The sequence below is a fragment of the Flavobacterium davisii genome, from assembly GCF_042182265.1.
Taxonomy (GTDB): Bacteria; Bacteroidota; Bacteroidia; order Flavobacteriales; family Flavobacteriaceae; genus Flavobacterium; species Flavobacterium davisii.
In genome coordinates, this window is the sequence record NZ_CP097869.1 from 1330072 (window position 1) to 1387742 (window position 57671).

42 protein-coding genes (2 of these 42 only partly in view) are annotated in these 57671 nt (G+C 33.1%); 23 read left to right on the top strand and 19 right to left on the bottom strand.

Translation table 11 applies throughout. The features are described from left to right. Positions 1-980, top strand: the 3' portion of a protein-coding gene (infB, locus tag NAB20_RS05570; RefSeq protein WP_375605668.1) for a translation initiation factor IF-2. 1930 nt of this gene lie to the left of the window's left edge; 980 of the gene's 2910 nt are visible here — the last part of the coding sequence; the start codon falls outside the window, past its left edge; its stop codon occupies positions 978-980. Positions 981-1170: 190 nt separating this feature from the next. Here infB and NAB20_RS05575 read toward each other — a convergent pair whose 3' ends face one another. Beyond that, positions 1171-2580 (bottom strand): APC family permease, encoded by a 1410-nt coding sequence (locus tag NAB20_RS05575; protein ID WP_105195513.1) that lies wholly within the window; start codon positions 2578-2580, stop codon positions 1171-1173. An 88-nt stretch (positions 2581-2668) separates the two neighbouring features. On the opposite strand from NAB20_RS05575, the gene ruvB reads away from it, so the two are divergent. The 10 genes from ruvB (at position 2669) to NAB20_RS05625 (ending at position 20258) form a co-directional block, all read left to right on the top strand. Beyond that, positions 2669-3691 (top strand): Holliday junction branch migration DNA helicase RuvB, encoded by a 1023-nt coding sequence (gene ruvB / locus NAB20_RS05580; RefSeq protein WP_375605669.1) that lies wholly within the window; start codon positions 2669-2671, stop codon positions 3689-3691. Positions 3692-3714: 23 nt separating this feature from the next. Then, positions 3715-4641, top strand: a complete 927-nt coding sequence (gene queG / locus NAB20_RS05585) for a tRNA epoxyqueuosine(34) reductase QueG (protein WP_105195512.1) — start codon at positions 3715-3717, stop codon at positions 4639-4641. Between the two features lie 69 nt (positions 4642-4710). Continuing rightward, on the top strand, positions 4711-6999 hold the full coding sequence (locus NAB20_RS05590; RefSeq protein ID WP_127823518.1) for an NADP-dependent malic enzyme: 2289 nt from the start codon (positions 4711-4713) through the stop codon (positions 6997-6999). 83 nt (positions 7000-7082) lie between these two features. Further along, on the top strand, positions 7083-7664 hold the full coding sequence (gene ruvA, locus NAB20_RS05595; protein ID WP_088390498.1) for a Holliday junction branch migration protein RuvA: 582 nt from the start codon (positions 7083-7085) through the stop codon (positions 7662-7664). Positions 7665-7667: 3 nt separating this feature from the next. Continuing rightward, entirely contained in the window at positions 7668-14852 is a 7185-nt protein-coding gene (gene sprA / locus NAB20_RS05600) for a cell surface protein SprA (protein WP_375605670.1), read from the top strand. A gap of 68 nt (positions 14853-14920) precedes the next feature. Then, complete coding sequence (gene gcvH / locus NAB20_RS05605) at positions 14921-15301, top strand: glycine cleavage system protein GcvH (protein WP_105195509.1); 381 nt, start codon at positions 14921-14923, stop codon at positions 15299-15301. Next, a complete protein-coding gene (locus tag NAB20_RS05610) occupies positions 15270-15653 on the top strand; it encodes a VanZ family protein (RefSeq protein ID WP_088390492.1) in 384 nt (127 codons plus the stop codon). The genes gcvH and NAB20_RS05610 overlap by 32 nt, the downstream gene beginning before the upstream one ends. A 62-nt stretch (positions 15654-15715) precedes the next feature. After that, entirely contained in the window at positions 15716-16459 is a 744-nt protein-coding gene (gene deoC / locus NAB20_RS05615; RefSeq protein ID WP_088390490.1) for a deoxyribose-phosphate aldolase, read from the top strand. Positions 16460-16471: 12 nt separating this feature from the next. Further along, positions 16472-18559, top strand: a complete 2088-nt coding sequence (locus NAB20_RS05620) for a gliding motility protein RemB (RefSeq protein ID WP_105195508.1) — start codon at positions 16472-16474, stop codon at positions 18557-18559. 373 nt (positions 18560-18932) lie between these two features. Then, positions 18933-20258, top strand: coding sequence for an IS110 family transposase (locus NAB20_RS05625; RefSeq protein WP_127823170.1), 1326 nt, complete (start codon positions 18933-18935; stop codon positions 20256-20258). A gap of 352 nt (positions 20259-20610) precedes the next feature. On the opposite strand, the gene NAB20_RS05630 is transcribed toward NAB20_RS05625, so the two are convergent. The 15 genes from NAB20_RS05630 to NAB20_RS05700 all read right to left on the bottom strand — a co-directional run bounded on the left by NAB20_RS05630 (position 20611) and on the right by NAB20_RS05700 (position 43201). Next, positions 20611-21936: an IS110 family transposase gene (locus NAB20_RS05630; protein WP_375604915.1), complete on the bottom strand. Its 1326-nt coding sequence runs from the start codon at positions 21934-21936 to the stop codon at positions 20611-20613. A gap of 289 nt (positions 21937-22225) precedes the next feature. Beyond that, complete coding sequence (locus NAB20_RS05635) at positions 22226-22468, bottom strand: hypothetical protein (RefSeq protein WP_375605671.1); 243 nt, start codon at positions 22466-22468, stop codon at positions 22226-22228. A 245-nt stretch (positions 22469-22713) separates the two neighbouring features. After that, entirely contained in the window at positions 22714-23037 is a 324-nt protein-coding gene (locus NAB20_RS05640; RefSeq protein ID WP_105195506.1) for a hypothetical protein, read from the bottom strand. 187 nt (positions 23038-23224) lie between these two features. Next, positions 23225-23587, bottom strand: coding sequence for a hypothetical protein (locus NAB20_RS05645; RefSeq protein ID WP_375605672.1), 363 nt, complete (start codon positions 23585-23587; stop codon positions 23225-23227). 1077 nt (positions 23588-24664) lie between these two features. After that, a complete protein-coding gene (locus NAB20_RS05650) occupies positions 24665-25480 on the bottom strand; it encodes a hypothetical protein (RefSeq protein WP_375605673.1) in 816 nt (271 codons plus the stop codon). 133 nt (positions 25481-25613) lie between these two features. Next, entirely contained in the window at positions 25614-25922 is a 309-nt protein-coding gene (locus NAB20_RS05655) for a hypothetical protein (RefSeq protein WP_375605674.1), read from the bottom strand. Positions 25923-25960: 38 nt separating this feature from the next. Next, positions 25961-26500 (bottom strand): hypothetical protein, encoded by a 540-nt coding sequence (locus NAB20_RS05660; RefSeq protein WP_375605675.1) that lies wholly within the window; start codon positions 26498-26500, stop codon positions 25961-25963. Positions 26501-26527: 27 nt separating this feature from the next. Further along, the gene (locus NAB20_RS05665) at positions 26528-27421 is read right to left on the bottom strand and encodes a transposase (protein ID WP_375605676.1); all 894 of its coding nucleotides are present in this window, start codon (positions 27419-27421) and stop codon (positions 26528-26530) included. Positions 27422-27479: 58 nt separating this feature from the next. Then, positions 27480-27866, bottom strand: coding sequence for a hypothetical protein (locus tag NAB20_RS05670; RefSeq protein ID WP_375605677.1), 387 nt, complete (start codon positions 27864-27866; stop codon positions 27480-27482). Between the two features lie 392 nt (positions 27867-28258). Continuing rightward, positions 28259-28678 carry a hypothetical protein gene (locus tag NAB20_RS05675; protein ID WP_375605678.1) on the bottom strand — a complete coding sequence of 140 codons (420 nt, stop codon included), beginning with the start codon at positions 28676-28678 and terminating at the stop codon, positions 28259-28261. Beyond that, positions 28653-29957 (bottom strand): hypothetical protein, encoded by a 1305-nt coding sequence (locus NAB20_RS05680; protein WP_375605679.1) that lies wholly within the window; start codon positions 29955-29957, stop codon positions 28653-28655. Before NAB20_RS05680 ends, NAB20_RS05675 begins: the two co-directional genes overlap by 26 nt. A gap of 5 nt (positions 29958-29962) precedes the next feature. Then, positions 29963-31876, bottom strand: a complete 1914-nt coding sequence (locus NAB20_RS05685) for a type VI secretion system Vgr family protein (RefSeq protein ID WP_375605680.1) — start codon at positions 31874-31876, stop codon at positions 29963-29965. 29 nt (positions 31877-31905) lie between these two features. Next, on the bottom strand, positions 31906-32295 hold the full coding sequence (gene tssD, locus NAB20_RS05690) for a type VI secretion system tube protein TssD (RefSeq protein ID WP_088395034.1): 390 nt from the start codon (positions 32293-32295) through the stop codon (positions 31906-31908). Between the two features lie 408 nt (positions 32296-32703). Further along, positions 32704-33090: a type VI secretion system tube protein TssD gene (gene tssD / locus NAB20_RS05695; protein WP_105195469.1), complete on the bottom strand. Its 387-nt coding sequence runs from the start codon at positions 33088-33090 to the stop codon at positions 32704-32706. A 622-nt stretch (positions 33091-33712) separates the two neighbouring features. Then, positions 33713-43201: a gliding motility-associated C-terminal domain-containing protein gene (locus tag NAB20_RS05700; RefSeq protein WP_375605681.1), complete on the bottom strand. Its 9489-nt coding sequence runs from the start codon at positions 43199-43201 to the stop codon at positions 33713-33715. Between the two features lie 212 nt (positions 43202-43413). On the opposite strand from NAB20_RS05700, the gene cyoE reads away from it, so the two are divergent. From cyoE to NAB20_RS05740, 8 genes are all read left to right on the top strand, one after another. Next, entirely contained in the window at positions 43414-44319 is a 906-nt protein-coding gene (cyoE, locus tag NAB20_RS05705; protein ID WP_164849122.1) for a heme o synthase, read from the top strand. After that, complete coding sequence (locus tag NAB20_RS05710) at positions 44319-44897, top strand: cytochrome c oxidase subunit 3 (RefSeq protein WP_105195165.1); 579 nt, start codon at positions 44319-44321, stop codon at positions 44895-44897. Before cyoE ends, NAB20_RS05710 begins: the two co-directional genes overlap by 1 nt. Before the next feature lie 43 nt (positions 44898-44940). Continuing rightward, positions 44941-45918 carry a cytochrome c oxidase subunit 3 gene (locus NAB20_RS05715; RefSeq protein WP_105195172.1) on the top strand — a complete coding sequence of 326 codons (978 nt, stop codon included), beginning with the start codon at positions 44941-44943 and terminating at the stop codon, positions 45916-45918. A gap of 16 nt (positions 45919-45934) precedes the next feature. Further along, entirely contained in the window at positions 45935-46285 is a 351-nt protein-coding gene (locus NAB20_RS05720; protein ID WP_088393005.1) for a cytochrome C oxidase subunit IV family protein, read from the top strand. Positions 46286-46361: 76 nt separating this feature from the next. After that, positions 46362-47036, top strand: coding sequence for a hypothetical protein (locus tag NAB20_RS05725; RefSeq protein ID WP_088393007.1), 675 nt, complete (start codon positions 46362-46364; stop codon positions 47034-47036). A 20-nt stretch (positions 47037-47056) separates the two neighbouring features. Beyond that, the gene (locus NAB20_RS05730; protein WP_375605682.1) at positions 47057-47740 is read left to right on the top strand and encodes an SCO family protein; all 684 of its coding nucleotides are present in this window, start codon (positions 47057-47059) and stop codon (positions 47738-47740) included. Between the two features lie 26 nt (positions 47741-47766). Further along, positions 47767-48306, top strand: a complete 540-nt coding sequence (locus NAB20_RS05735) for a DUF420 domain-containing protein (protein WP_127823524.1) — start codon at positions 47767-47769, stop codon at positions 48304-48306. After that, on the top strand, positions 48296-48544 hold the full coding sequence (locus NAB20_RS05740; protein WP_105195167.1) for a hypothetical protein: 249 nt from the start codon (positions 48296-48298) through the stop codon (positions 48542-48544). Before NAB20_RS05735 ends, NAB20_RS05740 begins: the two co-directional genes overlap by 11 nt. Before the next feature lie 43 nt (positions 48545-48587). Here NAB20_RS05740 and NAB20_RS05745 read toward each other — a convergent pair whose 3' ends face one another. After that, positions 48588-49985: a DUF4403 family protein gene (locus NAB20_RS05745; protein WP_105195168.1), complete on the bottom strand. Its 1398-nt coding sequence runs from the start codon at positions 49983-49985 to the stop codon at positions 48588-48590. A gap of 109 nt (positions 49986-50094) precedes the next feature. Here NAB20_RS05745 and NAB20_RS05750 point away from each other — a divergent pair, with 109 nt between their 5' ends. From NAB20_RS05750 to tsaB, 3 genes are all read left to right on the top strand, one after another. Continuing rightward, positions 50095-51522, top strand: coding sequence for a TolC family protein (locus tag NAB20_RS05750; RefSeq protein WP_127823523.1), 1428 nt, complete (start codon positions 50095-50097; stop codon positions 51520-51522). A 90-nt stretch (positions 51523-51612) separates the two neighbouring features. Further along, positions 51613-52923, top strand: coding sequence for an efflux RND transporter periplasmic adaptor subunit (locus tag NAB20_RS05755; protein ID WP_375605683.1), 1311 nt, complete (start codon positions 51613-51615; stop codon positions 52921-52923). Positions 52924-53040: 117 nt separating this feature from the next. Beyond that, the gene (gene tsaB / locus NAB20_RS05760) at positions 53041-53703 is read left to right on the top strand and encodes a tRNA (adenosine(37)-N6)-threonylcarbamoyltransferase complex dimerization subunit type 1 TsaB (protein WP_105195171.1); all 663 of its coding nucleotides are present in this window, start codon (positions 53041-53043) and stop codon (positions 53701-53703) included. A 718-nt stretch (positions 53704-54421) separates the two neighbouring features. Here the strand turns inward: tsaB and NAB20_RS05765 are convergent. After that, positions 54422-55171 carry a mechanosensitive ion channel family protein gene (locus NAB20_RS05765; protein WP_105195776.1) on the bottom strand — a complete coding sequence of 250 codons (750 nt, stop codon included), beginning with the start codon at positions 55169-55171 and terminating at the stop codon, positions 54422-54424. Between the two features lie 614 nt (positions 55172-55785). Then, complete coding sequence (locus NAB20_RS05770) at positions 55786-56679, bottom strand: NifU family protein (protein ID WP_088392085.1); 894 nt, start codon at positions 56677-56679, stop codon at positions 55786-55788. Between the two features lie 190 nt (positions 56680-56869). Between NAB20_RS05770 and NAB20_RS05775 the strand changes: the two genes are divergently transcribed. Further along, positions 56870-57671, top strand: the 5' portion of a protein-coding gene (locus NAB20_RS05775) for a type IX secretion system membrane protein PorP/SprF (protein WP_235878609.1). Its footprint extends 185 nt past the window's final position; 802 of the gene's 987 nt are visible here — the first part of the coding sequence; the start codon lies at positions 56870-56872; its stop codon lies beyond the right edge, outside the window.

Genomic DNA, 57671 nt, shown 5'->3' on the forward strand with positions numbered 1-57671 from the left:
CAGTAGGAACGGTTGTAGAAGCATTCTTAGATAAAGGACGCGGTTATGTATCTACAATTTTAGTACAAGCAGGAACTCTTAAAATTGGTGATTATGTGTTAGCTGGTAAGCACCACGGTAAAATTCGTGCTATGCAAGATGAACGTGGTCATAATGTAAAAGAAGCAGGGCCTTCAACACCAGTATCCATATTAGGTTTGGATGGAGCTCCTACAGCTGGAGATAAGTTTAATGTATTTGAAGATGAAAGAGAAGCAAAACAAATTGCCGCTAAACGTACTCAGCTATTACGTGAGCAATCTGTAAGAACACAACGCCATATTACATTAGATGAAATTGGACGTCGTATTGCATTAGGTCAATTCAAAGAATTAAATATTATTTTAAAAGGAGACGTAGATGGATCAGTGGAAGCATTATCAGATTCATTCTCTAAATTGTCAACAGAAGAAATTCAGATCAATATTATTCACAAAGGAGTGGGGGCTATTACCGAGTCAGATGTAATGTTAGCTTCTGCTTCCGATGCAATTATTATAGGGTTTAACGTACGACCACAAGGAAATGCTAAATCATTAGCAGAAAAAGAAGAGATAGATATTCGTCATTATTCCATCATCTATGCTGCAATTGATGATTTACGTGATGCAATGGAAGGTATGTTATCTCCTGAGTTTAAAGAAGAAATTACGGGTACTGCCGAAATACGTGAATTATTCAAAATTTCGAAAGTGGGTACCATTGCAGGATGTATGGTTACAGATGGTAAGATTTTTAGATCCAATAAAATCCGCCTAATCCGCGAAGGAGTTGTAATTTATACAGGTGATTTGATAGCCTTAAAACGTTTCAAAGACGATGTGAAAGAAGTTTCTAAAGGATACGATTGCGGTATGCAGATTAAAGGTTACAACGATATTCAAGAATACGACGTAATTGAAGGATTCACTACCGTAGAAGTTAAAAAGAAATTGAAATAATACAATATGTATACAATAAAAAAACCTCGATTTATCGAGGTTTTTTTATTGTATACCACTACTTCTTTTCTTGAAAAAATAGCAGAATAAAAAATCTTATGAAAATATATAGTTCGAAAATAGAACACCTTATTTATAATTTAATTTCTTGTAAAGATCTTTTGTTTATTTTATAGCCAATTATAATCTCTTATTTCTCTTTTCCTTTCGTTATATAATAAATAGGAATTCCTCCTAACATAATTAATACTCCCCATCCACAAGTACTTGTTTTATCTATTAAAAGCATGATACAAATAGCCAAAGAAACAATAATATAAAGTGCAGGTAAAATAGGGTAACCAAAAGCTTTATAGGGCCTTTTTAATTCAGGCTTTTTCTTTCTTAAGATAAAAATCCCTAGAATCGTCAAAATATAAAAAATAATAACTATAATCATTACAAAATCTAACAAATCACCATATTTGCCTGTTAAACAAAGTAAAGAGGCCCAAATACATTGAATCCATAATCCCCAGCCAGGAACAGCTGCGCTATTTAATTCAGCAGCCTTTTTAAAAAATAAACCATCTTTTGCCATCGTATAATACACCCTTGATCCCGCCATGATTAATCCATTATTACAACCAAAAGTAGAAATCATGATCATAATTGCGATAATAAAAGTCCCTGTTGTGCCAAAAATATGCTCTGATGCAACCACAGCCACTCGGTCTGAAGGAGCAAAGGCAATGGCGTTCAATGGCATAACGGCTAAATACATTACATTTGCTAATATGTAAATTATACTTACAATTAAAGTTCCTAAGAAGAGACTTAATCCTACATTTCGTTCAGGATTTTTTATTTCACCAGAAATAAAAGTTACACCATTCCAAGCATCACTTGAAAATAAAGAACCTACCATAGAAGCTGCAATAGCAGATAATAAAGTATATCCGCTCAGAATTGTCCAAGTGTTAGTTCCTTTATTAAAGGACTGAGCTGTCCAACTAGTATTCCAATTGTTATTCCAAATGTCACTTTTAGCAGCCAATATGAATCCAAATACGATGAGCCCAAATAAGGATGCAATTTTTGTAATAGTAAATATTTTTTGAATTATTTTTCCGTTTTTAACCCCTTTGCTATTGATATAAGTAAGAATTATAATGGTAATGATAGAAACAATTTGTGCAGCGCTTAGCTTGAAATTAGGGAGGTTAATAATAAAATTATTTTCGCTAAATGCTGGAATAAGATAGGCCGTAAATTTAGAAAAGGCAACGCCTACAGCTGCTATAGTTCCTGTTTGTATGACCGCAAAAAAACTCCATCCGTACAGAAATGCAATCAATTTGTTATAAGCCTCTTTTAAATAAACATATTGTCCTCCTGCTTCTGGATACATAGCGCTAAGTTCGCCATAACTAACGGCAGCTGTCATAGTTATAAGTGCAGAAATAATCCATATAGTTATTAACCATCCAGCACTGCCAATATTACGAGCAATATCAGCACTTACAATAAATATACCCGAACCAATCATAGAACCTACTACTAGTAGTGTTCCGTCTAGTAAACCTAATTCTTTTTTAAATTCTTGTGTTTGTTTTTCCATAGTTTTTGGTTTGATTTGCTAATATATGTTTTTTTATTTATTGAAGTGCTAGTGCATAATTCACGAAACAAACTTTTATCTTTGCATAATGAATGAAAATTTGAATCCTAATAAAGAACGTTTTACACCGCAAGAGATGGATGTTGAGCGTGCCTTACGCCCGTTAAGTTTTGAAGATTTTGCTGGTCAGGATCAGGTATTAGAAAATTTGAAAGTATTTGTTAAAGCAGCTAATCTTAGAGGAGATGCTTTAGATCATACTCTTTTTCATGGACCACCTGGATTAGGAAAAACAACATTAGCCAACATATTGGCTAATGAACTGGGAGTTGGAATAAAAATTACCTCAGGACCTGTTTTGGATAAGCCAGGTGATCTGGCAGGATTGTTAACAAACTTAGAAGAACGTGATATATTATTTATAGATGAAATACATCGTTTAAGTCCAGTGGTAGAGGAATATTTGTATTCCGCCATGGAAGATTATAAAATAGATATCATGATCGAAAGTGGACCCAACGCGCGATCTGTGCAGATAGGTTTAAATCCTTTTACTTTAGTAGGAGCTACTACTCGTTCAGGTTTACTCACCTCTCCTATGAGAGCCCGTTTCGGAATTCAATCAAGATTACAATATTACAATACAGAATTATTAACAACCATTGTCCAACGTAGTGCTTCTATTTTAGGAACGCCTATTTCTATGGAGGCCGCTATTGAAGTAGCTGGGCGTAGTAGAGGAACACCTCGTATTGCCAATGCTTTATTAAGAAGAGTACGTGATTTTGCTCAAATTAAAGGAAATGGAACTATAGATATAGAAATAGCTCGATATTCTTTAAAAGCTTTAAACGTGGATGCACATGGTTTAGATGAAATGGATAATAAAATTCTAACCACTATTATTGATAAGTTTAAAGGAGGTCCAGTTGGAATCAGTACATTAGCAACTGCGGTATCCGATAGTGGCGAAACGATAGAAGAAGTATATGAACCATTTTTGATTCAAGAAGGATTCATAGTTAGAACCCCGAGAGGACGTGAGGTAACAGAAAAGGCATATAAACATCTTGGTCGTACTCGTATGAGGTCACAAGGAGAGTTATTCTAGTAAATTTTTTCAAAAATATTGGCTTGATTAATAATAAAGAAAAATACACCCAGTTAATAAAATCCGAGTCGTTACGACTCGGATTTCTTTCCTGTGGGATTTCTAAAGCTGATTTTTTAAAAGAAGAAGCACCTCGTTTAGAAAAATGGTTGAAAAAAGGGATGAACGGCCAAATGGGGTATATGGAAAACCATTTTGACAAACGATTAGATCCTAGGTTATTAGTTGAAGGGGCTAAAAGTGTTATTTCTTTAGTACTTAATTATTACCCGTCTGAAATTCAAAATCAAGATTCGTACAAAATCTCTAAGTACGCCTATGGTGAAGATTATCATTTTGTAATAAAAGATAAACTAAAAGACTTACTTCGCTTTATTCAAACAGAAATAGGAGAAGTGGATGGACGTGTATTTGTAGATTCAGCCCCCGTATTAGATAAAGCGTGGGCTGCTAAAAGTGGTTTAGGATGGATAGGGAAAAATAGTAACTTGATTACAAAACAAGTAGGTTCTTTCTATTTCATTGCTGAAATTATTTTAGATTTAGAGTTAGAATATGATTTGCCAACAACAGATCATTGTGGTAAATGTACCGCCTGTATAGATGCTTGCCCTACAAAAGCTATCATACAACCCTATGTAGTCGATGGTAGTAAATGTATTTCCTACTTTACAATTGAATTAAAAGATCAAATACCACAAGAAATGAAAGGCAAATTTGATGATTGGATGTTTGGATGTGATGTATGTCAGGATGTATGCCCATGGAATCGTTTTGCAAAACCGAATGCAATAGATGCCTTTACACCTAATCCAGATTTAATACATTTTACTAAGGAAGATTGGAGAGAAATTACAGAAGATGTGTTTAAAAAAATATTTAAAAATTCAGCCGTTAAGCGAACTAAAATCAATGGATTAAAAAGGAATATTCTATTTTTAGATGATTAATTTAGTTAAAAAATTTCATTCTTTTCTTTCAACACTTATCTTTGCCAGTTCATTAAAAGGCAAAAAAATATGTCAGACGATAAAAAAAGAAGAGAAGCTCTATTGTACCATGCAAAACCACAGCCTGGTAAAATTAAAGTGGTTCCGACTAAAAAATATGCTACCCAACGTGATTTGTCTTTAGCATATTCTCCAGGTGTGGCCGAACCTTGTATTGAAATTTCTAAAGACATAGATAAAGTATATAAATATACAGCAAAAGGGAATCTAGTAGCTGTAATTTCTAATGGTACCGCTGTTTTAGGTCTTGGCGATATAGGACCAGAAGCATCCAAACCCGTTATGGAAGGGAAAGCTTTATTGTTTAAAATTTTTTCTGATATAGATGTTTTTGATATAGAAGTAGATGCTACGGATATTGACAAGTTTGTAGATACAGTAAAAGCAATAGCTCCTACTTTTGGAGGAATTAATTTAGAAGACATAAAAGCTCCTGAATCTTTTGAAATAGAAAGACGTTTAGTAGAAGAACTAAATATACCCGTGATGCACGATGATCAACACGGAACCGCTATCATTTCATCAGCAGCATTATTAAACGCGCTAGAATTAGCAAACAAAGATATTAGTAAAATTAAATTAGTAGTATCTGGGGCTGGTTCAGCTGCATTGGCTTGTGCTAATTTGTACGTGGCATTAGGAGTAAAGGTTGAAAATATCTTTATGTTTGATGTAAACGGATTATTAGTGTCAAGTAGAGAAGATATTTCTAATCTTCAAAGGAAATATGCTAAAGATATGTCTGCTCAAACCTTAGCAGAAGTTATTGTAGGAGCCGATATGTTTTTAGGATTATCAGCAGGAAATGTCCTAAAACCCGAAATGTTATTAACCATGGCTGAAAATCCAATCGTTTTTGCTATGGCTAATCCAGTACCTGAAATAGATTATAATCTAGCTATCAGTACCCGAGAAGATATTATTATGGCAACAGGACGTTCCGATTATCCAAATCAGGTTAATAACGTTTTAGGATTTCCCTATATTTTCCGTGGAGCACTAGATGTTAGAGCAACTAAAATAAACGAAGCCATGAAAATGGCAGCAGTAAAAGCATTAGCCTGTTTAGCCAAGCAACCTGTACCTGAACAAGTGAATGTTGCTTATGGAGAAACTAAATTAGTCTTTGGTCGTGATTATATTATTCCAAAACCATTTGATCCACGATTAATAGCCGAGGTTGCTCCAGCCGTAGCAAAAGCAGCAATAGATAGTGGAGTGGCACAACAACCTATAACAGATTGGGATAAATACCGAAATGAATTATTAGATAGATTAGGATCTGATAACAAAATGGTACGTATGTTAGCTAACCGTGCTAAAACAAATCCTAAAAAAGTGGTTTTTGCAGAGGCAGACCATTTAGATGTGTTAAAGGCAGCACAAATTGTATTTGAAGAAGGAATTGGGATGCCTATTTTGTTAGGGAATAAAGAAATTATCCTAGAGCTGAAAGAAGAATTAGGTTTTGATGCAGAAGTTGAAATTATTGATCCCAAAACAAAAGAAGAAGAAGAACGTAAAAATAGATTTGCTCAAAAATATTGGGAAACCCGTCGTAGAAGAGGAATTACACTTTTAGATGCTCAAAAATGGATGCGTGAACGTAACTATTTTGCCGCTATGATGATTAATGAAGGAGAGGCAGATGCCTTAGTTACGGGGTATTCAAGAAGTTATCCATCGGTAGTAAAGCCTATAATGGAGTTGATAGGGAAAGGAGCTGGTGTAAGTAGAATTGCAACCACTAATTTAATGATGACTGCAAGAGGACCTATGTTCCTAGCAGATACAGCCATTAATCCTAATCCAACCGCAGAAGATTTAGCTAAAATTGCACTTATGACAGCTCGAACAATTAAACTGTTTGGAATGGAACCTGTAATGGCCATGGTGTCTTTTTCTAACTTTGGTTCTTCAAAAGATGAGAGTGCTTCTAAAGTACGTGAAGCAGTAGCTTATTTACACACACATCATCCCGATTTAATTGTAGATGGTGAAATTCAAACAGATTTTGCATTAAATCCTGAAATGTTGAAGAGTAAATTCCCATTCTCTAAATTAGCAGGACAAAAAGTAAATACCCTTGTGTTTCCTAATCTAGAATCAGCCAATATTACCTATAAAATGTTGAAAGAACTATATAAGGTAGAGTCAATAGGACCTATAATGTTAGGTTTAGATAAACCAGTACATATTTTTCAGTTAGGAGCTAGTGTTGAAGAGATGGTTAACATGGCAACCATAGCAGTTATAGATGCTCAAGAAAAAGAGAAAAGACACAGAGTTCAAAAATAAACCTCTGAATTTCTTAATACGCTTATCATTAAATAATTCCACTCAATAAAATTACTATATTTGGAAGGAATAATAAAAGAAGCATGATTGCACACATACAAGGAAAATTAGTAGAAAAAAACCCTACCGACGTTGTAATTGACTGCAACGGGGTAGGGTATTTAGTTCATATATCTTTACATACATACGGTTTATTGCCATCCAATGATTTTATAAAACTATATACCTACTTACAGATAAAAGAAGATAGTCATTCTTTATATGGATTTATAGAAAAATCAGAAAGAGAAATCTTTAAATTACTTATTTCTGTATCAGGTATTGGTGCTAATACAGCAAGAACGATGCTTTCTTCATTAGAACCCAAACAAATTATAAATGCCTTAGCCTCTGAAAACGTAGCAACCATCCAATCTATAAAAGGAATTGGTATTAAAACAGCTCAAAGAGCCATAATTGAATTAAAAGATAAAGTGTTAAAAATCTATGAAATAGATGAAGTTTCATTGATTCCAAACAATACAAATAAAGATGAAGCGTTATCTGCTTTAGAAGTGCTTGGTTTTGTTAGAAAATCTGCCGAAAAAGTAGTTGAAAAAATTATTGCCTCTACACCAGAAGCTACTGTAGAAAATATTATAAAACAAGCTTTAAAAAATTTATAAACATTGAAAGATAATTTTTCTCCCCCATTTAATTTATTATTTAAAAACAGTTTCTATATACTGTTTTTCTTTGTTTTAAATAGCCTCTATTCGCAAGAAGTAAAAGATACGTTAAAAGGATATCAAAAAGGAAAGATGGAATTGCCAGATCCTAAAAGTATTCTAGAAGCTTATACATACGATCCTGTAACAGATCGTTACATCTATACAAAATCTTTTGAAGGATTTACAATAGATTATCCTATTGTATTAACCCCTGATGAGTATCAAAAATTGATACAAAAAGAAGCCATTCGAAAATATTTCAAAGAAAAAGTAGATGCAGTAGCAGGACAAAAGAAAAATTCAGAAGAAAAGAAAAGAGATTTATTACCTCGATATTATATCCGTTCAGGACTCTTTGAATCTATTTTTGGAAGTAATACAATTGATATTAAACCAACAGGAAGTGTAGAAATAGATCTTGGTATGCGTTACTCTAAACAAGATAATCCTGCCTTCTCACCACGAAATAGAAGCAATTTTAATTTTGATTTTGATCAACGTATTAGCATGAGTTTAATGGGGCAAGTAGGAACTCGTCTTCGCGTTAATGTTAATTATGATACAGAATCAACTTTTGCTTTTCAAAATTTAATTAAGTTGCAATATACACCTACAGAAGATGATATTCTTCAAAAAATAGAAGTAGGAAATGTTAGTATGCCATTGAGCAATAGTTTAATCAGAGGAGCCCAGAGCTTATTTGGTTTTAAAACAGAACTAAAATTTGGTAAAACGACCTTTACAGGTGTCTTTTCTGAACAAAAATCACAAACCAGAACCGTAACGGCACAAGGAGGAGGACTCATTCAAAATTTTGATATGTTTGCGTTAGATTATGATGCCGATCGTCATTTCTTTTTATCACAATTTTTCAGAAACAATTATGATCGAGCATTAGAAACTTATCCCGTAATTAATTCAAGAATACAAATCACTCGTTTAGAAGTTTGGGTTACCAATAGACAAAATAGAATTAATACAGGAGTAGAAGGAAATAATCTTCGAAATATAGTAGCACTTGCTGATTTGGGAGAAGCTCAAAGTACTAAACTATCCAATGATGAAATAATAGGATTAAATCCAATTCCAACTGATTTTTTTAAAACCTTACCCGATACACCTGTAGATAACGCTAATAATGCCTTTAATCCTAAAAAGATAGGAGGAGTAGGGAGTTTGTTAAATGATGCTATACGAGATGTTTCAAATGTTTCAACTGGTTTCAATGGTTTAAATACAAGAGAAGGAGTTGACTATTCTAAATTAGAAAACGCACGTAAATTAAATTCCAATGAATATACATATCATCCACAACTCGGATATATTTCGTTAAATCAACGATTAACGAATGATGAAGTACTAGCTGTTGCTTACCAATATACAGAAGGAGATAAAGTTTATCAAGTTGGAGAATTTGGTAATGATGGCGTTACTTCTTCCACGGTAGGTACAAATGATATACCTGTTACCAAAGCCTTAGTTCTAAAATTATTAAAACCCAACTTAAATAATGTAGATAAACCCATTTGGAATTTAATGATGAAAAACGTTTATCAAATTCCAGGAGCCTATCAACTAGAAAAAACAGATTTTAAATTTAATATATTATATACAGACCCTTCACCTATAAATTATATTACCCTAGGTACTCCTTTACCTTTAAGAGGTGATATATCCAATCAACCCCTTCTAAAAGTATTTGATTTGGATAAATTAGATTTTTATAATGATCCTAATGGTGGAGATGGCTTTTTTGATTTTTTACCAGGATTAACAATAGATACACAAAATGCCCGTATTATATTTACTAAAGTAGAACCTTTTGGGAAATCTTTATTTGAAAAATTAGTTTCTAATAATGTTACTGAAAAATATAACGATGAAAGTTCCTATAACTCGAATCAAAAAAAATATGTTTACACCAGTCTATATAGAAAAACACAAGCAGCAGCCTTACAAAACAGTGAAAAAAACAAGTTCCAATTAAAAGGTAAATTTAAATCAACAGGAGGAGATGGAATTTCTCTAGGTGCTATAAATGTACCTAGAGGATCTGTTGTCGTAACAGCAGGAGGAAGAGTTTTACAAGAAGGAGTCGATTATACCGTAAATTATCAAGCAGGACGTGTACAAATTTTAGACCCTTCATTACAAGCTTCTGGTACCCCCATTCAAGTATCAGTTGAAAATAACTCAGTCTTTGGGCAGCAAACAAGACGTTATATGGGATTTAATATCGAGCATAAATTTTCTGATAAATTTCAAATTAATGGAACTCTAATTAATATGTCCGAACGTCCTTTTACACAAAAGACAAATTATGGACAAGAATCAGTAAATAATACAATGTTTGGTATTAATGGTAACTTTTCAACTGAAGTACCCTTTTTTACAAGATTAGTTAATAAATTACCTAACATAGATACAGATGTGCCGTCTAATTTGTCCTTTAGAGGTGAATTAGCCTATTTAATGCCAGGCACTTCCAAAATTGATCGCTTTAATGGCGAATCTACCGTTTATGTAGATGATTTCGAAGGATCCCAATCCACCATTGATATGCGTGCTCCCCAATCATGGAGTTTAGCCAGCGTTCCTGATGAATTTCAAGATAAATCAAGTGCCAATAATTTGAGCTATGGTTTTAACAGAGCTAAATTATCTTGGTATAGCATAGACCCTATATTTTATACAAATCAAAGACCAGCAGGAATTAGTGACAATGATGTTTTAGCATACGATACAAGACGTGTTTATCTAGACGAACTATATCCACAAACTAGTATTGCTATAGGTGATTCTAGAGTTGTAAATACTTTAGATTTAACTTATTATCCGAAAGAAAGAGGGCCCTATAATTTTAATCCAGCAGCACTAAATAATCAAATGCCTGATCCTACAAAATCTTTTGCAGGTATTATGCGTCCCATTACCACCACTAATTTTGAACAAGCGAACGTTGAATATATTCAATTTTGGGTATTAGATCCCTATTATAAAAACATTAATGGAGTATCTCCTGCTAATACAGGAAAAATTACAATTCACTTAGGGGATGTATCAGAAGACGTTTTAAAAGATGGTAAAAAAATGTACGAAAATGGATTGCCAGGATTAGGTTCTGATCAAAAAACCTTACCTTCTCAATGGGGTAAAGTTCCTGCCAATCAATCGCTTATATATACTTTTGATTCAAATAATAACAATAGAATATTACAAGACGTGGGACTTAATGGCTTAAATGATGCCGAAGAACGAATAAAATTTCCTGATTTTGCTAATCAAGAAGATCCCGCAATGGATAACTATCAGTATTATTTAAATACTTCAGGAGGAATTGTTACTCGATACAAAAAATACAATGGAACAGAAATGAATTCACCTGTTGATGTTACAGATAGCAATAGGGGAAATTCTACAATTCCGGATGTTGAGGATATTAACAGAGATAATACCATGAATACAGTAGAAGGGTATTATAAATTTGAAATTGATATAAAACCCAATGTAAAACCAGGGGATAAATATGTAGTAAGCGAGCGTATAGATGATGACCGCGATTTAGGAGGAGGACAAAAAACCAGTGTACGTTGGATACAATACAAAATTCCGATAACAGAAGGAGTGGCTATAGGAGGTATTTCAGATACCCGATCAATTCGTTTTATGCGTATGTTAGTTAACGGGTTTAGTAATCAAATTACTTTGCGTTTCGGAGCTTTAGATCTAGTTAGGGGTGATTGGAGACGCTATGCAGGGCAATTAACAAACATAACAGATCCTAATACTAATTTTGAAGTGCAAAGTATTAATATAGAGGAAAATGCACAGCGAAGTCCAATACCGTATGTTTTACCACCGAATGTAAAAAGAGAACAAATTAATAATAATAATACAATAATTAATCAAAACGAGCAATCATTAGTACTGCGCGTAGGTTCTGCAAATGATGAATCCAAAGGATTAGTAGATGGCGATGCAAAAGCGGTATTTAAAAACGTTAGCGTTGATATGCGTCAATACAAACGCTTGAAAATGTTTTTACATTCAGAATCCTTACTTAAATCGGACGATTTAAAAGATAAAGAATTAAGTGCCTTTGTTCGTTTTGGAAATGATTTTACCAATAACTTTTATGAAATTGAAGTTCCATTAAAAATAACTCCTTTTGGAAATACAGGAACAGAAACTATTTGGCCTACTGAAAATGAAATTAATTTAGCACTTTCAGCATTAGGGAAATTAAAATTAGAGAGTTTTAAAGCAGATCCTCAATTTATTGATCTTGTAGATAAATCGTATGTTAGAGAAGCTACAGTGTATGATAGTGGTGCGACTGCTGGTATCAAAATTCGTGTAAAAGGAAATCCAAATATTGGTTATGTACGTACACTAATGGTAGGACTTAAAAATCCTAAAGGAGGGGTAACCACTTCAAAAGTTAGAGGAGAAGTTTGGTTTAACGAATTGCGTTTAGCGGAAATGGATGAATCTGGAGGTATGGCAGCAGTTGCAAGCTTAGATACCAATATGGCCGATTTTTTAACATTATCCGCCACTGGACGTATGGGAACCATTGGTTTTGGATCTATAGAACAAAAACCAAATGAAAGAAGTCGAGAAGATATGTGGCAATATGATGTTGTAACAAATGTTAGTTTAGGCAAGTTATTGCCTAAAAAATGGGGTGTTAATTTACCATTTAATTATGCAATAGGGGAACAAACTATTACACCAGAATATGATCCATTATACCAAGACTTAAAGTTAAAAGACGTTTTAGCAGCAGCGCAAACAGAAGAAGAAAAAGACGCTGTAAGAAAAAGATCTGAAAATTTTACTAAGAGAAGAAGTATTAATTTCATTGGAGTAAAAAAAGAACGATCACCCGAACAAAAACCCCATATTTATGATGTAGAGAACCTAACGCTATCGTATTCCTATAATGAGATGAAACATCGTGATTTTGAAGTTCAAAATGTTTTAGATCAACAAATACGCACGACAGCTGATTATGCCTATGCGTTTAAAAGCAAAACCGTTGAGCCTTTTAAACAAACAGCCTTCATGAAAAAAAGTACTTATTGGAAATGGTTGAGTGATTTTAATTTTAATTTGCTACCATCTAATATAAACTTTAGTTCATCCATTCTTCGTCAATTCAATAGACAACAATTTCGTCAAGTAGATCAAAGTATCGTAGCAGGTGTTGAACCTCTGTATCGTAAAAACTACCTATTTAATTATAATTATGGTTTTAATTTTAATTTAACACGTTCGTTTAAGATAAATTATACAGCTACAACAGGTAATATTGTTAGAACCAATTTACTTAATCAAAATGGAGATTCTCAAAAACCAGAATATACCGTTTGGGATGATTTCTGGAATGTAGGAGAACCCAATCAACATAATCAACAAATTACCGCTAATTATACTTTGCCTATAGAAAAAATCCCCGTTTTTTCTTTTATAAAATCAGATTATACTTATACAGGAAATTATTCTTGGAATAGAGGATCCGATGCTATGCGAAATTTTTATCCAGATAAATTAGCAAATCCAACATTGGTCTATGATTTAGGTAATACAATACAAAATGCTAATACACATAAACTAAATACAAGCTTTTCACTAACCAATTTTTATAAATATATTGGATTAGTTAAGTTTTCCGAAAGGAGTAAACAACCTGCTAAGCCTGTTGTGCCCATAACAGCTCCTAAACCTGGAGAAAAAATTGTGGCAAAACCAAAGGAAAAAGTACTAAAACAAAACGTATTTTTAGACGGTTTAATAGGTGTTGCTACAGCTATTAAAAATGTACAAGTGAATTATTCAGAAACTAACGGAACTTTATTACCTGGGTATCTGCCTTCCATAGGATTTTTAGGTTCCTCAAGACCTTCTTTAGGTTTTGTTTTTGGAATGCAAGATGAAGTGCGTTTTGAAGCCGCTAAAAACGGTTGGTTGACTAATTATGATAAGTTTAACCAAAATTTCACAAAAGTAAATACCAAACAAATACAAGCAAACGCAAAGCTAGAACCATTTGCTGATTTAACAATTGATTTAGTAGCAGACCGTACTATTTCTAGTAATTACAGTGAACAATTTATAGTAAAAGACGGTAACTATAATTCATTATCACCTTATCAAACAGGAAATTTTTCAGTTAGTACACTAATGATAGGTACAGCGTTTGCAACAAGTGATGAAAATGGATCTAACGCTTTTGAAGCATTTAGAAATGGAAGAAAAGAAGTAGCCCAACGTTTAGCTCAACAACGCGCATCTTATGATCCTTTATATGATCCATCTCAACTTGACATAGATGGATTTCCTAAAGGATACGGTAAAAATAGCCAGCAAGTATTATTACCTGCTTTCTTAGCAGCCTATACTTCGGATTTTAGAAGTTCATCTAATGTTCCTTTAAACTTTAACAGATTGTTGCCTTTGCCAAATTGGAATCTAAAATATACAGGTTTAATGCGCTACAAATTCTTTAAAGATCGTTTTAGAAGTTTTAGTATACAACACAGCTATAAATCAGCTTATACCCTAAATTCATATCGTTCAAATTTTGAATACGATAAAAATCCAAATGGAGTTGATGTATCTGGAAATTATTACAGTTCTACTCTTATTGGAAATGTAAACCTAACAGAACAGTTTAGCCCTTTATTACGACTAGATATTCAAATGAAAAACTCGTTAAAATTTATAGCAGAAATGAAAAAAGATCGAACACTTTCTTTAAGTTTTGATAATAATTTGCTTACTGAGTTAAAAGGACAGGAATACATACTAGGTATTGGATACCGTATTAAAGATGTAACAATTCGTTCACGACTGGCAGATAACAATACAGGTGTTGTTAAAAGCGATATTAATTTACGAGGGGATATCTCTTTTAGAAACAATAAAACTATAGTGAGAAATATAGATTATAATAATAATCAATTAGGAGGAGGGCAAAATATTATAACAGCTAAACTTTCTGGAGATTATAAATTTTCTACCAATTTAACCACTTTGTTTTATTTTGATTATAATTTTAATAGAGCCGTCATATCAACTTCTTTTCCTATTACCAATATTAGAGCTGGTTTTACTTTGCGTTACACATTAGGTAATTAATTTTTTAAGAATATGATTTTGATATTATTTTAATAATTATATTTTTGTATCATAAATAATAAAAAACAATGAACATACCAACTAATTTAAAGTACACTAAAGATCACGAATGGGTGAGTATTGAAGGTGATATTGCTACAGTAGGAATCACAGATTTTGCTCAAAAAGAGCTAGGTGATATTGTATACGTAGAGGTTGATACTTTAGACCAAACACTTGCTAAAGATGAAGTTTTTGGAACAGTAGAAGCCGTAAAAACAGTTTCAGATTTATTTTTACCATTATCAGGAGAAATTATAGAGTTTAATGAAGAATTAGAGTCGAATCCTGAATTAGTAAATTCAGATCCTTATGGTGCTGCTTGGATGATTAAAGTAAAAATTTCAGAAATTGCTGAGATAGAAGGATTGTTGTCAAGTGAAGATTATAAAGATCTTATTGGAGCCTAAAAAAACAACTATTTGGTTGGCTTTGTGTTGGACTTGTTTAATCCTTTTTTTAAGTTTTAAAGCACCAGCACTAAATCCTAAATATACTTTTCCAAATGAAGACAAAGTAGTACATTTTACATTCTACTTTGTCTTTGTTTTTTTATGGGCTAGATACCTATTAAAAAATAGAGGTTTAAATCTAAAAAAAATGATGATTTTAATATTGATTGCTATACTAATTAGCGTCTTAATTGAAATAGGACAAGAGTTTTTAACAACAAATCGTTCCGCTGAAATTGAAGACATTATAGCAAATAGTTTAGGTGCTACAAGTTCCGCTGTTTTCTTCTATCGTTTTTTTAAGAAATAAAATGATTAAAAGCAGTTTGTGCTTGATCAAGATTTTTTATTTTTATCAAAAAATAAATAAATATGGATGTTAGAGAATATTTAGATTCTACTTACTTAAAAAAGGCAGAACAAGCAGGACTTACTTATGAAGACAATACAGATAAAGTTATACAAACTATAAAAGAAGCTATAAATGATCGCTTTAAATTAGTGATGATTCGTCCAGAGTATGTAAGTACAGCCAGAAAAATAATTGATGAACAAAATTCAGAAGTACTCATCGGTACAGTTATTGATTTTCCTTTTGGAGCCGCTTCAGTACATTCAAAAATAGAAGAAGCTAAAGAAGCAATTCGTGACGGAGTAGATGAATTAGATTACGTTGTAAACTATGAAGCTTTCAAAAAAGGAGAAACAGAACTTATAAAAGAAGAAATCACCTTGTGTACCCAATTAGGCCTTTCCAATAATAAAGCAGTCAAATTTATTATTGAAGTAGCCGCTTTAACAGATGAAAATATTATTCAAATTTCTAGTTTAATTCGTAATACTATCGTCGAAAAATTTGATGAATCAGACTTTCATAGAGTTTTTGTAAAGTCCTCTACCGGTTTTTATCCCACAACTGATGGAAAACCCAATGGAGCAACAGTTCATACAATCAAACTAATGTTAGAAAATTCCTCCCCACTTCCTGTAAAAGCAGCTGGAGGAGTTAGAAATATAGATGAAGCAAAAGAAATGATTGAATTAGGAGTAAAAAGAATAGGAACCTCTTCCGCTAAAGCTATAGTTGAAGGATTATCTACTACAGGTACTTATTAATCAAATTTATAGATGAGAATTTTATTAACTCTTTTGTTTATAATGAATTCATGTTTAGCTCAAGAAACAAAGCATGAAATCTTTCCCGTTTTTCCTCAATGTGTTCAGAAATCAGAATCAGAACTAGAAAAATGTTTTCATTTTCAATTAGAAGATTTTGTATATAAAAATTTTAAAATGCCTTCAGAATTAACAACAGATAATTATTCAGGAAAAATAATTACACTGTTTGAAGTAGATACCGAAGGACATTTTAAAATAATTTATGTTGATGCTTTGTATCCTGAACTAATTGCAGAAACCAAAAGAGTTTTTAATTCTTTGCCTATTATAGTTCCTGCCACTTATAATGGTATACCAACCTATTCTAAGTTTACATTTACAATGGTTTACCCTTTTTTAAAAGGAAAACCATTAGAGAAAAAGAAAGAAAAAGATATTGTAGAAAACTTTCAGGAAAATCCAACAGAATTACAAAATATAGAAGCAGAATATAAAAAATTCAATAATCCACAGTTTAAAAGCAATTTAAATATTCCGTTTTCACATAGTTATTATGCTAATTTTGATGGTTATATGAATCAAATAGGAAGTAATAGCCATACAGCATCAAAACCCTTAACATATAAAGAAGTAGCACGTTATTATGATTTCGATAAAACCAATCAAAAACTCTTAATAGATAAAAAAAATTGGTGGGGGCGCAAACTTTTTAATGAAAATCTAGTAGCCATCCAAGGTAAAGATTATTGGTTTACCATGAATCCTATTTGGGATTTACGTTTAGGTAAAACATCACCAGAAAAAGCAGGATATACTTATAATAATACACGAGCTATACAATTACAAGGCGGACTAGGAGAAAATTTAAGCTTTACTTCCTCTATTTTTGAAAGCCAAGGCTTTTTTGCCGATTATTATAATCGTTTAGCTATTTCTCAAAAACCATCAGGAGGTAATCCCGCAATAATTCCAGGAACAGGAATTGCTAAGGATTTTAGAGGAAATCAATTTGATTTTCCATCTGCTGAGGCAATTATTTCCTATTCATCTTCCGATCATCTAAATATTCAATTAGGATATAGCCGTAATTTTATAGGAGATGGTTATCGCTCTTTGTTAGAAGGAGATGCAGCAAGTCCCTATCCATTTGTAAAAATCAATACAAGTTTTTGGAAAATTAAATATACCAATACTTATATGTGGTTAAAAGATGTGCGTCCAGAAGTAACAACAGAAAAAACTTATGCAACTAAATATATGGCCAATCATTATTTGAGTTGGAACGCATCGAAACGTTTAAATATCGGTTTTTTTGAATCTGTTGTCTGGTCTAATACAAATAATAGAGGATTTGATTTAAACTTTGTAAATCCAATTATATTTTATCGTTCTGTAGAATTTACTTCTTCCTCTAAAAGCGGTAATGCAGCCATAGGTTTGACAGCTAAATATAAATGGACCAGTCGTTTTAATACCTATGGACAACTATTTATTGATGAATTTGCTGTGGGAGATGTTTTTAGAGGAGAAAATAGTTGGCGAAATAAGATGGCTTATCAGTTAGGAGCAAAATATTATAATGCTTTTGGTTTGAAAAATTTATATTTACAAACAGAAATAAATATTGTTCGACCTTATGTATATTCACATAGTGAAGTAATTACCAATTATGGTCATAATAATCAAAATATGGGACATAATTGGGGATCAAATATAAATGAAATTGTAGCAATTGCTCGTTACACAAGAGGACGATTGTTTTCCGAAGCCAAATTTAATTTTGGTTTACGAGGTTTCGATTATGATACCGTAACAGATAAAAAAAATTATGGTTCTAATATATACAAAGATTATGATTTAGATCGTTCCGCTGATAAAGGAGTTGTTGTCGGACAAGGAAATAAAACTAAAATAATAATTGCAGACCTAAATGTTGGTTATTTATTAAATCCAAGTACTAATCTAAAACTGTTTGCTAATTTTATATATCGCTCATTTAGACCAACAGTAAACACCTCTCAAGTTTTTAGTGAAAACACGGCTTGGTTTTCTTTAGGTTTGCGTTCCGACGTATTCAATTGGTATTTTGATTACTAAAACATTCCTAAAATTACAATCATTTTTTATATTAGAAAATAATTGTAATAACTCTATTTGAAGTAAATTTTATATAAAAATATTTGCGTTCTCTTTTTTGAATTCAAAGATTAATTGCTTAGTCAATTTTCTTTTTTTACCCAGATTTCAAGAAAGTATTGTTCTTTGACAAATGAGAGCTAACTTGCACTTGCGAGCAAAGCCTATGTATAAAATGGTGAATTTATCCCCTCCCAGATTTTGGCTGAAATGTAAAAAGGCTTCCATTTGGAAGCCCTTTGAGACAATCAATGATGAAACACCATGTTATCTCGTATAGAATAATTTAAGCAAAGATATTACATTTCCTCGCATTTTAATAAAAAGATATTTTATGAAAAGTTTCGAAAAAATGCAAATTGTAAATCCCAATGCTGCAGGAATTGATGTTGGGTCACGTTCTCATTTTGTAGCCATAGGACAGGATGAAAATCAAATTAGAGAATTTAATGTTTATCAATCAGGATTATGCGCTTTGGTAGCTTATCTTCAAGAGAACAAGATTCGTAGTGTTGCTTTGGAGTCCACAGGGAGTTATTGGCAATCATTGTTTATGATCTTGCAGGGAAATGGTTTTGAAGTTCTTTTGGTTCAAGGGACTCAAACAAAAAACCTTAAAGCAAAGACAGATGTGAAAGATGCACAATGGATACAGAAACTTCATTCTTTAGGGCTATTACGAGGTTCTTTTTTGCCCTCTGAAACCACTTTGCAGATAAGAACACTTCATAGACATCGTTCTAGTTTGATTGAACAAAGTTCAAGCTTTGTAAACAAAATGCAAAAAGCATTACGTTTAATGAACTTCAGACTCGACGTTGTGATAAGTGACATCACAGGAGTTTCTGGAATAAGAGTAATTGAGATGATACTATCAGGTGAAACTTCAGGTGAAAAATTAGCTGAATATTGCGACAAACGAGTTAAAAAAAGCAAAGAAGAAATAGCCGACGCTTTGCAAGGTAAAATAAACAATGAATACCTACATGAGCTTTCCGATTGTTATGATATTTACAGACTTATTCAAGATAAAATAAAAAACACCGATACTCGTATTGATCAAGTGCTGAAAAATCAAACCAGAGAAATTGTTTTATCAGAAGATATCGAATTGGTAAAGAAACAGAATAAAGGGAAAAACCAACCCAAATTTGATGTACAGAAATATAGTTTAAAACTTTTTGGAGTAGATCTCTTTGCTATAGAATCAGTTTGCTCAGGAACCGTTACTAGTTTTTTAGCCGAAATAGGCACCGATATATATAAATTCAAGACCTCCAAGCAATTTGTGAATTGGCTCAGGTTAGCTCCAAATAATAAAATTAGTGGAGGTAAGGTTTTGAGTAGCAGAACTCCAAAAGGGAAAAATAAATTTGCATTGACATTAAGAAATGCGGCAAATACAATTGAAAGAAAAAAAGAAGGTTACCTCGTTATGTTCTTTAAAAGGATTTCTTTTAAAAAAGGAAGAGGTGCTGCAATTACAGCAACAGCAAGAAAAATAGCAGTTATAATTTGGAATATGATAGTCAAAAAACAACATTATATACCAATAAATACAGACCAATATATTCAAGAAATGAAGAATAAAAAAACGATACAAATTAAAAAAATGATTAAAAAATACGGAATCGAAACTACTTCTTTATCAATTCCTTAAATTAAGTTAGATAGAATTCCGCATTAGACTTCATGTATGAGATGAAAGATAAAAAAGGAACAAAAAATTCTTGTAGATAGGAAGCAAAAGCGTAATCCAGTCGTAGTTTGTCACTTCGACTCAAGGGAGAAATTATATTATTAAACCCAGATTCCGCATTAGACTTGGTTGTGAAACAAAATTTTTCAATAAATTCAAGTGCTCACGGAAAATTTTAGAAGAAGAAATAGTGAACTATTTTGATGATTAAAATTTGAGTACGTGCTTGAATTGGAAGAAAAATAAAGTGGAATAGATTTACTTCGTCTATTCGCTACGCTCGGGTCTAATGCGTAATTCTATCTAACTTAATTTAAGGAATTGATAAAGAAGTAGTTTCGATTCCGTATTTTTTAATCATTTTTTTAATTTGTATCGTTTTTTTATTCTTCATTTCTTGAATATATTGGTCTGTATTTATTGGTATATAATGTTGTTTTTTGACTATCATATTCCAAATTATAACTGCTATTTTTCTTGCTGTTGCTGTAATTGCAGCACCTCTTCCTTTTTTAAAAGAAATCCTTTTAAAGAACATAACGAGGTAACCTTCTTTTTTTCTTTCAATTGTATTTGCCGCATTTCTTAATGTCAATGCAAATTTATTTTTCCCTTTTGGAGTTCTGCTACTCAAAACCTTACCTCCACTAATTTTATTATTTGGAGCTAACCTGAGCCAATTCACAAATTGCTTGGAGGTCTTGAATTTATATATATCGGTGCCTATTTCGGCTAAAAAACTAGTAACGGTTCCTGAGCAAACTGATTCTATAGCAAAGATATCTACTCCAAAAAGTTTTAAACTATATTTCTGTACATCAAATTTGGGTTGGTTTTTCCCTTTATTCTGTTTCTTTACCAATTCGATATCTTCTGATAAAACAATTTCTCTGGTTTGATTTTTCAGCACTTGATCAATACGAGTATCGGTGTTTTTTATTTTATCTTGAATAAGTCTGTAAATATCATAACAATCGGAAAGCTCATGTAGGTATTCATTGTTTATTTTACCTTGTAAAGCGTCGGCTATTTCTTCTTTGCTTTTTTTAACTCGTTTGTCGCAATATTCAGCTAATTTTTCACCTGAAGTTTCACCTGATAGTATCATCTCAATTACTCTTATTCCAGAAACTCCTGTGATGTCACTTATCACAACGTCGAGTCTGAAGTTCATTAAACGTAATGCTTTTTGCATTTTGTTTACAAAGCCTGAACTTTGTTCAATCAAACTAGAACGATGTCTATGAAGTGTTCTTATCTGCAAAGTGGTTTCAGAGGGCAAAAAAGAACCTCGTAATAGCCCTAAAGAATGAAGTTTCTGTATCCATTGTGCATCTTTCACATCTGTCTTTGCTTTGAGGTTTTTTGTTTGAGTCCCTTGAACCAAAAGAACTTCAAAACCATTTCCCTGCAAGATCATAAACAAAGATTGCCAATAACTCCCTGTGGACTCCAAAGCAACACTACGAATCTTGTTCTCTTGAAGATAAGCTACCAAAGCGCATAATCCTGATTGATAAACATTAAATTCTCTAATTTGATTTTCATCCTGTCCTATGGCTACAAAATGAGAACGTGACCCAACATCAATTCCTGCAGCATTGGGATTTACAATTTGCATTTTTTCGAAACTTTTCATAAAATATCTTTTTATTAAAATGCGAGGAAATGTAATATCTTTGCTTAAATTATTCTATACGAGATAACATGGTGTTTCATCATTGATTGTCTCAAAGGGCTTCCAAATGGAAGCCTTTTTACATTTCAGCCAAAATCTGGGAGGGGATAAATTCACCATTTTATACATAGGCTTCGCTCGCAAGTGCAAGTTAGCTCTCATTTGTCAAAGAACAATACTTTCTTGAAATCTGGGTTTAACGTATGTAATTTTGCTTCTATTTTATAAATGACAAGATTACGAATCATTTTTATAGTAATAAATTACCTGTTACTACATATTCAGCATCTTCAATGTAATCTCTGATATTATTAATTTGAGATGGTTTAATAAACTGACTAAAAAGCCTCATCAACATATCCTCTAAATTTCTGCTTTGCACTGCGCTTTGAGCTCCTTTAAGGAAAGCGTCAAATTGATTTTTTTTGCCTCTAGAATGATAAGTGTCAAATTTTGTAATGTTTACATCTTTTATAGATAACCCTTTTGCCATTTTTTTAGGATTCCAAGCAGTGTCGTCTATACTGTCAGTTAATCCTTTTTTTTCTCCAAAAAGACCTCCTAATAAACTTAATAAATAGCTGTCTTTAGGATTACTTTTAATATCAAATAAAGTATTTAAAACTTTTGTCCCTTGGGTTAAGTTTAAATTTTTTGCCCAAGTTATTTTATCAAATCCTTTATTAATACCAGCATTATAATTGCTGTATACTATATCTATTGTAACTAGTTGTAATATTATTTAACTGGATTATCTGTTAATGTACTTAATGTTATATACCATACATATATATAAGCCAAGGAGAAAAAAACTAAAATTGAAATTAAAATCAAGATTAAAGCTAAAATTAATTGGTTTTTAATTTTTAAAAATAAGAGCCTTGCAATAAAAAAACCAAAACTAGGCGGTAATGCCATTACTATTCCATACTTAAAAAAAATAGTTTTGGTTAAATTAAAATCAACATTACCATATTTGCCAAAAGTTAATAAATACCAAAGGCTAAATAAACTTGAAAATACTAAAAAAATAATTAACGAATATATAAGATTTTTTTTCATTTTTTATAACCTGGATTTTTACCTGAACTAAATGCGCTTTTTAAACCATCTTCAACATCAGCCCAAAACTGGATATGACTCAAACTATGAGAAGTCATTGCCAGATAGGGTTATAAAAACTGGTTTTTTAAACGATTCATCTACTAATATTAATCAGTTTGTAAAACACAAATCATCATTAGAAAATTTATAAATCTATTAAAGTTTTTATTAATGAATTTAAAAATGAGACAGAACCATTAATATCATAAAAAAATAATTTTAGAGCTATTACATATATTTGAAATATCAAAAAAATAATTAGAAAGATAATTAAAAATAGAAGTAATAATTTGTTTTCTATTTTTATCATTAAATAATATATCAATGAAATTGTTAAGGAAGGAATTATTGCTCCTACAATCCCAATTTGAGTAATTATTTTGATTATTGCTTTTAAATCGTATTCTTCCATATAATTTAATGATAGTATATACCAACTTGAAATACCTATCACTATAAGTGAAAATATTACTAAACTAACAACGATAAATTTTCGAATATTTTTCATAATCATTTATTTTTATAACCTGGATTTTTACCTGAACTAAATGCGCTTTTTAAACCATCTTCAACATCAGCCCAAAACTGGATATGACTCAAACTATGAGAAGTCATTGCAAGGTATGGGATTGAACTGGGTCATTTCATTAAATCATCAATTTTTTATTACTTGAATTATTCCAATTTATTTAAATGTGATTGGATTTTTGAAGTCATGAAATATAGTGTACAAAATAAATTTATATGTTAAAATTGAAAAAAATGCTATTAAGATAAATATTAAGAAAAAAAATAACCAAGTCTTTTTGATTTTTATTTTCAAAAAATAAATTATTAAAAATAAAAACATAGGAAGTATTCCTCCAACAAATCCTATTTGCAAGATTACGTCTATAAGAGATTGAATTTGAATATCAGATACTTTGTAAAATTTATATTCTATTGGGTTATATTCCAAATGGTCTGAAATATACCAATAAGTTATTCCTATAGTGGAAACAACCAATATTAGTAAACTATATAAAATTGGTTTGTAAATATTTTTCATGTTATTTCTTTTTATAACCTGGGTTTTTACCTGAACTAAATGCACCTTTAAGACCTTCCTCGACTTTTGACCAAAACTGCGTATGACTTAAGCTATGCGATACCATTGCTAAATAAGGTATTGAACTAGGTTTTTCAATTAGATCATACCTAATAAGGAGATTATTACTACGTAAATTCTTGTCTTAAAGACGAAAAAACTTAATTAAAAAAGGCTGTGATTGATCAAGACTGTAGTATATCATGTTCAATACATACCAATAAGATATAATTAAAAACAGTATTAATATGAGAACAATAAGTATTGTCAATAAAAAAGGGTTTTTTATTTTTTTGAAAAGAAAAATAACTAATAAGAATATAAGAACTGAAATAACTCCAGCTAGTATCCCAATTTGAATAAAATTTTTAATAATAGTACTAACATCAGAATTAGCTGAAAACTCGATACTCATATACCAAAAAGTAATACTAATCGAAAAAACACTGAATACAAATAAACTTAGTAAAACTAATTTTTTAACATTTTCCATAATTATTATTTTTTATATCCTGGATTTTTAGCAGAACTGAATGCGCTTTTAAGCCCTTCTTCAACTTCAGTCCAAAATTTAGTATGGCTTAAACTATGGGATACCATAGCTAGATAAGGGATTGAGCCTAGTTTTTTATCTAATTCTACAATATTTTCGTCTGTTTTGGAAACTAAACTTACATTATATTTACTAACAAAAGAATGATAATTTTTTAAATTTAAATGAAGCTTTTTAACTTCTTTATCCAAATCATCCTTAATAGCATATTCTGACCAGTCTAATATTTTGATTGCTAATTCTATCGAAGATGGTTGAATAAACTGACTAAAAAGGCGCATCAACATATCTTCTAAATTTCTGTTTTTTACTGCAGTTTGTGCTCCTTTTAGAAAAGCATCAAATTGATTTTTTTTGCCTCTAGAATGATAAGTGTCAAATTTTGTAATGTTTACATCTTTTATAGATAACCCTTTTGCCATTTTTTTAGGATTCCAAGCAGTGTCGTCTATGCTGTCAGTTAATCCTTTTTTTTCTCCAAAAAGACCTCCTAATAAACTTAATAAATAGCTGTCTTTAGGATTACTTTTAATACCAAATAAAATATTTAAAACTTTTGTTCCTTGGGTTAAGTTTAAATTTTTTGCCCAAGTTATTTTATCAAACCCTTTATTAATACCAGCATTATAATTGCTGTGTACATCGTATGTCCATTGCAATAAACTGTTTAAAAGCTTTAAAAAAGATTCTTTTTCTTTTTGTAGATTGGAATTTTCAATTTTTAGCGAATTAATATAGTTGATAAACTCTGCAGTTATCATATTTATTCCCAAAAAAGCTTTCGCTATTTCTTTCTATATGATATATCATTTGAGATACTTTTTGACTTGTAGATGAAATATATGATTTTATTTATAGCAGATATTTTGCTTGTTCATAGTTTAGTTTCAAAAATTAAAAACGGAATGACTCTATAAACCACTCATTTCCATTTATATCATAAAATAACATAGTTATAAAAAACCAATAGAATAATATTATTGCAAAAACTATTAATGCAATAATAGATAAAGTAAGAGTAATAATATTCTTTATTTTGTTAATTAAAAAATAAATCATTAAGAATGTAAGAGTTGGTAGTATAGCACCTATTAGCCCAACTTGTAAGGAAGCTTTAAAGATATTCTTCAAATTTATCTCTATTGTGTGGTCACTGAAAAACCAATAAGTAAATCCTATTAATGATATAATAAATATACTCAACGATACAATAATTATTTTTTTTGTTTTTTCCATCACTATTATTTTTTATAACCTGGGTTTTTACCTGAACTAAATGCGCTTTTTAAACCATCTTCAACATCAGCCCAAAACTGGGTGTGACTTAAACTATGTGAGGTCATAGCTAAATATGCTATAGATCCAGGTTTTTTCATTAAATCTTTAATTTCATTTTCATCTTTCTGAGCTACTAAATTGGAATTATATTTAGTAACTATTTCACAATAATTCTCAAAATTTATCCTTAATTTCTTAACCTCACTATCTAAATCATCTGTAACAATATATTCTGTATATCCAATATAATCTTTTATTTTTATAATTTGATCTGGTTTTATAAATTGTGAAAATAAAATTGCTAACATATCTTCTAAATTTCTATTTTGGACTGCATTTTGTGCATTTTTTAAAAAAATATTAAAATTTTTCTTCTTATTTCTAGAATGATAAGTGTCAGATTCTGTTATGTTTACATCTTTTACAGACAACCCTTTTGCCATTTTTTTAGGATTCCAAGCTGTATCATCAATACTGTCTGTTATTCCCTTACTTTGGCTCACATATTTTTTCTGGGGATTAGTTCGATTTTAAGCAAATAATTTTTCCAGTCTAAACAAGAAAAATTTAATATCTGTAACACCTCTAAGATTCGCTCTAAAGAGTTTTATTTTAGAATTAAAAGATTCTGCATTTGCATTAGTATTTCTGTTGTTAAAGAAGCTTATAATTGTATCTAAATGGTTTTTAATACTATTTGAAGCAATATTAAAATGAGTAAAATTCAGTGATTTAGTTTTTCCAATCCATTGTTCTATTTTTTCCTTTGCTATGATTTTTGAAGTTGTTTCATATATCGCTCTAAACTCCATACAATGCTTGTAAGCCTCTTCTAATTTTGGATAAGATTCAAATAACAACTTAGCTCTCGCTCTTTGATTTTTTGTCCAGTCTGTTGGCAATTTGGTTATTATATGCCTACTTCTTGCCAAAAGTTGTTTTGGGCTATCTCCATTTTCAAAGGTAAATGGTTTGTATTTTTCACCTTTATCTTTCGCCTCTTTTATAGCTTGATTTTCTTTCTTTATTTCTTCCCAACGATATTCTATTCTAAGATGTTGTAATGCTTGGGTTACTAATTTTACCACATGAAAACGGTCTGTAACGATATTGGCATTAGGAAAACAGATTTTTGCAACTAGATTCATGTTACTAGCCATATCCAAAGTTATTTCCTTAACTAACTGTCTTTTTTCTAATGGGATTTTAAGAATGACATCTATAATATCCTGACTTTTTGTGCCTGATATCGAAGCAATAAGAGTTCCTTTTTTACCTCTTCCTTTTTTATTGGTTAAGTAAGTATAGAGTTCTCCTTTTGACAAACTAACTTCATCTATACTGATATATTGACCAATATTTTGAGGATAAATAAAATAATCCTCAGCATGATTTTTTTGCTCCCATTCATTAAATCCGCTCACTTTTTTCTTATAGTGTCGTTGAAGAATGTAGCTCTTTACACCATAGTAGCTAGCTATATTACTTATCGTATCTTCTCGGGTCTCGACCTGTATCTTTTAAAAAACCGGAGAGTTCAGTAGTTAATTTTGAACCCTCAGCTACAAAAGAATAATCGTTTTTCACCTCTTTAGATTTATTCACTTTTTCTCGCCAACGTCTGGTTCGAATTCCTAAATACACTGTCTTTCCACGAATAGGGAAATCTTGAACTAGCGTTCTCTCATTAAAACCTTTTGATTCATATTGAACAGGATTATCAACTGAATGTAGAGTATTCTTTTCGTCTAAATAAATAAAGAAACACTCTTTTTGAGTTGACAAATCGCCTAACTCTTTAAAATCTACAATATCAAAATAATCAAGTAAACCCTCAGGTAAAAAATGCTTTATAAATTCCAAATCCATCGATTAGATTGCTATTAATTAAAAAACAAATTTAATCAAATCCCCTGAAAATGTCTCTGACCCAGCCTTTTCGTGTGGTTTAATAATATATTTCCCTATTGAATATTCTCCAGTTCTAAATAGATTTTGTGCTAACTTTTTATATTCTTTTGAGTCTCGTTTTAACATAGCATAATATAATGCCGCCATTCCACAAAGAGAACTACTTCCTTGTTTTATTTTCCAAAAATCCTTAACACGATCTTCGATTTGCTCGTAAACAATTTCACTAATTATTATCAGCTAAATTAGCATAGTAAAATGTTTTATTTTTTACGTTTCATCTTAATGTATTCATTAAAATTATTCAAAAAGATGACTTTTTTATCTTACTTTTTTGCGAAACATAAGTGTTAAAGTTCAATTTCTTTTCCTGATTTTTTATTACCATCTAATTTATAAGACAATAAACAAGGATTACTACTCCCATTAGTTGTTTCAACTTCTAAAAATTCTATGTCAGAGACGATGTGAGTTTTTTTGTTGATTTCCAAAAACAAACTATCATTTCGTTTTACATTTAAGTTTTTTTTAAATTTTAAAATTATATTTTCGTAGTCTTTATTTGTCCTTTGAGTAATTACTTTGCCTATAATTATTTTACTGTCTTTTTTTAGATAAACTTTATATTCATTAGATTTTGGTTGAATTCTTGTTGTTAAATAAAATAAATTATTGATATCAATTGTTTGTTTTTCACAATTGTGTGAGTTTTTACAACTGATTAAAATAAAAAGGCAGATAATGCTATTTTTTAAATTTGATATATCCATAGAAATTTGTATTGAAAACTTTAGTTCTAAAGCTTCTCTTTTTATATAATTTTTTCCAACAATAATAAGAGAATTCGTAAGCTTGTTTGTTGGTGTCTATAAATAAATCTCCTTCATATGAAATCCAATGATAATTTGTAATACACCCCAAATAACTTATAGAATCGTCCAGCATATCAGAGTCAATTAGCATAATTATCTTCCAACCATTTTGATATTCTTTCTGTATTTCTATCAAATCAGAAGAGAAATTTAAGCCTGTAATCACTCTCGTTTTATCATCTAGTAAACTTGCGCCATAAAAGCTTACAGCCATTTTTTCCATATAGTCTGTCCAGTTAATAGCATTCCAATCTTCCCCATCTTTTCCTAAATATTTTTTATTATCTGAACTTCTGGTGCCAACTAGAGAAATCCAATCTGCTTGTTCCATAAGTTGTGGAGGAACAATTGGTCGTCCATTACTGTAAACTCTATAAGCGGGATAATCTAAATTTGTATTAGTTGGATTAAAATCAAAAATTTTCGGATTGGGCTTAATATTATAATTGTTAATTTTAGCATAACCTGTTCTAAAAAACTCAAAATATTTTTTCAAATATTCACTTCCATTTTCTTTCGCATATACAAAAAGCATTGCTGCTGTTCCACATAGTGACGTTCGATGTTGGTCAATTAGAGTCGGATCATTTTTCCTATCTTCAAATCCCTTCTCTACTATCATTCTATCAAACCATCTAAACCTATTGTGTTTCCAGACTTTTATTTCTCCTTCGCTTTTAGGGTCGTCAATATAAGCCCTAACATAAATAAATCTACCACACATATCCTCTTCATTCATAGTAATTTTTACTGTATCTCCTGTGACTTTTAATGGTACATCTATCCATTTGTTTTGTGAGTATTTTGGACTATGGTAGCGCATTTGCCATTTGGTTAGCCTACGAGTTAAAGGTGTTTCATTATCATATTGTGTGACTTGAAAAGTATATTCTTTTCCAAAAATTATTCCTAATTGAGTACCTCCCGATTTATCATTCTTTGAACCCAGATCTAGATTTGTAACTAGTTCTACTTTTTTTACTTTTCCTTGGTTTAATAGTATTTTGGGAGGCTCTATTGGCGTTTTATATGATGTGCCTTTTTGGCCACCGTTAATAGAAACTGTATCCTCGGCATTGAAACTCATTTCCTGAGCAAATAAATTGTATTCTCCTGTACAATGTTCTGTTATACATCCACCTGCAATTTCAATATAATTTCCTGATTTATTGCTCATAAGAATTAATGATTTTTAGTGTTCTTACCGCTGTTTACAAATACCTCGTCTTTGGCGTGTTTATTAATATTGGTTTGGCTTGATACGGTTATGTCTTTTAAGGCTTGTTTTGTTATTTTATTACTGGAGGTTTGTATGTTTTCATGTGCTATTTTTTTTATGTTTTTGGCTAGTAAGCTAAAATCGTCTATTGCATTTTGTATCATCATGGCTCCTGCTGTAGTGCTATGGTTCATTCCCGCACTTTCAGATATATTCATTCCAACGGAGGTTGTCATGTTTTTACCCACGTTAATAATCATATCTTCGCCTGCGGTAAAGATCATGTTTTTTGGCGCATTTACATTAATATTCCCATGACCGTCCATCGTCCAAGTGTTACCGCTAGGATCCTCTATAAAAACAGAGCCTTGGGCATCGTTTAGAATAATTTTAGTTCCACTTCGGGTATGAATGGCTTTTACATCATTCCCGCTAGTATGATACCCACTGGTTGCGGCACCGTTATAATGAGTGCCTAGTACAAAAGGTTTTTCGGCGTTGCCACTTTCAAAACCAACCAGTACTTCCTCGCCTATTTCGGGGATAAAATGAAAGCCTTTACCTGCTCCTGAGTGGGGTTGTATTAACCTAATCCAAGGGGTTTTTTGGTTTTTTCTTTCTTGCCATGGAAATTGTACCCGTACACGTCCCATGCCCATAGGGTCGTTGTTGTCTACTACTCGTGCGGTTTGTTCTTCGCAATTAGGATAAGCACTATCGTCAAAATAAGGAGGTGTCCACAAATCGGGTATGGCTACAAATTCGTTGTAGTACTGGTTACCATCATGAAAGTGTTTGATTTCTATGATCCGATAGGTTTCCATCGGTTTGTCGTTAATATCAATTAGCTTGGTTAGATCGCCTTGTTTGAGTTGGGGATCTTTACTTTTGCCTTTTACCACCATAAGACTTTCGCGTAGCTCTTTTTGTTTTCTTACGGCATCTTGTAGTTCTTGGTCTGTTTTGCTACTAATTCCGGTTTGATTGTAGAGTTTGTTGGGTTTTTTATGAAATACGTCTTTTGAAGCTTTAAGGGCTGCGAGTTGGTAGGGGTTAAATTTGCTTTGTAATTGAGCAAAGGCGCTATCTCGTTGTAGGTTGTCTCCTGATTCTGTATAGTAGGTGGTGTAGGTAAATTGTTGTGGTTTTACCGATAGTTCAAAAGATACATGTATTAGGTCTATGTTTTCTTCTAATACAATTATTTTAGGGCCTACTTTATTGCCTAACACCAAGCTTTGTCCGTCATAATACAGGTACTCGCCATAGCGTATGGCCAATTGTTTTAGGAACTGGTAATCGGTTTGGTTGTATTGTACGGTGTAAGGGATTACATGTTGGGTGTTGCCGTTTTTGGTAATTAGGTTGAAGTTGTCTTTTGGATATTCGGCGGTTATTTCTTGTATGATTTGTTCTAGGGTTTTGTTTTCAAAACTTTGGCATTCTAAACCTTGTTCTAGCATAATGGTCGGTGCATGTCCTGTAATGTATAACTGACTGTATCCATTTTTTTTTAAAAGGTTCAGATGGGTTATAATGCCTGTAAAGGTTTGTTTTATTTCACCAAATCGATGTAGGTGGATGTGTATGGTTTTGCCTAGATAACTTTTGGAGTTTTCCATGATGTATGCTTCTTGGTTGTCTAGGGAATCGGCACGGGTTGCAATAGTAAAGGTGTCGTGTTCGTTGGTTTTTTGGTCAAGTGTTAGATCAAAATGGGATTTTTCTAAAAAGGATTTGCCTTCTACTGTTAGGGTACAGTAAACTAAGGGGCTTGATTTATCGGCTAAAAAGTCTTTAAAAGTGCCAACGGAGGCGTATTTAGCTAGATCATCAGGATGATTGAGTCTGCCATAATCACTGTTATAGGTTTCCATGGTCTGTGTTTTTTAGTTGTTTGGTTTTGTTAGTCTTTCCATTTTTTTTCATGGGTGGTATCGTTTAGTGTAAAACGTTTGGCTATGAGTCGCATGGCTATTTGTAAGGGTTGGTTGTTTTGGGAATCAAAGAACTCGGAAAAGGATACACAAAAGGCTTTTTCAAATTTTAGTTCTTGTAATTTGCTCATAGCGTCTCTACGAAAGAAAATAATGGTACCGTTTTTGGTTTGACTATGGTCTAGCATCCACTGTAGTAGGTTAGTTTTGCCGTTGCTTTCTATACGGATGTTGATTTCACCTCCTTGGGGCATGCCTTGTGGTTTTCCTGTCGCATCTATTTCTTGTGTGAAATTATAATCGCAGTTTAAGATATTATAGGTGTTACCGTCTAATTCTAATTTGGCTAAAAATGACATGTCTTAAATTTTTATAGTGTTTTTAAAAGAAGGAATTAAACCCAGATTACGCATTAGACCCGAGCGTAGCGAATAGACGAAGTAAATCTATTCCACTTTATTTTTCTTCCAATTCAAGCACGTACTCCAATTTTAATCATCAAAATAGTTCACTATTTCTTCTTCTAAAATTTTCCGTGAGCACTTGAATTTATTGAAAATTTTTGTTTCACAACCAAGTCTAATCCGGAATCTGGGTTAAAAAAGAGGCTGTCTGAAAAGTGAAAAATCAATCTTTAGTTGTCACTTCGACCATAGGAGAAGTCACAGTAATATGTGATTTGCTTCTCCTATTTGGGCAAAACTCTTGGTTTTCCTTTAATCGAAATGATAAGATTGTGACCTTTTAGGACAGCCTCTTAGGTGTTGTTATACCCATTCGTTTTGGTAAGCGCCTGATCCTAATTCAATTTTTTTAGCTGAAATAGTAAAGGTTTCGGTTAATGGGTTTACCCCAGTTGAGTCGAAGTTTTCTCTGAATTTTACAACATAAGCTTCTGAGAATTTTAATTCTTTTAAAACAGCATCGCTATCTCTTTTAAAGAATTTTACACTACCGTCTTTTCTTTCAAAAGAGTTGGTCATCCACTCAAAGAACGAAGTGTCTGCTGTTCCTTCAATAGTTAACTCAATTTTACCTCCTCTTGTTACGGTAGAAGGTCTACCTGTTGCGTCTGTTTCTTGAAATAACCCGTAATTTACGTTTAATACGGTGTACTCTTTTCCTGCTACTACTAGTTTAGATTTAAATGACATATTTATAAAGATTTAAAAAAAATAAAAAATACAAGGGATGTAGATACCTAAAAATAATATAAGGAATGATTGGGGGTTGTTATTTTTTTGTAAGGATGTAGGTAAATTGTTTTGTTTGTGTGGTATCATCGTATATTTGTTTTTTAATAATAATAACCATTTATGGAAATATAACTAAGTCAAATATACTGTGTTTTCAATAAAAAAACAAATGTTTTGTTAAAAAAAATAACTTCACTTTGTTTTTTTTTGAATGGAAAAAGAAAAATGTATTGGTGAATAATAAAAAGGAGTTGTGGTTACTAGTGTTTTTTTAACTAGAATTTGGTATTAGACTTCATACGTGAGATGAATAGACAAAAAAGGAACAAAAAAAATCTTGTAGATAGGGAGCAAAAGCCGTAATCTAGTTGTAGTTTGTTACTTCGAATCAAGGGAGAAATTACATTGTTTAAGGTATGTGATTTCGCTTCTATTTTATAAATGACAAGATTATCAATTTTTAAAATAACTCAATTAAGCCGAAAAAAGACACTTCTTTAGATTCAAAGTCCTTATTTATTTCTAATACATGATTTTTGGTTAAAATATCCTCCGTCTTAAACGGAGGAATATTAATTCACTATCTATTGATATATAAATAACCTGCTTTTTCTTTGGTTACACCACTCTTATTTTCATATTTAAAAATATAATAATATGTTCCTTCTGGCAATTGTTCTGACTTTTCAATTGTAACTCTTCCCGATGATATGCCTCGGAATGCTCGATCGTTATTGTTATAACTTTTTACCTGATATACTAATACTCCCCAACGGTTGTAAACTTCTACAGAATTATTAGGAAACTTATCTACTCCGTCTATAAAGAATACATCGTTATCTCCATCTCCATTAGGAGTCATGTGGTTGTAAATAACAAACTCTTCATTGTTCGATGGATCAACTTTTACCGTTACTGTAGCAGTATCACAAATAGTGTTAAATGGTGTTAACAAACAAATTTTATAAGGTATAATATAAGTTCCAGAAGGTGTTCCAGAAGGGACTATTACGTTACCATTTAAATCAATGTATGGATTTTTTTGACCTGTCCAAGCAGTTGTTGTTAATGTTATGTTATTTAAATTAGCTTGATTTCCGTCAGCTAAATCGGATCCATTTCCATTATTTGTAAATATATTTCCTAATGTCTCTCCTTGGCTACCGTTTTGAGAAGAAAAGATGTCGTTTTGGGCATTAATAGTAGGAGTACCCACTACTACATCTGAATTAACATTGCTACAGTTTTTAGGGTTGTTAACTTCACAAATGGTGTAGTTAACGGTGTATGTTCCGGCAGGGGTGTTAGCTGGTATGGATACTGTTCCGTTTGGATTTACAATTAGCCCAGAGCCTATAGGAACTGTACTTGCCGTAATTTGAACATTACCAGGAGCCGTTCCTACTGTTACCAATGCTCCGTTAAGTGTATCATTGGCAGTCAGAGGAGCTGTTGTGCCTCCTGATAGACCGTTTATAGGGGTTGTTGTTTCTGTTATCGCTATAATTTGAGGAGTACCCACTACTACATCTGAATTAACATTGCTACAGTTTTTAGGGTTGTTAACTTCACAAATGGTGTAGTTAACGGTGTATGTTCCGGCAGGGGTGTTAGCTGGTATAGATACTGTTCCGTTTGGATTTACAATTAGCCCAGAGCCTATAGGAACTGTACTTGCCGTAATTTGAACATTACCAGGAGCCGTTCCTACTGTTACCAATGCTCCGTTAAGTGTATCATTGGCAGTCAGAGGAGCCGTTGTGCCTCCTGATAGACCGTTTATAGGGGTTGTTGTTTCTGTTATCGCTATAATTTGAGGAGTACCCACTACTACATCTGAATTAACATTGCTACAGTTTTTAGGGTTGTTAACTTCACAAATGGTGTAGTTAACGGTGTATGTTCCGGCAGGGGTGTTAGCTGGTATGGATACTGTTCCGTTTGGATTTACGATTAGCCCAGAGCCTATAGGAACTGTACTTGCCGTAATTTGAACATTACCAGGAGCCGTTCCTACTGTTACCAATGCTCCGTTAAGTGTATCATTGGCAGTCAGAGGAGCCGTTGTGCCTCCTGATAGACCGTTTATAGGGGTTGTTGTTTCTGTTATCGCTATAATTTGAGGAGTACCCACTACTACATCTGAATTAACATTGCTACAGTTTTTAGGGTTGTTAACTTCACAAATGGTGTAGTTAACGGTGTATGTTCCGGCAGGGGTGTTAGCTGGTATGGATACTGTTCCGTTTGGATTTACGATTAGCCCAGAGCCTATAGGAACTGTACTTGCCGTAATTTGAACATTACCAGGAGCCGTTCCTACTGTTACCAATGCTCCGTTAAGTGTATCATTGGCAGTCAGAGGAGCCGTTGTGCCTCCTGATAGACCGTTTATAGGGGTTGTTGTTTCTGTTATCGCTATAATTTGAGGAGTACCCACTACTACATCTGAATTAACATTGCTACAGTTTTTAGGGTTGTTAACTTCACAAATGGTGTAGTTAACGGTGTATGTTCCGGCAGGGGTGTTAGCTGGTATGGATACTGTTCCGTTTGGATTTACGATTAGCCCAGAGCCTATAGGAACTGTACTTGCCGTAATTTGAACATTACCAGGAGCCGTTCCTACTGTTACCAATGCTCCGTTAAGTGTATCATTGGCAGTCAGAGGAGCTGTTGTGCCTCCTGATAGACCGTTTATAGGGGTTGTTGTTTCATCTACTGCACATATTTGATTATATACTGTTATAGCAGATGATGAAGGTGAAATACAACCATTAGAATTAGTAACTGTGAAGGTATAAGTATTACCTGGATTTAGTCCTGTAAAATTTACACTAGTTCCGGTACCATTTAAAGTAAGGCCACTTGGTGATGCTATAATAGTCCATGGATCTGATGTTGATAAACCATTTAAAATAACACTTCCTGTTGAAGTGATACAGCTTGGTTGTGTAACAGCCCCCGCTAATGGTGCATTAGGCGTTACAGGTTGCGCATTGATAGTCACCTGCGCACTTACAGCAGAGGTACAGCCCACCGCATTGGTTTCCGTAAAAGTATAAGTCCCCGCATTGGCCGTAACAATCCCCGTTGGCGAGATATTCAAAACCGCAGGACTGAAAGTATAAAGACTAGTGGTATTGTAGCCCACAATTTGAAAACTACCCGAAGCATTAGTACAAGTAGGTTGTGTAACAGCCCCCGCTAATGGTGCATTAGGCGTTACAGGTTGCGCATTGATAGTCACCTGCGCACTTACAGCAGAGGTACAGCCCACCGCATTGGTTTCCGTAAAAGTATAAGTACCCGCATTGGCCGTAACAATCCCCGTTGGTGAGATATTCAAAACCGCAGGACTGAAAGTATAAAGACTAGTGGTATTGTAGCCCACAATTTGAAAACTACCCGAAGCATTAGAACAAGTAGGTTGTGTAACAGCCCCCGCTAATGGCGCATTAGGCGTTACAGGTTGCGCATTGATAGTCACCTGCGCACTTACAGCAGAGGTACAGCCCACCGCATTGGTTTCCGTAAAAGTATAAGTACCCGCATTGGCCGTAACAATCCCCGTTGGCGAGATATTCAAAACCGCAGAACTGAAAGTATAAAGACTAGTGGTATTGTAGCCCACAATTTGAAAACTACCCGAAGCATTAGAACAAGTAGGTTGTGTAACAGCCCCCGCTAATGGTGCATTAGGCGTTGCAGGTTGCGCATTGATAGTCACCTGCGCACTTACAGCAGAGGTACAGCCCACCGCATTGGTTTCCGTAAAAGTATAAGTCCCCGCATTGGCCGTAACAATCCCCGTTGGCGAGATATTCAAAACCGCAGGACTGAAAGTATAAAGACTAGTGGTATTGTAGCCCACAATTTGAAAACTACCCGAAGCATTAGTACAAGTAGGTTGTGTAACAGCCCCCGCTAATGGTGCATTAGGCGTTACAGGTTGCGCATTGATAGTCACCTGCGCACTTACAGCAGAGGTACAGCCCACCGCATTGGTTTCCGTAAAAGTATAAGTACCCGCATTGGCCGTAACAATCCCCGTTGGTGAGATATTCAAAACCGCAGGACTGAAAGTATAAAGACTAGTGGTATTGTAACCCACAATTTGAAAACTACCCGAAGCATTAGAACAAGTAGGTTGTGTAACAGCCCCCGCTAATGGCGCATTAGGCGTTGCAGGTTGCGCATTGATAGTCACCTGCGCACTTACAGCAGAGGTACAGCCCACCGCATTGGTTTCCTTAAAAGTATAAGTACCCGCATTGGCCGTAACAATCCCCGTTGGCGAGATATTCAAAACCGCAGGACTGAAAGTATAAAGACTAGTGGTATTGTAACCCACAATTTGAAAACTACCCGAAGCATTAGAACAAGTAGGTTGTGTAACAGCCCCCGCTAATGGCGCATTAGGCGTTACAGGTTGCGCATTGATAGTCACCTGCGCACTTACAGCAGAGGTACAGCCCACCGCATTGGTTTCCGTAAAAGTATAAGTCCCCGCATTGGCCGTAACAATCCCCGTTGGCGAGATATTCAAAACCGCAGGACTGAAAGTATAAAGACTAGTGGTATTGTAACCCACAATTTGAAAACTACCCGAAGCATTAGAACAAGTAGGTTGTGTAACAGCCCCCGCTAATGGCGCATTAGGCGTTGCAGGTTGCGCATTGATAGTCACCTGCGCACTTACAGCAGAGGTACAGCCCACCGCATTGGTTTCCGTAAAAGTATAAGTCCCCGCATTGGCCGTAACAATCCCCGTTGGCGAGATATTCAAAACCGCAGGACTGAAAGTATAAAGACTAGTGGTATTGTAGCCCACAATTTGAAAACTACCCGAAGCATTAGAACAAGTAGGTTGTGTAACAGCCCCCGCTAATGGCGCATTAGGCGTTGCAGGTTGCGCATTGATAGTCACCTGCGCACTTACAGCAGAGGTACAGCCCACCGCATTGGTTTCCGTAAAAGTATAAGTCCCCGCATTGGCCGTAACAATCCCCGTTGGCGAGATATTCAAAACCGCAGGACTGAAAGTATAAAGACTAGTGGTATTGTAGCCCACAATTTGAAAACTACCCGAAGCATTAGAACAAGTAGGTTGTGTAACAGCCCCCGCTAATGGCGCATTAGGCGTTACAGGTTGCGCATTGATAGTCACCTGCGCACTTACAGCAGAGGTACAGCCCACCGCATTGGTTTCCGTAAAAGTATAAGTACCCGCATTAGCCGTAACAATCCCCGTTGGCGAGATATTCAAAACCGCAGGACTGAAAGTATAAAGACTAGTGGTATTGTAGCCCACAATTTGAAAACTACCCGAAGCATTAGAACAAGTAGGTTGTGTAACAGCCCCCGCTAATGGCGCATTAGGCGTTACAGGTTGCGCATTGATAGTCACCTGCGCACTTACAGCAGAGGTACAGCCCACCGCATTGGTTTCCGTAAAAGTATAAGTCCCCGCATTGGCCGTAACAATCCCCGTTGGCGAGATATTCAAAACCGCAGGACTGAAAGTATAAAGACTAGTGGTATTGTAGCCCACAATTTGAAAACTACCCGAAGCATTAGAACAAGTAGGTTGTGTAACAGCCCCCGCTAATGGCGCATTAGGCGTTACAGGTTGCGCATTGATAGTCACCTGCGCACTTACAGCAGAGGTACAGCCCACCGCATTGGTTTCCGTAAAAGTATAAGTCCCCGCATTAGCCGTAACAATCCCCGTTGGCGAGATATTCAAAACCGCAGGACTGAAAGTATAAAGACTAGTGGTATTGTAACCCACAATTTGAAAACTACCCGAAGCATTAGAACAAGTAGGTTGTGTAACAGCCCCCGCTAATGGCGCATTAGGCGTTGCAGGTTGCGCATTGATAGTCACCTGCGCACTTACAGCAGAGGTACAGCCCACCGCATTGGTTTCCGTAAAAGTATAAGTCCCCGCATTGGCCGTAACAATCCCCGTTGGCGAGATATTCAAAACCGCAGGACTGAAAGTATAAAGACTAGTGGTATTGTAACCCACAATTTGAAAACTACCCGAAGCATTAGAACAAGTAGGTTGTGTAACAGCCCCCGCTAATGGCGCATTAGGCGTTACAGGTTGCGCATTGATAGTCACCTGCGCACTTACAGCAGAGGTACAGCCCACCGCATTGGTTTCCGTAAAAGTATAAGTCCCCGCATTGGCCGTAACAATCCCCGTTGGCGAGATATTCAAAACCGCAGGACTGAAAGTATAAAGACTAGTGGTATTGTAACCCACAATTTGAAAACTACCCGAAGCATTAGAACAAGTAGGTTGTGTAACAGCCCCCGCTAATGGCGCATTAGGCGTTACAGGTTGCGCATTGATAGTCACCTGCGCACTTACAGCAGAGGTACAGCCCACCGCATTGGTTTCCGTAAAAGTATAAGTCCCCGCATTGGCCGTAACAATCCCCGTTGGCGAGATATTCAAAACCGCAGGACTGAAAGTATAAAGACTAGTGGTATTGTAGCCCACAATTTGAAAACTACCCGAAGCATTAGAACAAGTAGGTTGTGTAACAGCCCCCGCTAATGGCGCATTAGGCGTTACAGGTTGCGCATTGATAGTCACCTGCGCACTTACAGCAGAGGTACAGCCCACCGCATTGGTTTCCGTAAAAGTATAAGTACCCGCATTGGCCGTAACAATCCCCGTTGGCGAGATATTCAAAACCGCAGGACTGAAAGTATAAAGACTAGTGGTATTGTAGCCCACAATTTGAAAACTACCCGAAGCATTAGTACAAGTAGGTTGTGTAACAGCCCCCGCTAATGGCGCATTAGGCGTTACAGGTTGCGCATTGATAGTCACCTGCGCACTTACAGCAGAGGTACAGCCCACCGCATTGGTTTCCGTAAAAGTATAAGTCCCCGCATTGGCCGTAACAATCCCCGTTGGCGAGATATTCAAAACCGCAGGACTGAAAGTATAAAGACTAGTGGTATTGTAGCCCACAATTTGAAAACTACCCGAAGCATTAGAACAAGTAGGTTGGGTAACAGCCCCCGCTAATGGCGCATTAGGCGTTGCAGGTTGCGCATTGATAGTCACCTGCGCACTTACAGCAGAGGTACAGCCCACCGCATTGGTTTCCGTAAAAGTATAAGTACCCGCATTGGCCGTAACAATCCCCGTTGGCGAGATATTCAAAACCGCAGGACTGAAAGTATAAAGACTAGTGGTATTGTAGCCCACAATTTGAAAACTACCCGAAGCATTAGAACAAGTAGGTTGTGTAACAGCCCCCGCTAATGGCGCATTAGGCGTTACAGGTTGCGCATTGATAGTCACCTGCGCACTTACAGCAGAGGTACAGCCCACCGCATTGGTTTCCGTAAAAGTATAAGTCCCCGCATTGGCCGTAACAATCCCCGTTGGCGAGATATTCAAAACCGCAGGACTGAAAGTATAAAGACTAGTGGTATTGTAACCCACAATTTGAAAACTACCCGAAGCATTAGAACAAGTAGGTTGTGTAACAGCCCCCGCTAATGGCGCATTAGGCGTTACAGGTTGCGCATTGATAGTCACCTGCGCACTTACAGCAGAGGTACAGCCCACCGCATTGGTTTCCGTAAAAGTATAAGTACCCGCATTGGCCGTAACAATCCCCGTTGGCGAGATATTCAAAACCGCAGGACTGAAAGTATAAAGACTAGTGGTATTGTAGCCCACAATTTGAAAACTACCCGAAGCATTAGAACAAGTAGGTTGTGTAACAGCCCCCGCTAATGGCGCATTAGGCGTTGCAGGTTGCGCATTGATAGTCACCTGCGCACTTACAGCAGAGGTACAGCCCACCGCATTGGTTTCCGTAAAAGTATAAGTACCCGCATTGGCCGTAACAATCCCCGTTGGCGAGATATTCAAAACCGCAGGACTGAAAGTATAAAGACTAGTGGTATTGTAACCCACAATTTGAAAACTACCCGAAGCATTAGTACAAGTAGGTTGGGTAACAGCCCCCGCTAATGGCGCATTAGGCGTTACAGGTTGCGCATTGATAGTCACCTGCGCACTTACAGCAGAGGTACAGCCCACCGCATTGGTTTCCGTAAAAGTATAAGTACCCGCATTGGCCGTAACAATCCCCGTTGGCGAGATATTCAAAACCGCAGGACTGAAAGTATAAAGACTAGTGGTATTGTAACCCACAATTTGAAAACTACCCGAAGCATTAGTACAAGTAGGTTGGGTAACAGCCCCCGCTAATGGCGCATTAGGCGTTACAGGTTGCGCATTGATAGTCACCTGCGCACTTACAGCAGAGGTACAGCTATTAGAATTAGTGACAGTAAAAGTATAGGTGTTATTTCCTGTTAGGCCACTAAAAATTGCATTAGTTCCAGAACCTGTTATGCTAGTGCCACCAGGTGAAGCTGTAACAGTCCATGTACCAGATGCAGGTAAATTGTTAAAACTAACACTTCCTGTAGAAACATTGCAACTAGGTTGTATTATATTTGATATAATAGGAGCTGTTGGTAATGGGTTGACTATTACATTCGTTGAATCTGATATAGTACAACCTCCAGGTGTTGTAACGACAAGTGTGTAGATACCATTATGGTTAGTGTTACTATTTGCAATTATTGGGTTTTGTTGATTTGATGTAAAACCATTTGGTCCAGTCCAGTTATAACTAAGCATCCCAGAAATAGAAGAGAAGATTATAGGTGAACCAACGCAGGAAGTAAGAGGGTTAGTAGTTAATGTTGTTTTTGTAATATTTACCCAATGATCTTCAACTTCTCCATCAGCAGCAAAACCAGAAGGAGAAAGGTTTGGTGTTGTTGATAGCCTTAATCTAGCATAATAGCTATTACCAGAAGTTAGTCCGCTTATTGGATTTAAAGGAACGCTTACGTTTCCATTTGTTCCTGAAGGAATTGATACGTTGGTGTTTTCATTATTGTCAAAAATACCATTTGAATTAGCATCTATCCATAAATTTAAATAAGCTACGCTAGCAGTAGTGTTTTTAACAAATACAGTTCCTGTACATGTAGACCAATTGATGTCTTGTATACCATCTTCATCATCGATTCCAGTAATGTCATCTGTGTTCGGAATATTGCCAGCTGTTACAGGATTATAAGAGCTTTCAACATCAATGTTGTTTCCCAGTACTAGGTTGGGACTGACAAAAGATCCTCGTTGTGTGTCAAGTACGTTAGTTGTTGTGCTTAAAATGTTTTGACTGGGAGAGGTAAAGGTTCCACCTTGTATTGAATTGTTTACTATATGAGTGGCTTTACCGTATGAATTAGGCGCATCCGAATAATCAAGATCTTCTATAAAACCGATACCAAAATGCTGACCTCCTCCTCCTTTAACTTGAGCATCTATATAGGGGACATCTTCAGCAATTAATATTGCATCTCCTCTACTATCGCCACTTCCAGGGTTTGTAACTCTAATGGTTCTTCCTGAATTTGATACATCGAGTCTGATAGATGAGTTAGTCCAGTTATCATTTCTGATGTATTTGTCTAAGTATCTTACAGTTCCTGATGGTACTGTAAGCTGATAATATTCATTTGTATTGGCTAAGGTTTCTGTTCCTCCTATGACAAAGGCGGCCACATTACCCGATATGCCATTTGGATAATTGGCTGTTATGGTAATTCTGAAAGTAGAAGTACAGGCATTGCATCCATTATTTATACCTACAATATTGCCTGCTCCAGTATTTCCTCCAATATTTCCATAACCACTTGGGAAGTTGTTTCCAAAATAATCATAAGAGTTACTAGATTTTGGTGTACCCGTAACGTTTGATATTGTGGCTTGATAAATAACTCCAGCAGCAGAAGTAAACGTTCTTGTAGATCCGTTAATGATTAAATCACCACTAGTGCCGTCTTTATTGAGATCCCAGTTTAACCAAAATATACGATCCTTGTAAAGACCGCTACCAGTTGTTGCTTTACCTGCGTCGGGAACTTGTGAAAAGGTTACATTGGTAAAAAGGCAATTTAAAAATAGTGATATAAAAGATATTAATATTTGAAAAAGAGGCGTTTTCATTTTTTATTATATTTTATATGGTAAATTTAGATGTTTTTTTTCTTTTTTTTCTATAGAAAAGCTTCTACGTGCTATTTTGAATAAAAATAAAGTCTTTTTTTTTAAGTTTATTTATATAAAAGGTTAATTTTTTTGGTTAAAATTAAAATGAATTAGATTTTTATACTTTTGAACTAAAACGTATCTTTGTCGCGATTTTAAATTTTTTTACTTTGAGTACTACTCATAAAATATCTTTATTGCTAAAAACTTTTTTGTTTGATTTTAAGGAAATTACAAAGGCAGGTTTGGCTGTTAGTGTGGTTTTTTCTTCCGTAGCTGGTTTTATGCTTGGGGTAGAGGAAATTAATCAGGCTACGATGATTACCCTCGTTATGTTAGCAATAGGAGGATATTGTATGGTAGGAGCGTCCAATGCTTATAATCAAATTATTGAAAAGGATTTGGATGCTTTGATGGATCGTACAAAAAATAGACCAATTCCGTCAGGAAGAATGAGTGTGAATAAAGCTTTTTTTATAGCCACTCTTTTAGCTGTTTTAGGTGTTGTTATTTTGTATAATATTAATGAGAAATCGGCGATGTTTGGTGCTATTTCTATTTTTTTATATACAAGTGTGTATACACCTATGAAGACAAAAACCCCTTTATCTGTTTTTGTGGGAGCTTTTCCAGGGGCAATTCCTTTTATGTTAGGTTGGGTTGCGGCTACAAATGAGTTTGGTATTGAGGCTGGAACATTGTTTTTAATTCAGTTTTTTTGGCAATTTCCTCATTTTTGGTCTATAGGTTGGTTTTTATTTGATGATTATAAAAAAGGTGGTTTTTTTATGTTGCCAACGGGAAATCGAGATAAATCAACAGCTATTCAGACGATTCTGTATACGATTTGGTTAGTGGTAGCTTCTGTTTTGCCTAGTTTTGGTTATACAGGACAGCTGTATTTGTCTAGTTTGTCAGCATTTTTTGTTTTAGCTATGGGGATTTGGATGTTGTTGTATGCTATTAGGTTGTATCAGCAGCAAACAGCAAAAGCGGCTAAGAGTTTAATGTTAGTGAGTGTAACGTATATCTCGCTATTGCAGATAGTGTATGTTTTAGATAAATTTTTAAGATAATGGAAATTATTATAGAAGAGGAAAAACAAAAACAAGTTCGTTCCTACAAATTGATTTTATTGTTTGGTATGCTTAGTATGTTTATGATGTTTGCAGGACTTACTAGTGCTTATTTGGTCAGTGCCTCTCGTAAAGATTGGGTACACGATATGATTTTACCTCCTGCTTTTACAATTAGTACCATTGTAATCATTATGAGTAGTATAACAATTCATTTGGCTAAATTATCTATACGTAAAAACAATCGTTCTAAAACTTCTATGTATTTAGGATTAACTTTGTTTTTAGGTTTGATGTTTGTTTTCTTTCAATTTGCTGGATTTAGTCAAATTATAAGGATGGGTTATTATTTTACAGGAAGTGAGAGTACTGTAACGACTTCTTTTTTGTATATGTTGACTTTATTGCATTTGGTTCATCTTTTTGCGGGTGTAATTTCGTTATTAATTATAATTTATAATCATTATAAACAAAAGTATAATTCTACTCAAACCGCTGGAATAGAGCTTGGTGCGATGTTTTGGCATTTTTTAGATTTTCTTTGGGTGTATTTGTTTCTGTTTTTATATTTCGTATAAAAAATAAAAAATGTAAATTTGACAACTTTTTAAAATGAATTCTATGGCAACGACAGTTACTACAAGTACTGAAGGTAAAGTTTGGGGCGGCGGAAACGAGCCTATGAAAGCAAGCTATGGTAAAATGATGATGTGGTTCTTCATCGTTTCGGATGCTTTAACTTTCTCTGGATTCCTTGCTTCTTACGGTTTTTCAAGATTTAAATTTATTGAAACTTGGCCTTTGGCCGATGAAGTGTTTACTCACTTCCCATTCATGCATGGAGTACCGGCTCCAATGTATTATGTAGCATTGATGACTTTTATCTTAATTTTTTCATCTGTAACTATGGTGTTGGCTGTTGATGCTGGTCACCAAATGAAAAAAGATAAAGTAGCAATCTATATGTTCCTTACTATTATTGGAGGTTTGATCTTCGTTGGTTCTCAAGCTTGGGAATGGAAGAACTTTATCAAAGGTGAGTATGGTGCTGTAGAAACTAAAGGAGGATCAATTTTACAATTTGTTGATAAAAATGGTAAACGCGTAGCTTTACATGAGTTTGCGCTCAATTTGCCAGAAGAGAGAACACAACATACGCGTAATCAAGGTTTATGGTTTGTTGGAGAGTCTCCGTTGACTTCTGTTTCTGTTACAGAGGTAGTAGAAGGATTTAAAGCAAATCCTGATTTGTTAATCCGTTCGGAAAAAGTTAATCAAGAAACGAAACAAAAAATTGTTTTAACTCGTGAAGAATCTTTAAAAAGATTAGAAGGAGCAAAATCGGTAGTTGAAGGAGCTAACATGGTGCAAAATGAATATGGAAATAAGTTATTTGCTGATTTCTTTTTCTTTATTACAGGATTTCACGGTTTCCACGTATTTTCAGGTGTGGTTATTAATATCATTATCTTCTTTAATGTACTTTTAGGTACTTATGAAAGAAGAGGTACTTATGAAATGGTTGAGAAGGTAGGTTTATACTGGCACTTTGTAGATTTAGTTTGGGTGTTTGTATTTACATTCTTCTACTTAGTATAATAAAAAAGGTAAGATTATGGGACACGCACACGAATCGAACGCGGGAAAAATTTGGAAAGTTTTCGGAATACTTTCTGTTATAACAATTATAGAAGTTGTTTTAGGTATTTACAAGCCTCATTCACTTTATTTTACAGCTATTTTAGGAACTAATTTACTTAATTGGATCTTCATTATCTTAACAGTAGCTAAGGCATACGGGATTATGTGGTCATTTATGCACCTTGAAGGAGAAGTTTCTTCTTTTCGTTGGTCTATAGTAGCGCCATTAGTATTCTTAATCATATATATAGTTTTTATCTTATTAATAGAGGCTAATTATGTATTTGAGGTGTTCAAAAATTCAACCATAAAGTGGAATTTTTAACAACATATTAATTCATAAAGAATCCCGATTTACGTCGGGATTTTTTTATTTTTGTAATCTCTCTAAATTATTTTGTATGAAGAAAAAAGTAATACTTATAATATTGTTGGTTTTACCAATTGTTATTTATCTGATTTTTGCTTCGGCTACTCATAATCAATTATTTTTACCTATTATTTCAAAGAATAATCTGGATTTACCCAAATGGGAATCATTAGATAAAAAATCTATAACATTGAAAAATAAAATAACAGTTATGGGGTTTTTAGGAAGTGATATTAAAAGTATTCAAGGGAATGCTTTTAATTTTAATCAAAAGATTTATGATAAGTATGTAGGGTTTAAAGATTTTCAAGTCGTTTTTTTAGCCGTTGATGGAAGTCAAAATCAAGTAAAAGAATTATTTGAAAAATTAAAGGGCTTTACAGAAAATATGTCTGCTTATCATGTAGTTTTTGCTTCTAAATCTCAAATTCAAGCATATTACGATTCTTTTAAGTTAAAGGGAAAATTAAATGAAGATTGTGCTACTTCAGAAGTGTTTATCTTAGATAAAGATATAAATCACAGAGGTCGTATAGGTAAAAATAAGGAAGGGGTAGAAGAATACCGAGAAAGTTATAATACTACTTCTGCTGCTGATTTACATAATGAAATGACAGATGATATAAAAATATTGTTACGTGAATATCGTTTGGCTCTTAAGAGGAATCAGAATAAAGAGAATTTTCGATTACATGAAAAAAAATAATATCACAAGAAATTTTAACCATGAAAAATAAATCATATATAGGTCTTAGCTTTATTCTTTTAATCTTTGGAATTTTTTTTATTCCAAAGATTGTCAAACGTATTAAGGAAGGAGAAGTCGTAAAGGGAGATCGTTTGAGTACACTAGTAGATCAAGGTGCAGGTAAAAGTGATTTGTTTACAGTGGGAGCTGCACCTAAATTTTCTCTAATGAATCAGAATGGGAAAACGATTTCAAATGAAAGCTATAAAGGGAAAGTTTTTGTATTAGAGTTTTTCTTTACTACTTGTCCGACCATTTGTCCTATCATGAATCGTAATATGAAATTAATACAAGATAGTTTTGCTTCCAATGCTAATTTTGGTATTGCATCTATTACGATTAACCCTGAAACAGATACTCAAAAAGTTTTAAAAGATCATGCAGAAAGTTTGAATTTAAAAGGAATGAACTGGCATTTTCTAACGGGGAATCAAAAAGAAATATATGATTTAGCACAAAAAGGGTTTAATCTATATGTCGGACAAAATAAAAAAGTAAAAGGAGGATTTGAACACTCTGGAATGTTTGCCTTAATTGATAAAGAAGGAAATATACGTTGCAGTAAAGATAATTATGGAAATCCTATAGTATATTATGATGGATTAAAAGCTGATGGGATAAAACAGATCAAGAAGGATATATCAAAATTGTTAGCGGAATAAAAAATCAATAATTTCATAAAAGCAGTATGGAAAATAGTTTAAAAAAGAAATATAATATAATCATTACCATTTTGTCAGTTACTATTCCTTTAGTGGTAGCTGTTTTGTTTAAAGTTAAATTAAAGGATTTTGGATTTAATGTAAAACCTCTAACTTTTTTGCCTCCTATTTATGCAACGATTAATGGTTTAACAGCTATTCTTTTGATTGGGGCGGTAATTGCTATAAAAAAAGGAAATCGTTTATTGCATGAACGATTAATTAAATTTGCAATAGTTTGTTCTGTAGCTTTTTTAGGGATGTATGTAGCCTATCACATGACTGCCGAATCGACACCTTATGGCGGTGTTGGCATCATGAAAGCACTCTATTTTTTTATTTTAATTACACATATTGTTTTGTCAATAGGTATCATTCCGCTTGTTTTGATAACATACGTTAGAGCGTTGTTAGGTAGTTTTGATCGTCATAAGTTAATAGCTAAATGGGCATTTCCTTTATGGTTATACGTAGCGGTAACAGGTGTTGTAGTGTATTTAATGATTTCTCCCTATTATGCAAACTAAAGAAAATAATAAAAATGTGAAGATAATAAGTGTTTTGTTTTTTGTTCTTTGCTTCTTATTATCTATAGAGTTTAAAGCACAATGCGCCATGTGTCGTGCCTCATTAGAAAGTACAGGAAATGTAGAACAGGCACAAGCGGTAAATGATGGGATAGTATACCTAATGGCAATTCCTTACATCTTAGTTGGTTTAGCAAGTTATTATGTTTATAAAATGTATAAAAAAAAGAAAAGTTAGTGATACATCACTAACTTTTCTTTTTTTTGATAAAAGCTAATTATTATTGTAAACCGTTTACCTCTACTTTTAAATTACCTGTTATGGTTAAGAATCCTAGGATAGATTCATTCGTAAGTTGTACTTTGTCAAAATCAATATGGGTTAATTTACCATTAATATAAATACCTTGTAAAGGGGAATAGTTATTTAAATATTGCATTATGCTTTTCTTTCCTTCTTCTAAATTTGAGGCAATCGAGTATCTACAATTAGCTTTTAGTTTTTGAATAATAGCACTTTGAAATAGCCAATTAGCTGTTTTAATCAGTTTACTTTTAGTTTCTAAGGCATAATCTAAATCGTCAAAATAAAATTCTTTTTTTTCTGTATCGTACTTGGGAAATCCAGACAAATAAATACGTCCATTTAAGCTACCTAAAAGATCAAGAGCAATGATCATTTTTCCTTGTTTATGCCAAATGGAAACATTTTGGATGCTAATTTTTCGATTTCCAGAACTGAATTCCTTTCCTTTAAAGTTATTATTTATTAATCTTGAAGCATCATTATAAGTAGATAATGCAACTAATGAAGCTGTTATTTTATTAGGTAATTGTTGAGTGGTCTTTAATATGAGTTTGTTTTTATCAAATAAATTTTGCGGTTTTTGTCCAACTAAAGATTCTATTTGGCATTTTAGACCTATGTTTAGATGAATCTTATTGTCATTTAAAACAATTTGAGTAGAATGAATTTCTTGCGGATTAATACGTAACCAAGTTTCGTAATTTTTATTCATTTCTATAGGTTCACTTGCTTTTTGCATTAGATCATAAATTTGTTTTTTAAAATCTAATGATTTACCAATAGCATCATCTAAACTCTTTTCTATTTTGCTTTTAAAATATTTTAAAGTAGGATTTATTAAATATGTAATTTTAATATCTTTACCTGCTATACTTACGGTGGGGCTTTCATTCCATTCAATGTTTTGTAATTCAGTTTGGGTGTTTACTTGCCAATTAATGAGATTAACATTGCTGAGTAAACTGACGGTTGCATTTAGATTAAATTCACGAGTATCATAAAGATCCATTCCTAAAACTGAAGTTCCATATTTTACTTTTGCCCAAATTTTTAAAGGAACCATAGTTTGTAATTTTTGATCTTTTTCATTCATGGTAATAGGAGTGTTTTTCCAAATTTTGATCATGATTTTATCATCCTCTAAATTATTGTCTTCGTAGATTAATCCTGTTAAGGCTTTATTCGTTTGATTTTCTATATCTTTTACTGTAAGTTGAATGGGAAAATTCAGATAAGATGAATAAGTTGGGAAATTTACTGGTAAAGCTTTATCGGGTTCTGGTTGCATTAATTCTATTTTTTGAGTTGAGGAGCAATTGCTTAATAATAAACTAATGATTATAGTAAAAAAATAGTAGGTTAGTTTTTTCATGTAGTGATGATTTTGTTGCAAAAATAAAATTATTTTTAATGCGTTTGTAACAAAGTGTTGCTTTGATAGTCTAATGAATTGTATGTAAAGATTTGAAGAGACTGAAATAATGAAAAAAACACCTAATATACTTATCTTCTTAATATTCATAGGGTTTAGTGTTAAAGGACAAGAACGCAAATGGAGTTTAAAAGAATGTGTTAACCACGCATTGGTAAATAACATAGCTATACAACAATCTTCCTTAGATACGGATATTGCAGCAGTAAATAAAAAAATAGCATTTGCGAGATTTTTACCCTCTATAAATGGGAATTTATCTCATTCTTGGAATATAGGTTTGAATCAGAATATAACTACAGGTATATTAGAAAATCAAACGACACAATTTACTTCAGCTGGGGTAACTATGGGGATAGATATTTATAGAGGATTACAAAATCAAAATCAACTACGAAAATCAAATCTGTCAAAAATAGCATCAGAATATCAATTAACAAAAATAAAAGAAGATATTTCTTTAAATATAATTAATGCCTATTTACAAATTTTATTTAATAAAGAAAGCTTAAAAGTACAAAGAGAACAATTAATACTCAATACAGAACAAAAAAAGAGAACAACAGAATTAGTGAATGCAGGGGTTGTTCCCAAAGGAGATCTGTTGGATGTAAATGCTACAATTGCAACTCATAATCAAAGATTAGTTAATGCAGAAAATGCTTTGCTCATTTCTAAATTAAGTTTAGCACAGTTGTTACAAATCAAAGAGTATGATGTCTTTGATATTGCAGATGAAGAAGTTGAAGCTAAATTAAGTGCGGTTTTAGCAGAAACACCTAATGTTATTTTTAATAAAGCCAAGCAAACCCGAGTAGGACTAAAATTGGCACAAACCAATTTAGAAATTGCACAAAAAGATATTGATATAGCAAAAGGAGCTTATCAACCAAGTTTACAGGGTTTTTATAATTTAAATACTCGTGTATCATACGCTAAAACAATTAAAGGATTTGGAATAGATTCGCAGAATCCAACCAAAAAAATAGGTTTTGTAGAATCAACAGGTGACTTGGTTTCTACTGTTAATACAGTACCTGTATTAGGTCAAGCCAATCCATTTCTTGAACAAATAAATGACAATAAAGGCCATAGTTTTGGATTGCAATTGAGTATTCCGATTTTTAATGGTTTTGCTGTAAAAAATAATATAAATCGTTCTAAAATCGTTTTTCAAAAATCTAAATTAGCTTTAGAACAACAAATGTTAGATCTTGAGCGCACCGTTTATACAGCTTATACAGATACTAGAGGAGCACAGAAAGCTTATGAAGCAGCCCTAGTAGTTTTAGAAGCAAGACAAAAAACTGTTGATTATGCAAAAGAACGTTATGAAGTAGGTTTAATGAATGTTTTTGATTACAATCAATCACAAACACAGTTAATTAATGCGCAATCAGAATTATTGCGAACCAAATATGATTATATTTTTAGAACCAAAATTTTAGAATTTTATTTCGGAATTCCCATTTTTTAAAATCTAAGACGCGAATGGGAATAGATAAAATGAAAAGATTTGATAGATTTATAAAAAGATTTCTTTCTCTTATACAAAACGGTAAACCAAATGAAAACAAAAACTAAATATATACTTGTTAGTGGGATTGTAATTGTAATAATAGTATTAATAGGTTTGAAAAAAAAAGGGGTATTAGGTAATAATACTACTGTTGTTGAAGTAGAATGGCAAGAAGTTAAACAACGAACCATTGTAGAAATGGTGTCCGCTACAGGTAAAATTCAGCCCGAAACAGAAGTTAAAATTTCCTCTGAAATTTCAGGTGAAATAATAGCATTACCTGTTAAAGAAGGACAAATGGTTCAAAAAGGTGATTTACTGGCTAAAATTAATCCGCAATTATATTTACAAGGGGTAAATAGGACACAGGCAGGACTTTCTAATACTAAAGCTAATTTGTTACAAATAGAAGCACAATATAAAGAAGCAAAAGCAAGTTATGAACGAAACAAAAAGTTATATGAAAAAGGAATTATTTCAGGTGCAGAGTGGGATAAGTCTTTGGCTGTTTTTGAAGGAGCAAAAGCAGCTAGGCAAGCAGCTTCTTTTAATGTAGAAAGTGCTACAGCAACCGTTAATGAATCACGAGAAAGTTTACGTAAATCTACTATTTATGCCCCTATGTCTGGTACTGTTTCTAAACTAGGAGTTGAGCTTGGAGAGCGTGTATTAGGAACACAACAAATGACAGGAACTGAGTTAATGCGTGTGGCCAATCTTGATAATATGGAAGTGGAAGTAGATGTTAATGAAAATGATATCGTAAAAATTGAAATAGGAGATGAAGCCAATGTTCAAGTTGATGCTTACCTTAAAAAAATATTTAGAGGAATCGTAACAAGTATTTCTAATTCCGCTAATTCAACTACTTCAGCAGATCAAGTAACTAATTTTAAAGTAAAAGTTAGAATACTAAAAGAGTCGTATGCTGAATTAATGATAGGAAAAACAAATAATTATGCTCCTTTTCGTCCAGGTATGACCGCTACAGTTGATATCATTACAACTAGAAAAGAAAAAGTTGTAGCAGTTCCTATAAGTGCTGTAGTGATGCGAACAGATACAACATCTTTAAGAAAGTCATATCTAGAAAATGAAGAAGATGATTTTGAAGCAAAAGAAGAAAAACCTGCTAAAGAAGAAAAACGCCATGAATGTGTATTTGTTAAAAGAGGAGATAAAGTATATTTAAAAGTTATAAAGACAGGAATTCAAGATGATAATTATATAGAAGTGCTTTCTGGATTAAAAAAAGGGGAAACGATTGTAACAGGTCCCTATACTACCGTTACAAAAGAATTAAACCCAGGCGATCATGTGAAAAAAATAACTGAAAATAAAAAAGATAATAATAATTGATAAAAAATAAAATATTATAAAGATTGTTTGCTGTTTGACAGGATTGAGCCATTTTTTTAGATGAATCAGTCCTGTTTTTTTATGATTGTTGTACTTTTGTATCCTATATAATTACCTATGACTTATATTTTACACTTAGAAACCGCTACTCGTAATTGTTCTGTATCCTTAGCTAAAGAAGGAGAATTGCTTGCAGTTCGTGAAATTGCAGAATCAGGATATACCCATGCCGAAAAGTTACATGTATTTATAGAAGAGGTTTTGGATAAAGCTCAAATAAAAATAAATGATTTGGTAGCAATAGCTGTTAGTCAAGGTCCCGGTTCTTATACAGGTCTTAGAATAGGCGTTTCCGCAGCTAAAGGTTTGTGTTATGCTTTAAATATTCCGCTAATAGCAGTAGATACTTTGGAAACTTTAGCAAGACAAATAAAGGTGTCAGAAGGAATGATTATTCCTATGATAGATGCTAGACGGATGGAGTGTTATACAGCCGTTTTTTCTAATCAGTATGAGTTGCAACGAAAAGTGGAATCGCAAATTATTGATTCCAATGTCTTTTCTGTGTTTCAAGAAAAAATACATCTATTGGGAGACGGTGCTTTTAAATGTAAGGAAGTCCTTAATACAGCACAATTTATTTATCATGAACAAGCTATTTTTCCATCTTCAAAAGAAATGGTAGGAATAGCTTATCAAAAATTTTTGAACCAAGATTTTGTAGATGTAGCCTATTTTGAGCCTTTTTATCTAAAGGAATTCATGCTAAATACAAAATAAGAATAGAACGTACATTACAAAAAAGAACAGTCTAAAAAGGATTTGCATTTCTTATTAAAGTAAAATAATAAAGATCAAATTGAGAAAAGCAAAGATCCATTTTTTTTATGCTTTAATGAAGGTGATTTTAAACCCAGATTCCGCATTAGACTTGGTTGTGAAACAAAATTTTTCAATAAATTCAAGTGCTCACGGAAAATTTTAGAAGAAGAAATAGTGAACTATTTTGATGATTAAAATTTGAGTACGTGCTTGAATTTGAAGAAAAATAAAGTGGAATAGATTTACTTCGTCTATTCGCTACGCTCGGGTCTAATGCGTAATCTGGGTTGAATTCTCAAAGAAAAGTTATAACTTATTTTGTTATCCCGATAGAAAAAGGAGGTAGATAAAGTACGCAGCGTTATCCTTATCAAAAATGACGCATTATAGTTTGATTTAGATTATGGGATTCCTCCTTATGTCAGAGTAAAAAACTAAACGATGATTTTTTAACTCAGATTCCACATTTGACTTTGAAGAAAATAAAGTGGAATAAATTTCTAATGCGGAATCTGGGTTTAAATTTAGAATCAAGGAGGTTTTTAATCCTAGATAGGATATGTTTTATTTTTCAACTTGCCTAAAGAACTTTTATAATGAAAATTCTTCGACTTGATAGTGATAAACTAAATATTGAGTGATTTTTTTAAAATATTTTTCGGATTCACTACAACAGTTAATTATAAAGTGAATTCAATAGATCTGATTTTACTGCTACACCATCACTGTTTTGTGTCCAAGCACGAATTAAAAGGCTAAATGTTTCGAGTTCTATATTTGCTATAAAAATTTCAGGTTTAGGATCTTTCAAGATTAAGGGATGATTTTGAGCTAATGTTTCTAATTTTGATTGTGTATTTTTAATATTCTGATCTATAGGGAAAATAAAAGTGAAATCATTTCTAGAGGTGTTTTTTTGAGAATGATTTTTTATTTTACCATTTGAAAGCATTCCATTGGGAATGTAAACTACTTGATTATTTCCAGTTATTAATTTAGTAGAAAAAATATGAATGTCTTCTACTTTACCTATTTCTCCTTGTACTTCTATCTTATCTCCCACCTTAAAAGGCTTAAATAAAATAATTAAAATGCCTCCTGAAAAATTAGAAAGAGATCCCTGTAAAGATAAACCTACAGCTAATCCTGCTGCTCCTAAAATGGCAACAAAAGAAGAAGTTTCGACACCTAACTTAGAAATAACGGCTATAAAAACCAATCCTCTTATAGTCCAATAAATCAAATCTTCTAAAAATTCAACAAGTGTAATTTCTATGTTACGGCTAATTAGAATTTTTTTGGTTGTTTTTGTAATAAACTTAGAAAGCCATATTCCGACAATAAATATTAAGCCAGCCGTTAATATGTTAACAGAATAAGTAATAACATATTCTTTTACCGTTTCTAAAGTATCTATATTAATCATTTTAATAAATGTTTGAAGATTAACTTATTTTGTTTGTAAAAATAGAAAAACAGAATAACTGTTTTTCGAAAAAATTCAACTCCAAATTTATAGTAGGATAAACTAAAATAAAAAATAGTTTTATTGCAGATAAAAATAATTTAGAATCTAAAAAAGAGATGTTGTTTGTTTTTTATTCCAGTATAATTATAGCTACAGTAAAAATCTCATATATTTTATCTTTATTATAAAGTATACTCCTTAAATTGGAGTTTAAGCGGTTATTTATATGTAAGAGTTTTTATATAATTTTATAAAGATATACTATCTCTATTGTGATTTTTTTATTGTAAATATTTGAAAATTACAAGACAAAAAAGGTGTCTTAAAAGGGCACAATCTTGTTATTTCGATCATAGGGGAACCCGATAGCTTTGCTCGAATAGGTGAAAAAATCACATGGTACTAATAATGCGACTTCTCCTGTCGTTCAAATGATCGATTATGCGTTTAATTTTGACTTTTGAGACACCTTCTTGTTTTTCATGTTTTCCTTAGAATTAAATTTAGGGTAAAATTTTTATTTATATCAGTACTATATGCAATGTATGCCATTTTTAATAGTTTATCAGAGTTTAGCCATTAAGAGCTTCAACAGTTATTTCTGAATCATGAAGCATTTCTTTTAACATATTTTCAATGCCATTCTTTAAAGTAAAAGTAGAAGAAGGACAACCACTACAAGCTCCTTGAAGAATTACTTTTACTTTTTTGTCTCCCTCAGTATAAGAATCAAATAAAATATTTCCTCCATCAGAAGCTACCGCAGGTTTTATATATTCTTCAATAATATTGATTATTTTTTGAGAAGTAGTATCTAAATTATCAAAATCCGCTATTTGCTGTTTTTCTTGTTTCTGTGAAATTGTAATTTTAGTTTCATCTACCGCTATTTTTCCATTTTCTATAAATTCTTTTATAAAAGTTCGCAATTCGTTTGTTATGTCTTGCCATTCACTTACAGCATATTTTGTAACCGATACATAGTTTTCATCAATAAAAACTTCCTTTACATAAGGAAAACTAAACAACGCTTTAGCAAGTGGTGAAGCTATTGTTTCATCTATGTTTTTGCATTCTACGATTTGTTTAGTTAGCATTCTACTTGCAACAAATTTCATTACAGTAGGATTAGGCGTGCTTTCAGCATAAACAGTTACGGCAATCTTTTTAATTTCTTTTTCAATAATGACAGGGCCTCCCGCATTTACATAATTTTCGAGTTGTTCTGCTACATCATGCTTAACATCATCCCATTCTACTATGCTAAATTTTTCTATAGCAATAAAATTTCCTGAAATATATACCGTTTTTACAAAAGGCAAATAGAATAGTTGTTTAGCTAAAGGTGAATCGGTACATTCGTCTACATTTTTGAACTCAAAACTTTGATTAGGGCAAATAAAATAAGAAAATTCAAATTTTAAGATAGAAGGATTCGTAGTTTCTTTTATAGTAATTAATTTCATGTGTATAAAGTGTAATTTATTCTCCAACTAAGAGAAATTTTGATATGCAAATTTACTAAAGAAGTTTAGCATAATAGAAAGGGATTGCTGAAAGTTATAAGAAATTTAACGAAAATATCGATTTGTATTACATTGCCTTCTTCAATACTCTAAAATAGTTTAACTTTGAAGTTTATATTCAAAAATAAATATGAAGTACTTATTACTTGTTTTGACATTCATGAGTTTGTCTTTGTATAGTCAGGTGGATATACCTGTATATTCCGATTATTTAACGGATAACTATTATCTTATACATCCATCAATGGCTGGAGCCGCCAATTGTGCAAAAATTAGAGCTACAGGAAGACAGCAATGGTTTGGAAATGATAAAGCACCTGCTTTGCAAACTTTGAGTGTTAATGGAAGTGTGGATGAAGAAGCAAAATCAGGTGTTGGACTTATTTTGTTTAATGATCGTAATGGCAATCATTCAAATAGAGGATTGAAAGCTACTTACGCTCATCATATCCGATTTTCTAGGAATGATATAGATTTAAATCGTTTATCTTTTGGTGTGAATGTTGGGGTTAATCAGTTGCAGTTAGATGAAACGGAATTTGGGACTACTTTTGACCCTATTATTGGAGGAGGAGTACAAAGTGCAAGCTATTATAATATTGATTTTGGGGCTTCTTATAATTTTCTTGATTTTTATATACATGCAACTGTAAAAAATGCCGTTTTTAAAAGTAGAAATATTTATACTGATGTTGAATCCAGTAATTTGAGAAAATATGTTTTTAATTCAGGGTATGTATTGGGTAATCGTGATCGTATATTATACGAACCTTCCATTATGTTTCAGTTTACTGAACTGACTAAAGAAAGAATCGTAGATCTAAATATTAAAGCGTATAAAAATATGAATTTTGGTAAGCTTTGGGCAGGGCTGTCTTATAGAAATAGTTTTGATGGTACGCAGTATATAAAAAATGAAGCAGTAGAAAAAC

What these genes read in the sequence shown, in the direction of transcription:
- deoC (WP_088390490.1), top strand. Translation starts at nt 15,716, where the DNA reads ATGGATGTTAGAGAATATTTAGATTCTACTTACTTAAAAAAGGCAGAA.
- NAB20_RS05625 (WP_127823170.1), top strand. Translation starts at nt 18,933, where the DNA reads ATGAAAAGTTTCGAAAAAATGCAAATTGTAAATCCCAATGCTGCAGGA.
- NAB20_RS05755 (WP_375605683.1), top strand. Translation starts at nt 51,613, where the DNA reads ATGAAAACAAAAACTAAATATATACTTGTTAGTGGGATTGTAATTGTA.
- NAB20_RS05640 (WP_105195506.1), bottom strand. Translation starts at nt 23,037, where the DNA reads ATGAAAAAAAATCTTATATATTCGTTAATTATTTTTTTAGTATTTTCA.
- NAB20_RS05635 (WP_375605671.1), bottom strand. Translation starts at nt 22,468, where the DNA reads ATGGCAAAAGGGTTATCTATAAAAGATGTAAACATTACAAAATTTGAC.
- NAB20_RS05685 (WP_375605680.1), bottom strand. Translation starts at nt 31,876, where the DNA reads ATGGAAACCTATAACAGTGATTATGGCAGACTCAATCATCCTGATGAT.
- NAB20_RS05720 (WP_088393005.1), top strand. Translation starts at nt 45,935, where the DNA reads ATGGGACACGCACACGAATCGAACGCGGGAAAAATTTGGAAAGTTTTC.
- NAB20_RS05765 (WP_105195776.1), bottom strand. Translation starts at nt 55,171, where the DNA reads ATGATTAATATAGATACTTTAGAAACGGTAAAAGAATATGTTATTACT.
- NAB20_RS05745 (WP_105195168.1), bottom strand. Translation starts at nt 49,985, where the DNA reads ATGAAAAAACTAACCTACTATTTTTTTACTATAATCATTAGTTTATTA.
- tsaB (WP_105195171.1), top strand. Translation starts at nt 53,041, where the DNA reads ATGACTTATATTTTACACTTAGAAACCGCTACTCGTAATTGTTCTGTA.
- NAB20_RS05730 (WP_375605682.1), top strand. Translation starts at nt 47,057, where the DNA reads ATGAAAAATAAATCATATATAGGTCTTAGCTTTATTCTTTTAATCTTT.
- NAB20_RS05630 (WP_375604915.1), bottom strand. Translation starts at nt 21,936, where the DNA reads ATGAAAAGTTTCGAAAAAATGCAAATTGTAAATCCCAATGCTGCAGGA.
- NAB20_RS05645 (WP_375605672.1), bottom strand. Translation starts at nt 23,587, where the DNA reads ATGAAAAATATTCGAAAATTTATCGTTGTTAGTTTAGTAATATTTTCA.
- tssD (WP_105195469.1), bottom strand. Translation starts at nt 33,090, where the DNA reads ATGTCATTTAAATCTAAACTAGTAGTAGCAGGAAAAGAGTACACCGTA.
- NAB20_RS05715 (WP_105195172.1), top strand. Translation starts at nt 44,941, where the DNA reads ATGGCAACGACAGTTACTACAAGTACTGAAGGTAAAGTTTGGGGCGGC.
- gcvH (WP_105195509.1), top strand. Translation starts at nt 14,921, where the DNA reads ATGAACATACCAACTAATTTAAAGTACACTAAAGATCACGAATGGGTG.
- NAB20_RS05620 (WP_105195508.1), top strand. Translation starts at nt 16,472, where the DNA reads ATGAGAATTTTATTAACTCTTTTGTTTATAATGAATTCATGTTTAGCT.
- NAB20_RS05725 (WP_088393007.1), top strand. Translation starts at nt 46,362, where the DNA reads ATGAAGAAAAAAGTAATACTTATAATATTGTTGGTTTTACCAATTGTT.
- NAB20_RS05670 (WP_375605677.1), bottom strand. Translation starts at nt 27,866, where the DNA reads ATGGATTTGGAATTTATAAAGCATTTTTTACCTGAGGGTTTACTTGAT.
- NAB20_RS05680 (WP_375605679.1), bottom strand. Translation starts at nt 29,957, where the DNA reads ATGAGCAATAAATCAGGAAATTATATTGAAATTGCAGGTGGATGTATA.
- NAB20_RS05710 (WP_105195165.1), top strand. Translation starts at nt 44,319, where the DNA reads ATGGAAATTATTATAGAAGAGGAAAAACAAAAACAAGTTCGTTCCTAC.
- tssD (WP_088395034.1), bottom strand. Translation starts at nt 32,295, where the DNA reads ATGTCATTTTTAGCCAAATTAGAATTAGACGGTAACACCTATAATATC.
- NAB20_RS05735 (WP_127823524.1), top strand. Translation starts at nt 47,767, where the DNA reads ATGGAAAATAGTTTAAAAAAGAAATATAATATAATCATTACCATTTTG.
- ruvA (WP_088390498.1), top strand. Translation starts at nt 7,083, where the DNA reads ATGATTGCACACATACAAGGAAAATTAGTAGAAAAAAACCCTACCGAC.
- NAB20_RS05750 (WP_127823523.1), top strand. Translation starts at nt 50,095, where the DNA reads ATGAAAAAAACACCTAATATACTTATCTTCTTAATATTCATAGGGTTT.
- NAB20_RS05700 (WP_375605681.1), bottom strand. Translation starts at nt 43,201, where the DNA reads ATGAAAACGCCTCTTTTTCAAATATTAATATCTTTTATATCACTATTT.
- NAB20_RS05590 (WP_127823518.1), top strand. Translation starts at nt 4,711, where the DNA reads ATGTCAGACGATAAAAAAAGAAGAGAAGCTCTATTGTACCATGCAAAA.
- NAB20_RS05575 (WP_105195513.1), bottom strand. Translation starts at nt 2,580, where the DNA reads ATGGAAAAACAAACACAAGAATTTAAAAAAGAATTAGGTTTACTAGAC.
- NAB20_RS05675 (WP_375605678.1), bottom strand. Translation starts at nt 28,678, where the DNA reads ATGGATATATCAAATTTAAAAAATAGCATTATCTGCCTTTTTATTTTA.
- ruvB (WP_375605669.1), top strand. Translation starts at nt 2,669, where the DNA reads ATGAATGAAAATTTGAATCCTAATAAAGAACGTTTTACACCGCAAGAG.
- NAB20_RS05770 (WP_088392085.1), bottom strand. Translation starts at nt 56,679, where the DNA reads ATGAAATTAATTACTATAAAAGAAACTACGAATCCTTCTATCTTAAAA.
- NAB20_RS05740 (WP_105195167.1), top strand. Translation starts at nt 48,296, where the DNA reads ATGCAAACTAAAGAAAATAATAAAAATGTGAAGATAATAAGTGTTTTG.
- NAB20_RS05650 (WP_375605673.1), bottom strand. Translation starts at nt 25,480, where the DNA reads ATGATAACTGCAGAGTTTATCAACTATATTAATTCGCTAAAAATTGAA.